Annotated in this window: 52 protein-coding genes and 4 pseudogenes (1 of these 56 only partly in view); 25 read left to right on the top strand and 31 right to left on the bottom strand. The window is 71.9% G+C overall.

Translation table 11 applies throughout. The annotated features are described in order from the left end of the window. Positions 1–404, bottom strand: the 5' portion of a protein-coding gene (locus tag ACIQM0_RS20865) for a hypothetical protein (protein WP_401288711.1). The gene continues 202 nt to the left of window position 1, outside the view; the window shows 404 of its 606 coding nt (coding positions 1–404); its start codon is at positions 402–404; its stop codon lies beyond the left edge, outside the window. Between the two features lie 99 nt (positions 405–503). Continuing rightward, positions 504–1070 (bottom strand): TetR family transcriptional regulator, encoded by a 567-nt coding sequence (locus ACIQM0_RS20860; protein WP_401288710.1) that lies wholly within the window; start codon positions 1068–1070, stop codon positions 504–506. Positions 1071–1191: 121 nt separating this feature from the next. On the opposite strand from ACIQM0_RS20860, the gene ACIQM0_RS20855 reads away from it, so the two are divergent. The 4 genes from ACIQM0_RS20855 to ACIQM0_RS20840 all read left to right on the top strand — a co-directional run bounded on the left by ACIQM0_RS20855 (position 1192) and on the right by ACIQM0_RS20840 (position 4553). Next, complete coding sequence (locus tag ACIQM0_RS20855) at positions 1192–2121, top strand: SDR family oxidoreductase (RefSeq protein ID WP_401288707.1); 930 nt, start codon at positions 1192–1194, stop codon at positions 2119–2121. Positions 2122–2468: 347 nt separating this feature from the next. Further along, on the top strand, positions 2469–3287 hold the full coding sequence (locus tag ACIQM0_RS20850) for an isocitrate lyase/phosphoenolpyruvate mutase family protein (protein ID WP_401288705.1): 819 nt from the start codon (positions 2469–2471) through the stop codon (positions 3285–3287). 308 nt (positions 3288–3595) lie between these two features. Continuing rightward, a complete protein-coding gene (locus tag ACIQM0_RS20845; RefSeq protein ID WP_401288702.1) occupies positions 3596–3967 on the top strand; it encodes a DUF4267 domain-containing protein in 372 nt (123 codons plus the stop codon). Between the two features lie 91 nt (positions 3968–4058). Continuing rightward, complete coding sequence (locus tag ACIQM0_RS20840; protein ID WP_401288699.1) at positions 4059–4553, top strand: cupin domain-containing protein; 495 nt, start codon at positions 4059–4061, stop codon at positions 4551–4553. Positions 4554–4665: 112 nt separating this feature from the next. On the opposite strand, the pseudogene ACIQM0_RS20835 reads toward ACIQM0_RS20840, so the two are convergent. The 5 genes and pseudogenes from ACIQM0_RS20835 to ACIQM0_RS20815 form a co-directional block, all read right to left on the bottom strand. Continuing rightward, positions 4666–5526, bottom strand: a pseudogene (locus ACIQM0_RS20835) (phosphotransferase). 118 nt (positions 5527–5644) lie between these two features. Beyond that, a pseudogene (locus ACIQM0_RS20830) lies at positions 5645–5950 on the bottom strand (MFS transporter); the annotation flags it as partial. After that, the gene (locus tag ACIQM0_RS20825) at positions 5947–6894 is read right to left on the bottom strand and encodes an MFS transporter (protein ID WP_401288696.1); all 948 of its coding nucleotides are present in this window, start codon (positions 6892–6894) and stop codon (positions 5947–5949) included. The gene ACIQM0_RS20825 and the pseudogene ACIQM0_RS20830, both read right to left, overlap by 4 nt. Before the next feature lie 345 nt (positions 6895–7239). Further along, positions 7240–7944 (bottom strand): response regulator, encoded by a 705-nt coding sequence (locus ACIQM0_RS20820; RefSeq protein WP_401288808.1) that lies wholly within the window; start codon positions 7942–7944, stop codon positions 7240–7242. Continuing rightward, positions 7944–9230, bottom strand: coding sequence for a sensor histidine kinase (locus tag ACIQM0_RS20815; RefSeq protein WP_401288694.1), 1287 nt, complete (start codon positions 9228–9230; stop codon positions 7944–7946). The genes ACIQM0_RS20820 and ACIQM0_RS20815 overlap by 1 nt, the downstream gene beginning before the upstream one ends. Positions 9231–9459: 229 nt before the next feature. On the opposite strand from ACIQM0_RS20815, the gene ACIQM0_RS20810 reads away from it, so the two are divergent. Together ACIQM0_RS20810 and ACIQM0_RS20805 are read left to right on the top strand one after the other, a co-directional pair. Then, positions 9460–10359 (top strand): ABC transporter ATP-binding protein, encoded by a 900-nt coding sequence (locus ACIQM0_RS20810; protein WP_401288691.1) that lies wholly within the window; start codon positions 9460–9462, stop codon positions 10357–10359. Beyond that, positions 10356–11336: an ABC transporter permease subunit gene (locus ACIQM0_RS20805; RefSeq protein ID WP_401288689.1), complete on the top strand. Its 981-nt coding sequence runs from the start codon at positions 10356–10358 to the stop codon at positions 11334–11336. The genes ACIQM0_RS20810 and ACIQM0_RS20805 overlap by 4 nt, the downstream gene beginning before the upstream one ends. Before the next feature lie 87 nt (positions 11337–11423). On the opposite strand, the gene ACIQM0_RS20800 is transcribed toward ACIQM0_RS20805, so the two are convergent. Beyond that, positions 11424–12572, bottom strand: a complete 1149-nt coding sequence (locus tag ACIQM0_RS20800) for an FAD-dependent oxidoreductase (protein ID WP_401288686.1) — start codon at positions 12570–12572, stop codon at positions 11424–11426. 142 nt (positions 12573–12714) lie between these two features. On the opposite strand from ACIQM0_RS20800, the gene ACIQM0_RS20795 reads away from it, so the two are divergent. The 3 genes and pseudogenes from ACIQM0_RS20795 to ACIQM0_RS20785 all read left to right on the top strand — a co-directional run bounded on the left by ACIQM0_RS20795 (position 12715) and on the right by ACIQM0_RS20785 (position 14413). Beyond that, positions 12715–13404, top strand: a complete 690-nt coding sequence (locus ACIQM0_RS20795; protein ID WP_401288683.1) for a TetR/AcrR family transcriptional regulator — start codon at positions 12715–12717, stop codon at positions 13402–13404. A 59-nt stretch (positions 13405–13463) separates the two neighbouring features. Continuing rightward, positions 13464–13685: pseudogene (locus tag ACIQM0_RS20790) on the top strand (helix-turn-helix domain-containing protein); the annotation flags it as partial. Between the two features lie 77 nt (positions 13686–13762). Further along, positions 13763–14413, top strand: coding sequence for a hypothetical protein (locus ACIQM0_RS20785; RefSeq protein ID WP_401288681.1), 651 nt, complete (start codon positions 13763–13765; stop codon positions 14411–14413). Positions 14414–14611: 198 nt separating this feature from the next. On the opposite strand, the gene ACIQM0_RS20780 is transcribed toward ACIQM0_RS20785, so the two are convergent. From ACIQM0_RS20780 to ACIQM0_RS20765, 4 genes are all read right to left on the bottom strand, one after another. Continuing rightward, entirely contained in the window at positions 14612–15244 is a 633-nt protein-coding gene (locus ACIQM0_RS20780) for a class I SAM-dependent methyltransferase (protein ID WP_401288679.1), read from the bottom strand. 69 nt (positions 15245–15313) lie between these two features. Next, positions 15314–16327 (bottom strand): NAD(P)/FAD-dependent oxidoreductase, encoded by a 1014-nt coding sequence (locus tag ACIQM0_RS20775; RefSeq protein WP_401288677.1) that lies wholly within the window; start codon positions 16325–16327, stop codon positions 15314–15316. Next, on the bottom strand, positions 16324–16851 hold the full coding sequence (locus ACIQM0_RS20770; RefSeq protein ID WP_401288674.1) for an isoprenylcysteine carboxyl methyltransferase family protein: 528 nt from the start codon (positions 16849–16851) through the stop codon (positions 16324–16326). The genes ACIQM0_RS20775 and ACIQM0_RS20770 overlap by 4 nt, the downstream gene beginning before the upstream one ends. A 12-nt stretch (positions 16852–16863) precedes the next feature. Further along, the gene (locus tag ACIQM0_RS20765; protein ID WP_401288672.1) at positions 16864–17919 is read right to left on the bottom strand and encodes a type III polyketide synthase; all 1056 of its coding nucleotides are present in this window, start codon (positions 17917–17919) and stop codon (positions 16864–16866) included. A gap of 118 nt (positions 17920–18037) precedes the next feature. On the opposite strand from ACIQM0_RS20765, the gene ACIQM0_RS20760 reads away from it, so the two are divergent. Next, complete coding sequence (locus ACIQM0_RS20760; RefSeq protein ID WP_401288670.1) at positions 18038–18907, top strand: UbiA family prenyltransferase; 870 nt, start codon at positions 18038–18040, stop codon at positions 18905–18907. A gap of 15 nt (positions 18908–18922) precedes the next feature. On the opposite strand, the gene ACIQM0_RS20755 is transcribed toward ACIQM0_RS20760, so the two are convergent. Then, a complete protein-coding gene (locus ACIQM0_RS20755) occupies positions 18923–19567 on the bottom strand; it encodes a TetR/AcrR family transcriptional regulator (protein ID WP_401288667.1) in 645 nt (214 codons plus the stop codon). 132 nt (positions 19568–19699) lie between these two features. Here ACIQM0_RS20755 and ACIQM0_RS20750 point away from each other — a divergent pair, with 132 nt between their 5' ends. Continuing rightward, positions 19700–20674, top strand: coding sequence for a zinc-binding alcohol dehydrogenase family protein (locus ACIQM0_RS20750; RefSeq protein WP_401288665.1), 975 nt, complete (start codon positions 19700–19702; stop codon positions 20672–20674). Positions 20675–20743: 69 nt separating this feature from the next. Here the strand turns inward: ACIQM0_RS20750 and ACIQM0_RS20745 are convergent, their stop codons facing one another. After that, positions 20744–21478, bottom strand: coding sequence for an SDR family oxidoreductase (locus ACIQM0_RS20745; protein ID WP_401288662.1), 735 nt, complete (start codon positions 21476–21478; stop codon positions 20744–20746). A 204-nt stretch (positions 21479–21682) separates the two neighbouring features. Between ACIQM0_RS20745 and ACIQM0_RS20740 the strand changes: the two genes are divergently transcribed. Next, positions 21683–21895: a hypothetical protein gene (locus ACIQM0_RS20740; protein ID WP_401288659.1), complete on the top strand. Its 213-nt coding sequence runs from the start codon at positions 21683–21685 to the stop codon at positions 21893–21895. Positions 21896–21924: 29 nt separating this feature from the next. Then, the gene (locus ACIQM0_RS20735; protein ID WP_401288656.1) at positions 21925–22053 is read left to right on the top strand and encodes a hypothetical protein; all 129 of its coding nucleotides are present in this window, start codon (positions 21925–21927) and stop codon (positions 22051–22053) included. 88 nt (positions 22054–22141) lie between these two features. Here the strand turns inward: ACIQM0_RS20735 and ACIQM0_RS20730 are convergent, their stop codons facing one another. Next, the gene (locus ACIQM0_RS20730) at positions 22142–22324 is read right to left on the bottom strand and encodes a DUF6381 family protein (protein ID WP_401288654.1); all 183 of its coding nucleotides are present in this window, start codon (positions 22322–22324) and stop codon (positions 22142–22144) included. A 196-nt stretch (positions 22325–22520) separates the two neighbouring features. Between ACIQM0_RS20730 and ACIQM0_RS20725 the strand changes: the two genes are divergently transcribed. After that, positions 22521–23228, top strand: coding sequence for a ribonuclease H (locus ACIQM0_RS20725; RefSeq protein ID WP_401288651.1), 708 nt, complete (start codon positions 22521–22523; stop codon positions 23226–23228). A 183-nt stretch (positions 23229–23411) separates the two neighbouring features. Further along, positions 23412–24146: a CDP-alcohol phosphatidyltransferase family protein gene (locus ACIQM0_RS20720; RefSeq protein WP_401288649.1), complete on the top strand. Its 735-nt coding sequence runs from the start codon at positions 23412–23414 to the stop codon at positions 24144–24146. Here the strand turns inward: ACIQM0_RS20720 and ACIQM0_RS20715 are convergent. Continuing rightward, complete coding sequence (locus ACIQM0_RS20715; RefSeq protein ID WP_401288647.1) at positions 24115–24561, bottom strand: adenylyltransferase/cytidyltransferase family protein; 447 nt, start codon at positions 24559–24561, stop codon at positions 24115–24117. The two genes, ACIQM0_RS20720 and ACIQM0_RS20715, sit on opposite strands and share 32 nt — an antisense overlap. A 213-nt stretch (positions 24562–24774) precedes the next feature. On the opposite strand from ACIQM0_RS20715, the gene ACIQM0_RS20710 reads away from it, so the two are divergent. From ACIQM0_RS20710 to ACIQM0_RS20700, 3 genes are read left to right on the top strand one after another with little or no spacing between them, the layout of a single operon-like run. Beyond that, positions 24775–26037 (top strand): glycosyltransferase, encoded by a 1263-nt coding sequence (locus ACIQM0_RS20710; protein WP_401288644.1) that lies wholly within the window; start codon positions 24775–24777, stop codon positions 26035–26037. Then, entirely contained in the window at positions 26034–27803 is a 1770-nt protein-coding gene (locus tag ACIQM0_RS20705) for a lipopolysaccharide biosynthesis protein (protein ID WP_401288641.1), read from the top strand. Before ACIQM0_RS20710 ends, ACIQM0_RS20705 begins: the two co-directional genes overlap by 4 nt. Continuing rightward, positions 27800–29044 carry a hypothetical protein gene (locus tag ACIQM0_RS20700; RefSeq protein ID WP_401288638.1) on the top strand — a complete coding sequence of 415 codons (1245 nt, stop codon included), beginning with the start codon at positions 27800–27802 and terminating at the stop codon, positions 29042–29044. The genes ACIQM0_RS20705 and ACIQM0_RS20700 overlap by 4 nt, the downstream gene beginning before the upstream one ends. On the opposite strand, the gene ACIQM0_RS20695 is transcribed toward ACIQM0_RS20700, so the two are convergent. Beyond that, complete coding sequence (locus tag ACIQM0_RS20695; RefSeq protein ID WP_401288635.1) at positions 29013–30527, bottom strand: hypothetical protein; 1515 nt, start codon at positions 30525–30527, stop codon at positions 29013–29015. The genes ACIQM0_RS20700 and ACIQM0_RS20695 overlap by 32 nt on opposite strands. Before the next feature lie 104 nt (positions 30528–30631). On the opposite strand from ACIQM0_RS20695, the gene ACIQM0_RS20690 reads away from it, so the two are divergent. Next, on the top strand, positions 30632–31792 hold the full coding sequence (locus ACIQM0_RS20690) for a glycosyltransferase (protein WP_401288632.1): 1161 nt from the start codon (positions 30632–30634) through the stop codon (positions 31790–31792). 1 nt (position 31793) lies between these two features. Here the strand turns inward: ACIQM0_RS20690 and ACIQM0_RS20685 are convergent, their stop codons facing one another. The 5 genes from ACIQM0_RS20685 to gmd are packed head-to-tail and all read right to left on the bottom strand — an operon-like array spanning position 31794 to position 39364. After that, positions 31794–32621: a glycosyltransferase family 2 protein gene (locus tag ACIQM0_RS20685; protein WP_385035413.1), complete on the bottom strand. Its 828-nt coding sequence runs from the start codon at positions 32619–32621 to the stop codon at positions 31794–31796. Continuing rightward, positions 32618–33316 carry a hypothetical protein gene (locus tag ACIQM0_RS20680; protein WP_401288628.1) on the bottom strand — a complete coding sequence of 233 codons (699 nt, stop codon included), beginning with the start codon at positions 33314–33316 and terminating at the stop codon, positions 32618–32620. Before ACIQM0_RS20680 ends, ACIQM0_RS20685 begins: the two co-directional genes overlap by 4 nt. Beyond that, positions 33313–35565, bottom strand: coding sequence for a LamG-like jellyroll fold domain-containing protein (locus ACIQM0_RS20675; protein ID WP_401288625.1), 2253 nt, complete (start codon positions 35563–35565; stop codon positions 33313–33315). The genes ACIQM0_RS20680 and ACIQM0_RS20675 overlap by 4 nt, the downstream gene beginning before the upstream one ends. Continuing rightward, positions 35565–38354, bottom strand: a complete 2790-nt coding sequence (locus ACIQM0_RS20670; RefSeq protein WP_401288622.1) for a LamG-like jellyroll fold domain-containing protein — start codon at positions 38352–38354, stop codon at positions 35565–35567. The genes ACIQM0_RS20675 and ACIQM0_RS20670 overlap by 1 nt, the downstream gene beginning before the upstream one ends. After that, entirely contained in the window at positions 38351–39364 is a 1014-nt protein-coding gene (gmd, locus tag ACIQM0_RS20665) for a GDP-mannose 4,6-dehydratase (protein ID WP_401288619.1), read from the bottom strand. The genes ACIQM0_RS20670 and gmd overlap by 4 nt, the downstream gene beginning before the upstream one ends. A gap of 112 nt (positions 39365–39476) precedes the next feature. Here gmd and ACIQM0_RS20660 point away from each other — a divergent pair, with 112 nt between their 5' ends. Beyond that, positions 39477–40460 carry a GDP-L-fucose synthase family protein gene (locus ACIQM0_RS20660; protein ID WP_401288617.1) on the top strand — a complete coding sequence of 328 codons (984 nt, stop codon included), beginning with the start codon at positions 39477–39479 and terminating at the stop codon, positions 40458–40460. Positions 40461–40559: 99 nt separating this feature from the next. On the opposite strand, the gene ACIQM0_RS20655 is transcribed toward ACIQM0_RS20660, so the two are convergent. Continuing rightward, positions 40560–42062 carry an exopolysaccharide biosynthesis polyprenyl glycosylphosphotransferase gene (locus tag ACIQM0_RS20655; protein ID WP_401288614.1) on the bottom strand — a complete coding sequence of 501 codons (1503 nt, stop codon included), beginning with the start codon at positions 42060–42062 and terminating at the stop codon, positions 40560–40562. Positions 42063–42481: 419 nt separating this feature from the next. Here ACIQM0_RS20655 and ACIQM0_RS20650 point away from each other — a divergent pair, with 419 nt between their 5' ends. Continuing rightward, positions 42482–43741 carry an FAD-binding protein gene (locus tag ACIQM0_RS20650; protein ID WP_401288612.1) on the top strand — a complete coding sequence of 420 codons (1260 nt, stop codon included), beginning with the start codon at positions 42482–42484 and terminating at the stop codon, positions 43739–43741. A 13-nt stretch (positions 43742–43754) separates the two neighbouring features. On the opposite strand, the gene ACIQM0_RS20645 is transcribed toward ACIQM0_RS20650, so the two are convergent. Beyond that, positions 43755–44753, bottom strand: a complete 999-nt coding sequence (locus tag ACIQM0_RS20645) for an MASE1 domain-containing protein (RefSeq protein ID WP_401288610.1) — start codon at positions 44751–44753, stop codon at positions 43755–43757. Between the two features lie 69 nt (positions 44754–44822). Then, the gene (locus ACIQM0_RS20640) at positions 44823–45656 is read right to left on the bottom strand and encodes a PP2C family protein-serine/threonine phosphatase (protein WP_401288608.1); all 834 of its coding nucleotides are present in this window, start codon (positions 45654–45656) and stop codon (positions 44823–44825) included. Positions 45657–45923: 267 nt separating this feature from the next. On the opposite strand from ACIQM0_RS20640, the gene ACIQM0_RS20635 reads away from it, so the two are divergent. Then, positions 45924–46223, top strand: a complete 300-nt coding sequence (locus ACIQM0_RS20635) for a DUF1876 domain-containing protein (RefSeq protein WP_385032029.1) — start codon at positions 45924–45926, stop codon at positions 46221–46223. A gap of 103 nt (positions 46224–46326) precedes the next feature. Beyond that, on the top strand, positions 46327–46962 hold the full coding sequence (locus ACIQM0_RS20630; protein WP_401288606.1) for a DUF6629 family protein: 636 nt from the start codon (positions 46327–46329) through the stop codon (positions 46960–46962). 84 nt (positions 46963–47046) lie between these two features. On the opposite strand, the gene ACIQM0_RS20625 is transcribed toward ACIQM0_RS20630, so the two are convergent. Further along, positions 47047–49122, bottom strand: a complete 2076-nt coding sequence (locus tag ACIQM0_RS20625) for a SpoIIE family protein phosphatase (protein ID WP_401288604.1) — start codon at positions 49120–49122, stop codon at positions 47047–47049. A 211-nt stretch (positions 49123–49333) separates the two neighbouring features. Between ACIQM0_RS20625 and ACIQM0_RS20620 the strand changes: the two are divergent. Continuing rightward, positions 49334–49567, top strand: a pseudogene (locus ACIQM0_RS20620) (rhamnogalacturonan lyase); the annotation flags it as partial. Between the two features lie 106 nt (positions 49568–49673). Here the strand turns inward: ACIQM0_RS20620 and pgm are convergent. Both pgm and ACIQM0_RS20610 read right to left on the bottom strand, forming a co-directional pair. Continuing rightward, on the bottom strand, positions 49674–51314 hold the full coding sequence (pgm, locus tag ACIQM0_RS20615; RefSeq protein ID WP_401288602.1) for a phosphoglucomutase (alpha-D-glucose-1,6-bisphosphate-dependent): 1641 nt from the start codon (positions 51312–51314) through the stop codon (positions 49674–49676). A gap of 46 nt (positions 51315–51360) precedes the next feature. Further along, positions 51361–52098: a 4'-phosphopantetheinyl transferase family protein gene (locus tag ACIQM0_RS20610; RefSeq protein WP_401288599.1), complete on the bottom strand. Its 738-nt coding sequence runs from the start codon at positions 52096–52098 to the stop codon at positions 51361–51363. Between the two features lie 184 nt (positions 52099–52282). Between ACIQM0_RS20610 and ACIQM0_RS20605 the strand changes: the two genes are divergently transcribed. Continuing rightward, a complete protein-coding gene (locus ACIQM0_RS20605) occupies positions 52283–52777 on the top strand; it encodes a GNAT family N-acetyltransferase (protein ID WP_401288596.1) in 495 nt (164 codons plus the stop codon). A gap of 17 nt (positions 52778–52794) precedes the next feature. Here ACIQM0_RS20605 and ACIQM0_RS20600 read toward each other — a convergent pair whose 3' ends face one another. From ACIQM0_RS20600 to ACIQM0_RS20590, 3 genes are read right to left on the bottom strand one after another with little or no spacing between them, the layout of a single operon-like run. Beyond that, on the bottom strand, positions 52795–53166 hold the full coding sequence (locus tag ACIQM0_RS20600; protein WP_401288594.1) for an isochorismatase family protein: 372 nt from the start codon (positions 53164–53166) through the stop codon (positions 52795–52797). A 60-nt stretch (positions 53167–53226) separates the two neighbouring features. Further along, positions 53227–54657 (bottom strand): MFS transporter, encoded by a 1431-nt coding sequence (locus ACIQM0_RS20595; protein WP_401288591.1) that lies wholly within the window; start codon positions 54655–54657, stop codon positions 53227–53229. Next, positions 54650–55096: a MarR family winged helix-turn-helix transcriptional regulator gene (locus tag ACIQM0_RS20590; RefSeq protein WP_401288588.1), complete on the bottom strand. Its 447-nt coding sequence runs from the start codon at positions 55094–55096 to the stop codon at positions 54650–54652. The genes ACIQM0_RS20595 and ACIQM0_RS20590 overlap by 8 nt, the downstream gene beginning before the upstream one ends. Positions 55097–55210 lie beyond the last annotated feature (114 nt).

The following is a 55210-nucleotide window of genomic DNA, read 5'->3' as shown; positions in this document are numbered from 1 at the left end:
CCGGGAAGCGTCGCGATCTGAAGGCTGTCGTCCTCGATCGCCTCCACCCGGACCGGGTTTCCGCCCAGCAGGTCGCATTCGTCCGCCGGGCGGATCACGGCCGGGCAGCCGCCGCTCACCGGGAACAGCCAGAAGTTTCCGGTGAGCTGCCCGCGTACGTCGTGCGGGCTGGTGAACGGATGGAAGCCCAGCGAGTAGCCGTACCGGTACAGCTGGTTCGGACCGGTCGACGGTGTCACGGCGTACGACGGGGAGGGCATCGCCGCGAACAGGAGCGCGGCGACGAGCGGACCGGTCGCTGCGGCACGGACCGACGCGCCGACCGCCCCCAGGGCGGAGCCGAGGAGCGTCCGGAGCCGAGTGCGGCCTGACTTCCGCGTCAGCACCTCCCGGACCGCGAACATGAGCCAAGCGGAAGGTATGTGCTGATGCGCGCTCCGGCATCCCGGCACCCGCCCGTGGCGTCGGTGGGGAACAGACGGGTGCGGCGCCCGGGACGAGGGCTACCTGCCCGCTGTCACGGCCTTGAGCGCGTCGAGCGACTCCCGGATGAGCTGCGGCATGTCCGGCCGGCCGGTTCCGGCGATCCAACGCTCGAACGTCACCTTGAAGACGGCGATCCCCGCCTCGGCGGCCAGGCTCGCGGCCGGATCCGGGACGCCGCGCCGACGCAGCGTCCCGGCGAGCGCCGTGGACAGCCTCGCGAGCTTGATCAGCTCGCGTTCCTGCAGCTCGGCGTTGGCAGCGATGATCATTTGGCGCTGCCGGGCGTATGCGTGACGGTCCTGGAAGACGGCCGCGGCGGCATCGAGCGCCGCGGCCACCGCGTCGATCGGCGCCGCGGACTCGGGTACGCCCGCGAGCGTGTCCACGAAGAGGTCCTGCAGGGTGGACGAGCCCGCGAACAGAACCTCGCGCTTGTCGGCGAAGTGCCTGAAGAACGTCCGCTCCGTGAGCCCCGCACGCCTGGCGATCTCGGTCACGGTCGTCCGCTCGAACCCGCGCTCGCTGTAGAGATCCATCGCGGCCCGTTCCAGCCTGCCGCGCGCGTCCGGTTCCCATCGACTCATGGCGGCGATTCTAGGTGATGACAGTGACTGGCATCAGGTATAGGTTGATGGCAGTCGCTGACATCGACTGTCCGTCGCGCTCGCCGCGGTGCGGGCGGTCGGTCCAACCGGGAGGTTTCCCATGCGCGTATTCATCACCGGAGCGTCGGGCTGGATCGGTTCCGCGGTCGTTCCCGAGCTCATCGGCGCGGGCCATCAGGTCGTCGGGCTCGCTCGCTCGGACGCCTCGGCCGCCGCCCTCGACGCGGCCGGGGCCGAGGTGCGGCGTGGCGCGCTCGACGATCTCGACGTCCTGCGGAGTGCGGCTGAGGCCTCGGACGGTGTGATCCACCTGGCGTTCAAGCACGACATCGCCTTCTCGGGCAACTTCCAGGGTGCCGCCGACGCGGACCGCGCGGCCATCGAGACATTCGGCGAGGCGCTCGCGGGTTCCGACCGGCCCTTCGTCATCGCCTCCGGCACGATGGGGCTCGCACCGGGGCGGGTCGGGACCGAGCAGGACGGGCTGAGTTCCGATGGCGCGGTGCCGTTCGAGGGTGCGCAGGCCCGGTTGGCCAATGCGCAGTTGACGCTCTCCCTCGCTTCCCGCGGTGTCCGCTCATCCGCGGTGCGGCTTCCCCCGACGGTGCACGGCGAGGGGGACAACGGCTTCATGGCCTCCCTGGTCGGCATCGCCCGTGACAAGGGCGTCTCCGGGTACGTCGGTGACGGTTCCAACCGCTGGCCCGCTGTCGCCCGGTTCGATGCCGCGCGTCTCCTCCGCCTGGCGCTGGAGCAGGCCCCCGCGGGATCCGCGCTGCACGCGATCGCCGACGAGGGTGTCCCGATCCGGGCGGTCGCCGAAGTGATCGGACGCCATCTCGACGTCCCGTTGGTCTCGGTCCCCGCGGACGGCGCGGACGAGCACTTCGGCTGGCTGGGCGGCTTTCTGGGCCTGGACGGCCCGGCGTCGAGCGCGCTGACCCGTGAGCTGCTCGGGTGGGAGCCGACCCACCCCGGGCTCATCGAGGACCTCGACAAGGGGCACTACTTCGGCACCCCGTCCGCGTAACGCCCCAAGTGGAAAGCGGGTTGGGCGGCGTCGACCACGTCTGTCTGCCGGCGGGTTTTGAAGGTCATCGCCTTGCCGCCGCCCGATCCCTTCCGGCCGAAGCGCCGATCGGCCGGCAGGAGAGTCATGGCGCTCGCGTGATGGCCGGTCAGGCCCCTGCGAGGAGTCCCGGTCGACGTAGGTATGGACGGCTGTGTTCTCGCTGTCGACGAGCACGCCGTCGCGGTCGAAGACGGCGGGTTCGGTGGGCGTGATCAGAGGCGGGGGCATGTGCGCCGGTTTCGAGGCCGACGTCTGTGTCGGATTCTCGCCAGAAGGCAGGTGGCAGTAGATGTTTGACTGCCGCCATGACCACCACACAGCCGGACAGAGCCCGCGTCTTCCGCTCCCTGCACACCCCGACCGAACCTCTCGCGCTCGCCAACGCCTGGGACGTTGCGAGCGCTCGCGTCATCGAGGCCGCGGGTGCCTCCGCCATCGCCACGACCAGTGCCGGCGTTGCCTGGTCACTGGGTTCCCCGGACGGCGACGTCCTTGGCCGGGACCGGGCGCTGGAACTGATCGGCCGAATCGCCTCTGCAGTCACGGTTCCGGTCACCGCTGACATCGAGGGCGGGTACGGCGGGGACGCCGCCGGTGTTGCCGAGACCGTCGCCGGGGTGCTCGCGGCGGGCGCCGTCGGCGTCAACATCGAGGACGGCACCCGACCGCCGACAGAGCTCGCGACGCGGCTGGCCGCGGCCCGGCGGAGCGCCGATCGGGCAGGCGTGGATCTGTTCCTCAACGCCCGCATCGACACCTTCCTGTTCGGGCTCGGCGCCCCGGACACCCGCCTGAAGGAAACCCTGTCCCGGGCGCACATGTACGTCGATGCGGGCGCGGACGGCATCTTCGTTCCCGGCGTCACCGACACCGCCACCATCGTGGCGCTGGCGAGGGAGATCTCCGTACCGCTGAACGTCATGGCCGGCCCCGGCGCCCCGACCGTTGCCGAGCTGGGCGCCCTCGGCGTCGCTCGCGTCAGTCTCGGCTCGGGCGTGGCACAGGTCGCCTACGCTGCCGCCCGCCGCACCGCACAGGAGCTCTTCGGCACCGGCGACTACGACTCTCTCGCCGAAGGCATGACCTTCCCGGAACTCAACACGCTGTTCTCCGAGCCCCACTGACCCCGGACGCGTGAGAGGTACGGCCATGGCGGTCACTCTGCCCGCGCGGGGTGGCAGGGCGTGAGCAAGTATCGGCCTGGACCTTCATCACCGCCCCGGATTTCCGCCCCCGGGCCCAGCGCGTCCTTGGCCTGCATGCCCGCACCTTCGAGGGCGCAACGCGCCGGGTGACGACGAGTACGTCATCAGGGCAGACGAGAGGCGGTCCGGCCATCGACATGCTTTAGATTCTAGCGCCGCTAGGAATTAGTTCACCGACATGCTAGCGTCGAACTCGTTCCTAGCAGTGCTTGAAAAGGAGATGTGTCATGCTCACTCCGCTCGCCTACGGGCTGGCCATCCTGCTCAACGCCATGGTCATCTTCATCGGAGTGCGGTTCCTCGTGGTGCCGCGCGCCTCTGCCGCCGGCTACGGTGTCCCGGCCAAGGAGGACGGGGACGCGGCCTACCTGACCATCAAGGGCCTGCGCGACCTCACCTACGGCATACTCGGCCTCGCTCTGCTGGCCTTCTCGGGCGCTCACGCCGCCGGGTGGTTCATGCTGATCGTCAGCATCGTCCCGCTCGGCGACACCCTTGTCGTTCTGCGCAACGGGGGCACCAGAGCGGTCGCCTTCGGCATCCACTTCGCCACGGCCGTGGTCATGCTCATCAACGCCGCTCTCCTTTTCGCCATCTGACACCGGGGGCTCGTTCGGGGCCCGTTCCCGCAACGAGATCGACCGCAATCCAGACAGCCAGACAGCCAGACAGCCAGACAGGGAGTCACCGATGTCGCTGATCGTTCCGGACTTCGACGAGTCCGTTGTCGTCCGCTCCGCCGACGCCGAAGTGATCGGCCGGGCGCCCACCACCATCAGGCTGCTGGCCGACAGCAGTGCGACCGGCGGCGCGCTGTCCACCCAGCGCGTCAGCCTGACCAACGGCGCGGACGGCGCCAAGCCGCACCACCACTCGCGATCGGCCGAGCTGTTCTACGTACTCGACGGCACGGCCCAGCTGCTCTCGGGCGAGCAGCTGGTGACCGCCGAACGCGGCGACCTCGTCATCGTCCCGCCCGGCCTCGCGCACGCCTTCGCCGCCGCTCCCGGAGAGGACGCCGACATCCTCATCGTCATCACCCCGGGCGTCGAACGCTTCGAGTACTTCCGCCACCTGGAGCGCATCGCCTACGGCAAGGTGCCGCCGGAGAGCCTGCTGGAGGTCCAGGAGCTGTACGACACCTACTTCCTCAACAGCGAGGCCTGGAGCAGGGCCCGGGGGTGAACGGCTCCGGGCGGCGTGGGCGCGGCGGCGGGGGAGCGGGCCGGAGCGGCATCCGGCGCGGGAGGCCGTCCGTCACGTACGACGTCCTCGCCGGCGTTCGGCGCGGACCCCGCTACCCGGCCCGGACCAGGGCCAGTGCCTCGTTGAGGTTGTGTTCGGCGATCCCCCGCATGAACTCCCGTTCGGGGTAATCCCCGTCGAGCAGCCGCAGCGGGCCCGCCGTCAGCGACAGCCGCTGGGCGAGCATGTAGAGCGCGAGCCGGTCCTCGTCCAGTCCGTCCACCGCCAGCCGCCGGTAGTCGCCGTGGAGGCGGATGCGCAGGAAGACGTGCTCCCACTCGACGTCGAAGTACATCAGGTCCTCGATGTCGATCAGAACAGGGTTGCCGTCGCTGTCCACCAGCACGTGGTCCAGGCCCAGTTCGCCGTGGACGACCGAGTACGCGGCGCGGGGGCGCACAGCCCCGGCGAGCACGCGCAGTCGTTCCTCCAGCCGGTCGCGGGCGCCCTCGATCCGCTGGTCCCGTGCGGCCGCCTCGGCGAGGCACGCCAGCGCGAAGTCGAGTGCCCGCGCCTCGCACGACGTTCCCCGCGGCGTTCCTCCCCCGTCGATCAGGGCCACCTTGCCTTAACTCGGCGCGCGGTAGCGCCGCATGGCTTCCAGGCCCTCGGCCAGGCGCGCCATCGTGGGCTCCGCGGCGCGCGGGTCACGGCCGAAGAGGTCCATCAGGTTCTCGCCGGGGAAGCCCTCCACGATCGCGAGGTCGGCCGGACAGTGAGTGCGGGCGCGGTCGGCCAGGCGGACGGCCGGGACCCGGAGTCCGAGGTCGTCCAGCCGTGCGTGCGCGGCCTCGAACAGGTCGAGCCCGACACCTGGCGAGAACGGATCGGTGAGGTCGTCGTCCCCCGCGGCCGGGGGCCAGCGCCAGGCTGAGGACCAGGGAGGCTGCCAGGGCGTGTCCGTACGCGGCAGTGTCCCCGTGACCGCTACGGCCCAGGGCGCCGTAGAAGATGACGCCCGCGACGGCCACCCCGCCCGAACCACCGATCTGCTGGCCCGTGGAGAGCACGCCCGATGCCATGCCCGTCTCCGCCGGACGGACGCGCGAGAGCACGGCGTTGAGCAGCGGAGTGACCAGCACGCCGTTGCCCGCCCCGACCACGAGCAGCGGCCCGGTCAGGAGCCACGGTGTCAGCGAGCCCCCGGCGCGGGCCACGACGGCGAGGGCGGCAGCGTGGCCGAGAGCGAGGATCAACGCCCCCGCACGCAGCAGCCGGCGCCCGTACCGTGCCGCGCGCCCGGCGGCGAGGCTTCCCGCGAGGAAGGCGGCGGCGAACGGCAGGTAGCAGACCCCCGCCCCCAGCGGGTCCAGCCCGAGGCCGTCCTGCAGCGTCACGGACAGCACCAGGAAGAACGAGTTGATGCCGCAAATGGGTGAGGAGGAGCAGAAGCCTGCCGACGGCGAACGCGCGGTTGCGCAACTGGCCCAGCCGCAGCAACGGGGAACCGCCCCCACGCCTCGACCCGGCGCTCCACGGCGGCGAAGCCCATCAGTGCGAGCGTTCCGGCGGCCGGGCTGATCCGGGCCCACAGGGGCCAGCCGGCCTCTCGGCCCACGATGACGGGGACGATGAGCAGGGCGAGCGCGAGGCTCAGCACGGCCATGCCGGCGAGGTCCGGCCGACGGTCGCCGGGATGCCGCGACTCGGGCACGAGAGCCGCCGCCAGCGCCAGCGTGATCACGCCGACGGGAACGTTGACCCAGAAGACCGGGCGCCAGGACGCCCCGAAGAGGTCGGCGGAGAGCAGCAGGCCGCCGAGAACCTGGCCGCAGACCCCCGCGGCACCGATGACCGCGCCCAGTGTGCCGAAGGCGCGCGGCCGCTCCGCGGGCGGCACCAGGGTCTGGATCATGGCGAACACCTGCGGGAACATCACGGCGGCGCCGAGCCCCTGCACGAGCCGGGCCGCGATCAGGGCGCCGGGTCCCGGCGCGAGGGCGCAGCCCGCCGAGGCCAGCGTGAACACGCTGACGCCGATGAGGAAGCACCGCCGGCGGCCGAACCGGTCACCCAGCCGGGCACCTGTGATCAACGCGACGGCGTAGGTGAGCTGGTATCCCGCCAGGATCAGCTGGACATCGGAGTCGGACGCCCCGAGGTCGTCCTGGATGGCCGGAGCCGCGACGACCACGATGAACGTGTCGAGCACGGCCATGAAGACACCGACGTGAATGACGGCGAGGACGCGCCGGAACGAGCCGGGCGGGCGGGTCCGCATGTCAGCACCGGCGGCCGGGGCGGAGCGTGGGGAAGCGGCGGGCTGCCGGGTGCGATTCATGACCATGACTCTGGTGCGGGCCCGGACGGTTCAACAGGGAGAGAACATGCTGGTGGCCGCACCACCCTGGGAGCGCGCGGTGGCCGAAGGCCCGGAACGAGATGGACGGCATTGGCTGCACCTGTTCGCAGTACCTCACGCCGAACGTTCTGGCTGATCAGAGGCCCTGACGCGGGAACGTTCGGAGGCCCGCGCGACTGACCGGCACCGCTCGATATGGGCGCAACAGGCGTTGTTCGACGCCGCCGATGCGCGACCTCGACGCATTCACGGGCAGGGCCGCAAGGGCACAATCACCGTTCATCGCAGACCTGCCCGGTATCCATCCCAAGACAGCCGGTCAGATCACTCCTGGCCACGTTCCGCATGACCAGCAGCGTATTCATCCCCCGGGCCGACGAGACCCGTCTCGTACGCCATGACCACGGCCTGTACACGGTCGCGGAGCTGGAGCTTGCCGAGGATGCGGGAGACGTGCGTCTTCACCGTCGTCTCCGACAGGTGGAGGCGCGCGGCGAGTTCGGCGTTGCTGAGGCCCTGTGCGAGCAGGCGGAGGACGTCGAGTTCGCGTGGGGTGAGGGCGTTGAGGTCCCGGTGGAGGACAGATCGCTCAGGGGTGGCGGGGCGGGCGTAGCGCTCGACGAGGCGGCGGGTGATCGTCGGGGCGAGGAGTGCGTCGCCGGTGCGGATCATGCGCACGGCGGCGGTGACGAGTTCCGGGGTGACGTCCTTGAGGAGGAAGCCGCTGGCTCCCGCGGCGAGGGCCTCGTAGACGTACTCATCGAGGTCGAAGGTGGTCAGGATGATGACGCGTGGGTCTTCGGGGACGCCGGTGACGATGCGGCGGGTGGCCTCCAGGCCGTCGAGCTCCGGCATGCGGATGTCCATCAGGACCACGTCGGGGCGGGTGCGGCGGACCGCTTCGACTGCCTCTATCCCGTTGCCCGCCTCGGCGGCCACCTCGATGCCGTCGGCTTTGAGGATCATACGGAAGCCGGTACGGACGAGGGCTTGGTCGTCGGCGACCACGACGCGTAGCGGGTGGTTGATCACGGGGCTGTCTCCAGAGGGATCAGGGCGGCGACGCGGAAGCCGCCGTCGGGGCGCGGTCCTGTTTCCAGGGTTCCGCCGTAGACGGTGAGCCGTTCGCGCAGGCCGATGAGACCGTGTCCGTTGCCGGCCCCGGCGGATGGGCTCGGGGTGCCTCCGGTGTCGGTGATCTCTACGCGAAGGTGGTCGCCGGTGTAGACGAGGAGTGCGGTCGCTCGTGCACCGGCCGCGTGCTTGACCGTGTTGGTCAGGGCTTCCTGGACGATGCGGTAGGCGGTCAGGCCGACACCCGGGGAAACGACGCGCGGCTCGCCGGCCACCGTGTAGTCGACGCTCACTCCGGTGCCACGCACCCGTCCGACCAAAGCGGGCAGCTGGTCGAGGCCGGGCTGCGGTGCGAGGTTCGCGGCGATGCCGCGGTCGGCGGCGTCCTGAGTGTTCATGGCGAGCAGCCCCATGGCGTGCCGGAGTTCCGCCATCGCCGCGCGCCCGCCCGCTTCGATGGCGAGCAGGGCCTCGCGGGTGTCGTCGGGGTCGATGTCCAGCATCTTGCGGGCTCCACCGGCCTGGATGACCATCATGCTGACGTTGTGCGTCACTACATCGTGCAGTTCGCGTGCGATACGGGAGCGCTCACGCTCGGCGGCACGGCGCACCTCCTCCGACCGCTGCCGTTCCACCTCCGCGATCCGCTCCTGCCGTTCATCGGCGCGCAGCCGCCATGTCCGCATGCCGTACGCGGCCATGGCCAGGGGGACCAGGATCAGCGCCGGTACGTACTCGGACGGGACCGTGGGCAGGTCCGGATTGCGTTGCGGAATGCTGATCACGAGCAGCGCCGTAGGAACACTCGCCGCAGCCGGAAACCTGTACGAGCTGTAGGCGACCGCGCTGTACGTGGCGATCACGAAGACGTAGAAGAAAGTCCGTGCCAGGCTGTCCGGGGCCAGTAGCGACGCCCCGATCACGAACCACAGCACGGCCAGCGGGTACCGGCGGCGCAGCGCCAACGGCAGCGTCGCGAGCAGCATCGGGCCCACCGCGCCGAACCAGGTGCTCGCCCCTTGCGGGCGCGCCTCCAGCGCTCCGTCGACGAGGACGTACGTCGTGCCCGTGCCGACACTGAGGGCGTCGTTGACCCCGATGACGACCGCGGTCAGCGCCAGGAGCACGTCGAAGACCAGGTTGCTCCGGCTTGTTCGGGGCATCGGGCCGCTGGGACGTGTCAGCGTCACGAACCCGGTCCGCAGCCAGTGACGTACCGCTGTGGCCGATGCGTTCTTCACCGTCCCATTGTCACCTCGACCCTTTCCTGCCTCGTCGTCCCCACGGTCGGTAACCGTGCGACGTCGTACTTCCCTCGACTACATCTCACGGAGGACCCCGGTGCCGGGTCCTGCTGACGCAGGAGCGGAAAGGGTCCGGTCGCCGGACGCGCCCGCCCGTCTCCCGCTCATAGCGTCCATCGGGTCGGCCACCGGGTCGGCACTGCCTGCCGAAGAGGACGCCATTCCCGTGGACGCTGTACTGAAAGCCCGATCACTGGGCAAGAAATATCGACAACGCTGGGCTCTGTCGGACTGCGATCTCGATGTTCCGGCGGGCCGGATCGTCGGTCTGATCGGACCCAACGGGGCTGGAAAGTCAACCCTGTTGAACCTGGCTTCCGGCATGCTGACCCCGACCACCGGCACCATCGAGGTGTGCGGCGGTCACCCCGCCGACGGCTCCGTGCAGCTTGCCAAGGTCGGCTTCGTCGCCCAGGACACCCCCACCTACGCCGGCCTGACCGTCGCGGAGCACCTCGGGCTCGGTGCTCGCCTCAACCCGGGCTGGGACGCGTCCCTCGCCGAAACGCGGATCCGCCGGCTCGGACTCGACCCCGCTCAGCGCGCCGGGCGCCTGTCGGGCGGCCAACGCGCCCAACTCGCCCTCACACTCGGCCTCGCCAAGCGCCCCGAGCTGTTGATCCTCGACGAGCCGGTCGCCGCGCTGGACCCGCTGGCCCGCCGCGAGTTCCTGGAGGACCTGACCGATGCCCTCGCGGGACAGGAGACGAGCGTCGTTCTCTCGTCCCACCTGGTCTCGGATGTCGAGCGGGTCTGCGGCCACGTCATCGTCCTGGCCGACTCCAGTGTCCAGGTCGCCGGTGACATCGACGCGTTGGTGGCCTGCCACCGACGTCTCACGGCAACGGAACACGGCCGGGCCACCCCATCCACAGACGATCATGTCGTCTCCACGAACCGTGCCGATGGGCGGACGACGCTCGTCGTACGCACCGACGCCCCGGACCGCGCACCGAGCGACCCCGCGTGGGCAGTTAACCCTCTCTCCCTCGAAGACATCGTTCTCGCCTACATGGGCCGCCGCACCGCTTCTGACTCGAACACCGCCCTGGAGACCCTCCGATGATCTGGCTGACCTGGCGCCAGCTCCGTACGCAGGCAACACTGGCTCTCGCCGTGCTGGCCGTCCTGGCGGCCGCCCTCGCTGCCACCGGTCCTCAGCTGGCCGATCTGCATACAACCGCAGGACGCGACCTGATCCAGCAGCTCACCGGCACCGACACAGCCCTGTACTTCGCCGGCGGAGTGACCGTCCTCACCCTCCCCGCCCTCCTGGGCATGTTCTGGGGCGCCCCTCTCGTCGCACGCGAACTGGAAACCGGTACCCACCGCCTCGTCTGGAACCAGGGCGTCACCCGTACTCGCTGGCTGCTGACCGGACTCGTCCTCACCGGCCTCGTCGCCATGGCCGCCGCAGGCCTGCTCAGCCTCGCCGTGTCCTGGTGGGCCGATCCCATCGACCAGGCCGTGGCCACGGGCGGCTCGGACAACGGAGACAACTTCGTCCCACGCATCGACCCCGCCGCCTTCCTCGTCCGCGGCATCGCCCCACTCGGCTACGCCGCATTCGCCTTCGTCCTGGGCGTCGCCTTCGGCGTCATCATCCGCCGCACCTTGCCGGCCATGGCCGCCACCCTGACGACGTACACCGTGGTCCAGCTGGTCATGCCGATGTGGGTCCGCGAGCACCTGGCTCCCACCACCACCGTCAACGTCCCGTTCACTCCCGACCGCCTGGCCAACTACGCCCTCGACTCCGTCTCCCACGTCGAATTCGGTAAACCCGACATCTGGGTCACCGCCGAACGGACCCTTGACGGCACCGGCCATCCCGCACACGGCATGCCACCCGGATACGCCGACTGCGAATCAATCAAGGAATGCGTCAGCACTCTGACGAGCGCCGGCTACCAGCAGCGCATCACCTACCAGCCCGCCGGCAACTTCTGGACATTGCAATGGGCCGAGGCCGGCGTCTACCTCGCCCTCGCCATCGGGCTCGGAGCCCTGTGCGTCTGGTGGACACGGAAGCGTCTGAGCTGACGTACGTCCACTGCAAGAACCTGGCAGTCGTGAGCCTTGATCGGGCCAGGCCGCGCCTGAGCGCTGTGGTTCACCCGTCCCGTCCGTTCATCGGCGCGGTCGGTCGGCACCCGGCTCCGCGCCGGTGAACATGTCGACGAGGCTCTGCGGGGCTTCGTCGTTGAGGTAGAGCGGGAGCAGGTCCGCCGCCTCGGCGGCCGCTTCGGCGCTGCGGGGGAACAGGGAGTCCTCGTATGCGGTGAGCGCGGCCTCGACGTCGTCGGGATGCGCGGCGATGGCCCTGCCGAGCTCCGCGCCGTCGAACATCGCGAGGTTGGCGCCCTCGCCGGAGGGCAGCGTCAGATGGGCGGCGTCGCCGAGCAGGGTGACACCCGGGACACGGTTCCACCGGTGTCCGGCCGGCAGCGCGTGGAGGGTTCGCAGGACCGGCGCGGTCTCGCCGTCGGTGATGAGCGCCGTGAGCTCCGGCGCCCAGCCGTCGAACTCCTCGGCGACGCGGGCCGTGGCCTTGCCGGCGTCGGTGAAGTCGATGCCGTCGCTCCACTCCCTGGCCTTGTTGAGCTGGACGTAGGTGTGCAGGACGCCGTCCGGTTCCCGGTGGGCGACGATCCCCTTCCCGGGCGCGAGCGCGAACATGGACCCTCCGCCGACCGCCTTCGCGCTCGCGGGGTGGCGCTCGTCACTGTCGAACAGGTACGTCTCGACGAACACCGTGCCGACGTACTCGGGCTTCGCCCCGGACAGCAGGGGACGGACGCGGGACCACGCACCGTCCGCGCCGACCAGGAGGCCGGTCGTCACGGTCGAGCCGTCGGCGAAGGTGAGCTCGTGCCGGCCCGCGCCGAGGGGGCGGGCCGCGGTGACCTTGCGGCCCCATTCGATCGTCCCGGCGGGCAGTGAGTCGAGCAGGATCTGCCGCAGCCGGCCGCGGAGTACCTCGGGCCGCTTGCCTGCTCCGTCGTCGGACCGGTCGAACAGCACGGATCCCCGCATGTCGAGCACCCGTATCGCCTCACCGCCCTCGTGGACGAGGGCGAGGAACTGGTCGAACAGTCCGGCGGCCTTGAGCGCGGGCTGCCCGTTGTGGTCGTGGATGTCGAGCATGCCGCCCTGGGTGCGGGCGGTCGGCGACGTCTCCGCTTCGTAGACCTTCGCCGGGATGCCGTGGACATGGAGGACGCGGGCCAGCGTCAGCCCTCCGAGTCCGGCGCCGATGATCGTGACGGGAGTGGTCATGGTGTCTCCTTTCCTGATCGCGGACCGCTGGAGGCTGCCCCGGCGGTCACGCCTGGAACAATGTTCCAGCAGGTCCAGGGTGGAACGCCGTTCCAGTCATTGTCAAGCTGGAACGGCGTTCCAGGGTGTCTAGGATGGAGGCATGGCAACCAGGACGCGTCGTCCGGAACGACGGCAGGAACCGCTCTCCGCGCAGCGGATCGTCAGCGCCGCCGTCGAGCTGCTCGACACGGTGGGCGAGAGCGGGCTCACGTTCCGCGCGCTGGCCGAGCACCTCGCGACCGGCCCCGGGGCGATCTACTGGCATGTGACCGGCAAGACGGAACTGCTGGCCGCCGCCACCGACGCCGTCGTGGCCGCCGCCGTCGCCGACGGCGACACGGACGCCACGCCGCAGGACACGATCCGGGCCCTCGCGCTCGGCGTGTTCGACGCGATCGACGCCCATCCATGGGCCGGCGCGCAGCTTGCCCGTAACTCGTGGCAGCCGCCGATGCTGCGGGTCCTCGAACGCATCGGACGCGAGGTGCGGGCGCTCGAGGTGCCCCGGCCCGCCCAGTTCACCGCGGTGTCCGCGCTGATGAGCTACATCCTCGGAGTGGCCGGCCAGAACGCGGCCAACACGCAGACGCTCCAGCCGGGGACGGACCGGACCGCGTTCCTCGACGCCGTGGCGGCCACCTGGGCCGAGCTCGACCCCGATGAGTACGCGTTCACCCGAACCATTGCCGGACAACTGCGCGAGCACGACGACCGGGTGGAGTTCCTCGCCGGCATCGACCTCATCCTCACCGGAATCACCGGAATCACCGGAATCACCGCTCGCCGGTAGCGGACGGCCGACCCGCCGGAGGAGGCGGCCACGGGCGGTAGGTCCGGGGCGCACGGTGCGTGGCGGATCGGGGGTTTCGATGGGTGACGGTGAACGGCGCAGGGTCCTGGCGGAGTTCCTCCGTACCCGCAGGGACCGTGTCCAGCCGGGCGACGTCGGCATCGAGCGGGCTCCGCCGGCGTACTCCCGGACTGCGCCGCGAGGAGCTGGCCCTTCTTTCGGGCGTCAGCGTCACCTGGTACACCTGGCTCGAACAGGCCAGGGACATCAGTGTGAGCCGTCAGGTGCTGCTCAGCCTCGCGCGGGTGCTGCGGCTCTCTCCGGCCGAGACCCGGAACCTGTTCGCGCTGCCGGCCAGGTGCCGCCTCCGGAGGCCGACGCGCGGGCCGGTACCCCGGCGTTGCAGCGCCTGGTGGACGCACTCGACCCGAATCCGGTGTATCCGCTCGCCCCCAGCTGGGACCTGCTGGCCCGCAACCGGTCCGAGGCCGGCCTGGTGGGGCCCTCGGACGCCGGGGACGGGGCCGGGCCCAACCTCATCAGGATGGTGTTCACCCTGCCCAGGATCCGCACGCTCCTGGCGGACTGGCCGGGGCAGGCGCGGGCGCTGCTGGAGCAGTACCGGGCCGGCGCGGACCGCGACACCGGCGATGAGTCGTTCGAGCGGCTGACGGCTGACCTGTGCAGGGACAGCGAGGAGTTCCGGAGCTGGTGGGGCACCCACGATGTCGCGGAGTTCCGGGCCGGCCCGCAGGGCGTTCGACCACCCCGGACTGGGCCGGCTGACGTTCGGCTACGTGAAGCCGGCGCCCGTGGACACCCCGGGCGTCACACTCGTGTCGTGCCTGCCGTCCGACGACGATCCGGCCGGAAAGCTCCCGGCTCTGTGCGCGTACGCCGAGCGGGGCGGCCCGGACAGCGGCTCGGACGGCGGTTCCGGCAGCTGAGCGACATCCACGTGAGGGCCTGGACAACCCACTGGGCGCAGGAGAGGGCGCCGGCCGAGTAGCCGGCCATGGCGGCGGCCACGAGAATGACGACGACGTGAGCGCGGGACATCGTGAGGACTCCTCATCAGGCGGATGCCGGTGCGGGTTCGCTCCGGCACCGCACTGACACGCCTCGGCGAGTGAACGTGACACCTGCGGAGAACAAGTTCTCAACTGGCCTGCAGCGGCGCGCCTGAGACGCGCCGCTGCACGCTTCCTCATGCCCGCCGGGCGAGCAGGAACAGGTGCGGTTCGGGCGCCGCCTCCGGATGGGCCGGTGTGAACACGCTGCTCCGTTCCGACAGGACCGAGAAGCCGGCCCCGGCCACCAACGCGGTGAATTCCTCGGGCCCGAAGCTGGTCACCCGCACCGGCCGTCCCATGAACTCACCGCTCACGCCCTCCAGGTCCAACGGCACCGTCGCGACGGCCAGATGGCCGCCGGGCCGCAGGGACCGTGCGAGCAGACGCAGCACCTCCGACTGATCGGCGCGCGACATCTGCAGGAGCGAGAAGTACACACAGACGGCGTCGAAACTCCCCTCCTCAAGGAGTAGTTCACGGATGTCCGCACAACGGAACGTGGCCCGGGGCACCTGCCGGGACGCGATGTCCACCATGACCGGAGAGACATCGACGCCGAGCACCTCATGACCGGCGGCGGTCAGGGTCTGCGCGGTCGGCCGCCCGGTGCCGCTGCCGACATCCAGTACGCGGCTGTGCGGGGCGAGCTGTTCCAGCAGCTGCTCCAACGAGGCGTGGTGCGCGGCCGATCCGGCGAAGGCCTGCTCGTACTCGGCGCCAATGGCATCGAACACCGACGCGGCAGTGGGCTGTTGACCTGAGTCCATCGGGAATCCACTCCTTCTCGGGCCAATGTCCCCGGCCCCCGCCGCTACAGTATTCGCGACTGTCGTGGACTACTGCAACGCGTGCACGGCCGCACCGAAGACGGCCGGTGCGCGGTAGGCGGCGGGGACGATCAGGCGGGCGGTCGACGGATGCCGGGCCACCGCCAACAACCCCTCGGTGAGCAACCGGTGACGCCTGGTCAGCCTCCTCCACCGGGCCGGGTAGTCCTGCGGGCGGCCCGCGGCCAGTGCGTCCACCGCCGCGGCGGCCGTCGCCAGGGCCAGGGCCACCCCCTCACCGGTCAGCGCGTCCACGTACCCCGCTGCGTCACCCACCAGCAGGACGCGGCCGGCCCGCCGGTCCAGCGCCCGCCGGCGCAGCGGACCGGCGCCGCGCACGGGACCCGCTTCCCGGCCGGCGAGTGAGGCGGCCAGCCGGGGGAACGCCGTCAGGTGCTCCTCGTAGGAACGGCGTTCCCGGCTGAGTACGGCCACACCCACCAGGCCGTCCCCGAGCGGTGTCACGTACGCCTCGCCGCGACGGGACCAGTGGACCTCCACGCAGTCCGTCCACGGGGCGATCCGGTAGTGGCGGCGCTGGCCGTAGCGGCGCACCGCCGTGCCCGGACCGTCCAGTCCCAGTTCGCGCCGGAGCGGCGAGTGCAGCCCGTCGGCCGCGATCATCCAACGGGCCGTCAGCCCGCCCGCGCTGACCCGGCCGTCGCCCTGTGTCACGTTCGCGAGCTTGCCCGGCACGATCCGGACGCCGAGCCCCAGCGCCCGGCCGTGCAGGGCGGTGTGCAGCTCGGTCCGCCGCACGCCGAGCCCCGTCCGCCCCCGGAACGCAGCTTCGGCGCTGCGCGCGCCCTCGACGTACCGGATGCCGCGCAGCCGGTGCCCGGACACCTCGACGCCCAGGGCGCGCAGCTCGGCGACCCCGCTGGGCATGATGCCCTCGCCGCAGGCCTTGTCGACGGGCGAGGCGCGGGGTTCGACGACGACCGTCTCCAGGCCCAGCCGGGCCGCCCGGATCGCCGCCGCCAGACCGGCCGGACCGCCGCCCGCCACCAGGAGGTCGATCACGCCGGAACGTCCGCAGCCGACGCGGCCGTGAGCGCCGCCTCCTCGCACCGGACACGTACGGTCATCAGCGCCGCGTTGAGAACGGTGAAGAGCACCGCGGTCACCCACGCGCCGTGGACGAGCGGCAGCGCGAGCCCCTCCGCGGCGACGGCGACGTAGTTCGGGTGGCGGAGCAGGCGGTACGGTCCGCCGGTCACCAGAGGCAGCCCCGGCACGACGATGACGCGGGTGTTCCACCGGTGCCCGAGCGTACGGATGCACCACCAGCGCAGACCCTGCGCGGCCGCGACCACGGCCACCATCGCCCAGCCGAACAGTGGCATGAACGGCCGGTCCGCGAGCCGGACCTCCACGAGGCAGCCCAGCAACAGCGCCGTGTGCAGGGCGACCATCGCCGGGTAGTGGGCGCGGCCGGTCTCGACGCCGCCCCTGGCGAGCGCCCAGCGGGTGTTGCGGAGTGCGACGACGAGTTCGGCGAGCCGTTCGCCCGCCACGGCCAGCACCAGTGCTGTGTACCAGATCATGTGTCCTCCGACCTACCAGCGCAGCAGCACCAGTTCGCAGCAGAATCCGGGTCCCATCGCCATCAGCAGCCCCGGCGAACCCGGTTCGGGCCGCCGCTGTTCCAGCGTGTCCCGGAGTACGTGGAGCACAGAGGAGGAGGACAGGTTCCCCACCTCGGCCAGCGAGCGCCAGGTGACGTCGAGAGCGCCGTCGGGGAGCGAGAGGACGTCGGATACGGCCTCCAGGACCTTGGGGCCGCCCGGGTGGCACACCCAGTGCGCCACGTCCTTCGGCTTGAGCCCGTGCTCCGCCAGGAAGTCGCTCACGTCGTCGGCGAGATACCGGCGCACGATATCCGGGACGGCCGGATCGAGCAGCACCTTGAAGCCGGAACTGCGAATGTCCCAGCCCATCACGTGCTCGGTGTCCGGATACATGCGGCTGCGGGTCGCCACCACCTCGGGCCCGGCCCCCGACGCCCGGCCCTCGCCGAGTGCCACCACGGCGGCCGCCCCGTCACCGAACAGCGCGGTCGCCACCAGATTGGCGGTCGACGCGTCGTTGCGCTGGAACGTGAGGGAGCAGAGCTCCACCGAGAGCAGCACCGCCACGTCGTCGGGACGGCCGAGCAGGTAGTCGTGCAGCCGGGCCACCCCGGCGGCCCCGGCCACGCAGCCGAGCCCGAAGACCGGCAGCCGCTTCACATCGGGGCGCAGACCGAGCCGCCCCACCAGCCGGGCGTCGACCGAGGGAGCGGCCACCCCGGTGACGGACGTGAACATCAGGAGGTCCACATCGGCGGGCCGCAGCCCCGCCGTCCGCAGCGCCCCGCGCAGCGCCTCCGCGCCCATGTCCACGGCCGCGGCGATGAACACGTCGTTGGCGTCGCCGAACCCGTCCAGCTCCGCGTAGCGCTCCAGGGGCAGCACCATGTTCCGGGTGCGTACCCGGGCGTTCTCGTGCAGCCGGTCGAGCACCCGCCGGTCGGCCCCCGGCGGCAGACAGGTGCGGGCCACCATGTCGGTGACCTCGCGCTGTGTGTGGCGGTAGGGAGCCGGGGTGCCGTGAACGGCGGCGATCCGGGTCATCCCGGGTCCTGATTCGGAGGCGTCATGGCCCATCCCTGCCCCACATCGAGGACAAAACACCGCAAACAACCCGTGCGGCTGCCATGCCCGTCCGGCACGCAGTACCTACGATCACGTGATGGGCACCCCCGACCCGTCGCGCGTCTGCACCACGACCGCGTGGCCGCCACGCCGCGCCGCCGCACTGGCCCGCTCCTGTCATCCGGGCCCGGTGGTCGCGGTGAGCGCGCTGGCCGGGGCGCTGGGCGTCGCCGTCGGCCTCGACGGAATCCGCCGCGCCCTCCTGGTCGCCGCCGTACTGACCGGTCAGCTCTCGGTGGGCTGGTGCAATGACGCCTTCGACGCCCGGCGGGACGCCGCGGCCGGCCGTCGCGGCAAACCGGTGGCCGACGGGTCGGTGAGCCGTCAGACGGTGTGGACGGCGGCGTTCGCCGCCGCCCTGCTGTGCGTTCCGCTCTCCCTGGCCTGCGGACTGCTCGCCGGTACGGTGCACCTGGCCGCGGTGGCGGCCGCCTGGGCGTACAACCTGCGACTGAAGGCGACAGTGCTGTCCTGGCTCCCGTACGTGATCGGGTTCGCCGCCCTGCCCGCGATGGCCGCCCTGGCCCTGCCCGGAAGTCCGGGTCCCGCTTGGTGGGCCGTGACGGCCGGTGCGCTGCTGGGCCTGGCGGCCCATCTGGGCGATGTGCTCCCCGACATCGAGGACGACCTGCGCGGCGGGGTGTACGGACTGCCCCACCGGCTGGGGGTCACCGGCACCGGACTGCTGCTGCCGGTGCCGCTGGTGGCGGCCTCTGCGGTGCTGGCGTTCGGCCCGGCCGGGCCGCCGGGCCGGTGGGGGGTGCTGACCCTGGCAGTGGCGGCGCCGACGGCGCTGGCCGGGCTCGTGCTCGGCCGGTACTGGCGCAAGGCCGCGCTCGCCGCCGCCGTGGCCGTGGCGGCGGCCGATGTGGCCCTGCTGCTGGTGCGGGGCGCGGTGCCGGTGTGACCCGGCCGGCCGGGGTCACGGTCCTGGTGCTGGAGAGGTTTTCGTTCCTCGATCGGTTGGGCTCGCCGAGGTGTTGAGCAGGGCCGTCGCCTGGGCGCGCAGCGAATCGGCGAGGCGTCGGCCGTCATCCTGTTCCAGCAGGCGCAGAATCGGGACGCTGCTCAGGGTGGCGAGCAGCATGTGAGCCAGGAGTCCGGCGTCCAGGTCCGGCCGCTCCTGGCCGATCAGCGCGGTGATGTGCCCGTGCCAGAACTCGTAGACGGGCTGTGTGCCGCGCGCGTCCTCCGGGGATCTCTGCGCAGTCGTCGCGGCGTGGCCGAGCGCGGCCAGGAGTCCCTTGTTACGGGCCACGACGTCCACGACGGCATCGAGGAAGGCGAGGAGGCGCTCATCCGGCGGGGCCCCCGGGCCCAGTGGTGGTGGTCCCGTCGTGACGGCTTCGTGCAGGGCGAGGGCCCGTTCGGTCATCAGTGCCCGCATGAGGCCCATCCGGTTGCCGAAGCGGTGGAAGACCGTGCCCTTGCCGACGCCGGCCGCGGCGGCGACCTGCTCCATCGAGACCTGCTCGGGCCGGTGGAGGGCCAGGAGCTCCTCGGTCGCCCGCAGGATCGCTCGTCGATTCCGTGCCGCGTCGGCACGCTCGCGGCGGCCTTCTGCCATCGGGTCCTCACCCTTCCTCGTAGACAACTGGACCGACGGTCCAGTACGGTCGATTTAAGTTGACCGGGAGTCCAGTTTAGCTTCGGGCGGGGTAACCCCTGAACCCCTGCCCGTCGTTCCACAGGAGTCATCATGCGACGAGTCCGCTACCACGCATACGGAGATCCGGACGTGCCCACGATGGAGGAGGCCGACATCCCCACGCCGGGGCCGGGGCAGGTGCTCATCCGGGCCGAGGCGATCGGCGCCAACTTCGTCGACACCAAGTTCCGGCGCGGGCCTGCCGCCGGGCCGCTCTTCCAGCGCCCCCTGCCCGGCAGACTCACCGGCGACGTGGTGGGCACGGTCGAGGCCGCCGGGCCCGGCGTCGACACACAGCAGGTCGGCCGACGAGTCGCAGGGCTGGCCGAGGACGCCTTCGCCGACTACGTCCTGACCGACGCGCGGTGGCTCGCCCCGGTACCCGACGGCCTGGACCTCGGGGCGGCCAGCATGCTGCCCATGGGCGCCCCGGTCGCACTCCGGAGCCTGCGCACCGGCAGGCTCGCGCCGGGCGAGACGGTCCTGATCCACGCCGCGGCCGGCGGCATCGGCCATCTGGCCGTACAACTCGCCAGACTGCTCGGCGCGGGCCTGGTCATCGCCACCGCGGGCACACCGGCCAAACTCGGCTTCGTCCGCGAGTGCGGCGCCGACATCGCCATCGACTACACGGACAGCGACTGGCCCGAGCAGGTCCGCAGCGCCGCACCGGGAGGCGTGGACGTCGTGCTCGACTCCGTCGGCGGCGAGATCCTGCGGCGCAGCTTCGACGTACTGAATCCGCTCGGCCGGGCCGTCATCTACGGAGCCGCGGGCGGCGAGCTGACGAGCGTGCCCGTCACCGACCTCTTCGCCCTGAGATCCGTGGCCGGGTTCTCCCTCATCGCATGGCGCGCGGCCGACCCGGAGCAGGCCCGCCACGACATCACCGAGGCCACCGAGTACGCGGTTTCCGGACGGCTGCGCACGGCCGTCCACGCCCGCCTCCCGCTCGCCGAAGCGGCCGCGGCACACCGGCTGCTCGAGGACCGGTCCCAGCTGGGCCGCATCCTGCTTCTGACCTGACACGGCTTCCCGCAGCTCACCCGTCCCGGCGCTTCGGTCGCCCGCTGCAACGGGTGACCGTGCGGGGCGTCAGCGGCCCCCCGCCACGCGCAGAATCGCCCCGGTGGCGTACGAGGCGTCGTCCGAGAGCAGCCACGCCACGGCTCCGGCGATCTCCTCCGGCTGCCCCGGCCGGCCCAGCGGGATGCCGGCGGCGAGCTTGTCGGGGCGCTCGGGGTCCTCGTGGAATTCGGTGCGGATGACGCCGGGCGACACCGCGTTGACCCGGATGCCGTCCGCCGCGACCTCCTTCGACAGACCGATGGTCATCGTGTCCACGGCGGCCTTGGCGGCGGCGTAGTGGACGTACTCACCGGGGCCGCCGAGCGTGGCGGCGGCCGAGGACATGTTCACGATGGCCCCGCCACCGGTCCGGCTCATGTCGCGCACGGCCCGCCGCGCGCAGAGCAGATACCCGACGACGTTGACGTCCAGGGCGCGTCGGAGCCCGGCCGCGTCGGCGTTCGCGAGCGGTCCCGTCGGCCCGCCGACGCCCGCGTTGTTGACCAGCCCGGTGACCGGACCGAGCTCGGCGGCCGCGGACTCGAAGAGCCGGTCGACACCTGCCTCATCGGTCGTGTCCAGCTGAACCACGACACAGCGGCGGCCCGTCTCGCGCACGTCGGCGGCGACGGCCTCGGCCGCGGCCGCGTCGGAGCGGTAGCCCAGCGCGATGTCGTGGCCGTCGCCCGCCAGACGTACACAGACCGCCGCGCCGATTCCGCGGCTGCCACCGGTGACCACGGTGACCGGATGACGACTCATGAATGCCCCTGACGTCTGCGCGAGGACCCGATGTCCCTGCGGAGGGACCATCGTAGGGAGTGAAGATCGAACGGCTCCCGGGCAGGTCCGGGGGCCGGGGGAGAGGAGCCGGGTGCGTCGGCAGCGGCCCGGGAATGCCTTGCCGGCGGGGCCACTTGAGGGGGTGCACGAGTGGCCGACGTATTGCGCAACAGGGGAGCGACCATGACCGGTCTTGTGACCGGCGTCCGTGGCCAGGTGGGCGGCGCGCCGACCGTACGGTTCGACCCGTCCGACCCGCAGACGCTTCCGGAGGCGCTCGCGGGTGTGCGCAAGGTCTTCCTCTACGCGGACCCCGAGGGCATCGAGGAGTTCACAGAGGCGGCGCGGAAGGCGGGCGTCGAACATGTGGTGCTGCCGTCCTCGCTCGCCTGCTGAAGCACCTGCCCGCGCCGATCGCCGACACGGTGATCTCCTACCAGGCCGGGCAGGACGGCACGCCGCAGCAGACCCATGGCGACGTCCGGAGCGTGCTGGGCCGCCCGGCCACCCCCTTCGCGCAGTGGGCCGCGGACCACGCCGAGGACTTCCGCTGACCGCGGCGGGCGCAACGCACTGAGCGACCGATGGCAGTCACCCACTCATGGAAGAGTGGCGGTCATCGGTCGCCCGTGTGACGCGTGGCTACAGGGGGAGGTCGCTGCCGCCCCGGCCGGCCTGCTGCTCGCTCTGCTCCTGCAGCTTCCGGGCCTTCTCCTGGAGCCGTCGGCGCTGCTCCGGGTTGTTGGTGCGCTCCGCGGCCTCGGTCATGTGCCTGGCCTTCTCGCGCATCTGATCGGCTCGGCCGGTTTCTCCTGCAACGCTCATCGTCGCTCCTTGAACGGTAGGGAAGAGCGGGCTCCCTCAGAGAACCAGCGCTCCGGAACCGTCGCACTCCGAACCGCTACGTACCGTGAAGGTGCCAGGTGGTGCGGGCGCCGGGAACGGGCTGCCGCGCCGGTGCGGGCGCCGGCGCTCGCACCGGCGGGACTCGTGGCCCCTCGACGCTGGCATGATCAGGGGTATGAACGAGCGCATGATCGCCGCGTGTGACGGGGCATCGAAGGGTAATCCGGGGCCTGCGGCCTGGGCGTATGTGGTGGCCGACGCCGCGGGCAGGCCGTTTCGGTGGGAGGCGGGACCGCTGGGCACCGCCACCAACAACGTCGCCGAGCTCACCGCGCTGCAGGAGCTGCTGGAGTCCGTCGACCCCGGTGTGGCGCTTGAGGTCCGGATGGACTCGCAGTACGCGATGAACGCCGTCACCAAGTGGCTGCGGGGCTGGAAGCGCAACGGCTGGAAGACCTCGGCCGGCAAACCCGTCGCCAACCGCGATCTGGTGGCCCGCATCGACGCCCTGCTGAACGGCCGGGCCGTGGACTTCGTCTACGTGCCCGCCCACCAGGTGGACGGCGACCCGCTGAACGCGCTCGCCGACCAGGCGGCCAGCGAGGTGGCCGTGGCGCAGCGCGCGGCAGGTACCTCACAGGGTTCCGCGGAGCTGCCCGTGCCGGTGGCCGCCCGCGCCTCCGAAGGGCGGCGGACCGCCGGTGCGGTGAAGAGCACCGCCGGTGCGGCGAAGAGCACGGGCGGAACGGCCCGCTCCGGGGCCACCATCCGCGCCAGGTTCGCCGGGCGGTGCCACTGCGGGAAGCCCTACGCGGCCAAGGACACGATCGCCAAGAACGACCAGGGCTGGGGCCATCCGGAGTGCCGCACCGCCTCCGCCTGACCCACGCGTCGCCGGACAACCCTGTCGCCCCGCCGTGCCCGGATCGGCCGGCGGGCCTCGATCCGTCGGCCGGGCCGGGGCGATCCGGCCCCCGCGACGGGTTCCACGTGCCATGATGCGGCTCCGGCGGAGAGGTCGACGCGCCGCCGGGGCTGTGGGGAACGGCTACACGCTGGGGGGCGTATGGAAAGCACGGGTACGGTGCTGCGGGAACTGCGCGGGGCGCAGAAGTCGGCCAAGGGGGTGTCGCTCTACTCGCGGTACGTGAACCGGCCGGCCGGCCGGATCTTCGCGGCCGCCGCGTTCCGGCTGCGCATGACACCCAATCAAGTCACCTCGGTGAGCGCGGCGTTCACCTTCGCCGCCCTCGCGTCCGTGGCCCTGGCCAGGCCCACGTGGGGGCTGGCCGTCCTGGTCTACCTGGGGCTGGCCGTGGGCTTCGCCCTCGACTCGGCCGACGGTCAGCTCGCCCGGCTCACCGGCCGGGGAGGTCCTGACGGCGAATGGCTCGACCACGTCGTCGACTGCGCCAAGATGATCCTCGTCCACACCGTCGTACTGATCTCGTTCCACCGCTACTTCGCCCTGCCGGCCGACGGCTGGCTGCTCCTGCCGCTCGGCTTCCTGTTCGTGGCCGTGCTGACCTTCTGCGCGGGGCTGCTGCGTGAGCAGCTCGGCAGGGCCGCCGCCCTTCCAGGTCCGGGCGGTGACGCCGGGTCCGTGCGACCGGTCTCGAAGCTGCGGGCCGTGGCGCTGCTGCCGGCCGACTACGGGGTGTTCTGCCTGGTGTTCCTGCTGCTCGGCGACGAGACGGCGTTCCGTATCGGCTATGCCGTGCTCGCCGCCGTGCACGCGCTGTTCCTGGTGGCGTTCCTCGTCAAGTGGTTCAGGGAGCTGAAAGCGCTCCGGGCAGGCTGACCATCGAGTCCAGCGCCCGGCGCAGCTGGGTGCTGGACGTGTGCACGGTGTACGGGAAGTAGACGACCTCCACGCCGACCTCGGCGAAGTCGTGTTCGAGCCGTTTTCCTTTCTCCGTGTCCCGCCAGTCGTCCCCCTTGAAGATGACGTCGAACCTGACCTGCTGCCAGGTCTCCACCTTGTCGGGGACGGTCTCGACGAACGCGGCGTCCACGTACCGGACGCTCCGTACGATCTCCAGCCGCTCCGACAGCGGAATGACCGGTCTGTGGCCCTTCGCGAGCGCGGCCATCTCGTCCGAGACGACCCCCGCGACCAGGTAGTCGCACTGGCTGCGGGCATGCCGCAGGATGTTGAGGTGACCTACGTGGAACAGGTCGTAGACACCCGGCGCGTAGCCGACCCTGTGCACCATCCGTTCTCTCCCCCCACGGTGAACGTGATGTCCGTGTCCCACCGGCAGGTTTCCGGACATGGCATCCGGTCCGGTGGGATATCGGCATCGGTGTTGATCGTGCAACGACCTTACTGTGAAGACCACTTGCTCATCTCGTGAACGGATAAGCTCACTTTTGGGGCCGTTCCTTGGGGGGAACACCGCTGGCTCCGGGGGGAAGGTGACCGTCCGATGCCGGACACGGATCAGCACGAACTGTTCGAGCACCGCCGTCTGCTGGTGGTCTCGACGAACTACGCACCGGAGCTGACCGGGATCGGACCGTACGCCGCGCAACTCGCGGAGCACTGGGCCGCGTCCGGCGCCGAGACCCATGTGCTGACCGGTATGCCGCACTATCCGTCCTGGCGGACCGAGCCGGAGTACCGGGGAGTGTGGCGGGCCGACGAGGAGCGCTCGGGAGTGACCGTCCACCGGCGAAGACACTACGTGCCGCCCCGCCAGAGCGCCCTGAAGAGAGCCGCGTTCGAGGCGTCGGTCCTCGCGCACGGGCTGGTCGCACCGCCCGCCGTGCGGCCGGACGCGGTGATCTCCCAGATGCCGAGCCTCGCGGGCGGCATCCTGGGCGCCCGGCTGGCCCGCCGCCACCGGGTCCCGTACATACCCGTCGTACAGGACCTGATGGGCGCCGCCGCCGCGCAGAGCGGCATCCGCGGCGGCGGCAGGGCGGCGGCGGTGGCGTCCCGGGCCGAGCGGTACGCGCTGCGCGCCGCCTCGCTCGTCGGCGTCATCCACGAGAGCTTCGTTCCCCGGGTCACCGCCTACGGAGTCGACCCCGGACGCATCCGGCTGGTCCCCAACTGGAGCCACATACAGGCCCCTTCGGGCGACCGGGCCGCGACCAGGGCGCGCCTGGGCTGGCGCGAGGGCACCCCGGTGGTGCTGCACTCCGGCAACATGGGACTCAAACAAGGCCTTGAGGTCCTCGTCGACGCGGCCCGGATCGCCCCCGGGATACGCATCGTGCTGATGGGCGACGGCAACCAGCGCGAAGCGCTGCTGGCCCGCGCGGCAGGGCTGCCCAACCTCGACTTCCTGCCGGCGGCGGGGGCAGACGAGTTCACCGACGTCCTGGCCGCCGCCGACGTCCTCGCCGTGACCCAGCGCGCGTCCGTCCTCGACATGAGCGTGCCCTCCAAGCTGACCTCGTACTTCGTCTCGGGTCGCCCCGTCGTCGCCTCCGTGGCCGACGAAGGGGGAACCGCCCAGGAGGTGCAGCGCTCCGGCGCCGGACTCCTCGTCGCCCCCGAGGACCCGGCCGCGGTGCTCGCGGCCGTCCGCAAGCTCGTCGAGCAGCCCGCAGCCGCCGACGAACTCGGCGCCAACGGACCCCGCTACGTGGCACGTCACCTCGGCCGGGAAGCCGGTCTCGCCCGCTTCGACGCACTGCTCACCGAGGTCCTTCAGGACGCCCAAGGGAGACCACACCGATGACCCAGCAGATCCGCGCCCTGGAGGAACAGGACGAACCCGCGCTGCTGAGGGACCAGTTCCGCCAGCTCCTGCGCTACCGCGCGCTGCTCGCGTGCGGCGTGGCCGTCGGACTGCTCGGCGGCGGCTGGCTCGCCCTGAGCGGCGAGGACACCTACACCTCCACCGGCGAGGTGTCGGTGCGCTCGGCCACCTCCGACCCGTTCGCCGCCGGTGCGTCGGCCGACAAGGGCATCAACATCGGCTCCGAACGCCAGACCGCGGTCAGCGACGCCGTGGGCACCGTGGCCGTCGGCTCGCTGGTCAAGCACGGCGACGACGTGGAGGTCGGAAAGCTGCTGACCGGCCTCCAGGTCACCAATCCGCCCAACACCCTGGTGCTCAGGTTCTCCTACACCGCCCGCGACCCCGAACAGGCCAGGGCGCGGGCCCAGGCACTCGCCGAGGCCTACCTGGAGATCCGCCGGGAGCGCACCGAGAACAGCATCGACAACATGGTCGACGGCTACCGCGCCCAGCTGAAGCCGCTCACCGAACAGCGCGACCGGCTGGCCGAACAGGAGACCGGCACCGCCGGCAGCGACGTCACCAGCGCCCGCGCCAACCTGATCGTCGCGATCTCCGGACTCAGCCAGAAGGTCTCGGAGCTGCGCGCCCTCGACACCACACCCGGCTACCTGAACAAGAAGCCGGTCGCCCCGGAGCGGCCCACCGGCGCGGGACTGCCCCTGCTCCTCGGACTCGGCGGCGTCGTCGGGCTCGCGCTCGGGCTGCTGCTCTCCTGGGTACGGCTCGTCTTCGACCCGGCCGTCCGCTCCACCAGGGAACTCGTCCGCTCGCTCGGCGCCCCGCTGCTCGGCACCCTGCCCAGGGAACGCGCCTCCGCGGGCCAGCTGCTCGCCATCGGACGCGGCGGCAGCCGGCTGGCCGAGGAGTACCGGGCGGTGGCCTTCCGCCTCGCGTACGACCCCTCGTTCGCCGAGCGACGGCGGTTCCTGGTCACGGCCCCGCGCGGGGACAACGACATGGCCGCCGCCGCCGCGGTCAACCTGGCGGCCGCCTTCGCCGAGATGGGGCGTGACGTCCTGCTGGTCGAAGCCGATCTGCGCACCCCGTCACTGGCCAGGGACCTCGGCCCCGCGGTCCAGGGCGGCCGGCCCCGCTGGGCCGCGGAGCGCGACGGGCGGGGCTGGCCCTCCGACAGCCGCACCAACGTGGACGTGCCCGGATCGGGGGCCTTCACCCTGATCGCGGGCCGCCGCACGGACAACGTGCCCCGCGCCCTGACCTCCGCGCCCGTCGGCCGGATCGTCGCAGAGGGCGGCCGGCCCGGAGCCGTCGTCATCGTGCTGACCCCGCCCGTCCTCTCGTACGCCGACGCCGTCGCGCTCATCGACCGCGTCGAGGGCGTCGTGGTGGTCTGCGACCCGCGCGAGGTGCACCGCAGCGACCTCGAGCGGATCCGCGAGATCATCGGCGCCGCGGGCGGGTCCGTGCTCGGCACCCTGCTGCACCCCGGCCGCGGACGGCTGGAGCGCGGGGCGCGCCGGAAGGCGGCCAAACGCAGCGCCCGCAGCCGGCAGACCTCCGGACCGGGGCGCGACGGGCAGGGCGGCGGCGGACATTCGGACGGACCCGCCCGGACCGACGGCGGCCGCGCGGGCGACCCGACGGAGACGCTCGGCCTGCGCACCCTGGAGGGCGGCACCCGGCCCGGCAACGGCCACAACGGCGGCAGCGACCACAGCAGCGCCGCGGGACGCAGATGAGGGCACGCACCGCGATCGCCTGCTCGGTCGCGGACCAGGGGATGGCGGCGCTCACCAACATCCTGGTCCTGGTGGTGGCGGCCAGGCTCTCCACCGTCGCCGACTTCGCCCGGTTCTCCGGCGTCTATCTGGTCTTCACCGTGCTGCTCGGCGTCTTCGGCGCCTACACCGGACAGCCGCTCGTGCTGCGCCGCGGCGCGAGCGAGGAGACACGCGGCGCCTGCCGCTCCGCGGTCGGCTTCACCCTGCTCGTCTCCGCGGTCCTCGGCGGCCTGCTCGCAGCGGTCTGCGCGGCACTTCCGGGGGACACGGCACGGGCCCTGATGATGCTGGGGATCGTACTGCCCGTCGTCCTCGGACAGGACACGGCCCGCTACGCCTTCGCCACGCTCCAGGCACAGCACCTGGCGCTGGCCGCGGACACACTCCGGCTGGTCTGCGTGCTCGGCGCCCTGACCGTACAGCCGCCCGGCACCTCGGCCGCCCGGCTCGTCACCGTCTGGGGCCTGTCCGCACTGCCCGCGCTCCTGCTGTCCGTCACCGTGCTGCACCGCCGGACCGCCGGTACGCCCGTCCGGCTGAAGCCCCTGCTGCGGCGCGGGCACCTGGGCCGGCGGTTCGTCGTCGAGTTCGGGGTGGGCAACGCCACCAGCCAGCTCTCCGTCCTCGGCCTGGGCGTCGTCGGCAACCCCCTCGTGGTCGGCGCGCTGCGCGGCGCGACCACCCTCTTCGGCCCGCTGAACGTCCTGTTCACCTCCGCCACCGGCTTCGGCCCGCCGCTGCTCGGACGGCTCGCCACCGACCGGCTCAGGGTGCGGGCCACCGCGGCCCTGGCCGCCGTACTGGCGGCGGTCGCCGCGGGCTGGGCCACCGTCCTCGCCCTGCTCCCCGGATCGGTGGGCCGCCACCTGCTCGGCGACACCTGGCCCACGGCGGCGGCGCTGCTCCCCGCGACCGGCAGCCAGTACGCGGCGATGGCCGTCGGCACCTGCGGGCTGCTGGCGCTGAGACTGCTCGACCCGCGCACCACGCTCTCCATCCAGGTGGTCTTCTCGCTCGCCGCGGTGGCCTTCCTCACCGGGGGATACGTGCTCGGCGGGGTACCGGGCGCCGCCTGGGGCCTCTGTCTTGGCTCCGTCTGCAAGGCGATCGCCACCTGGACCCGGGTGGCGCGGCTGACCCGTCGCGGCGCCGCGGGACAGGCCCCGGTCAGTGCGACCGCTGTCCGTTCCGGTCCCTGAAACTCGTCACCAGCGCCAGACACAGCGCCGCGATGGCCAGCTTCCCGGCCGCCTGCAACAGCGGGCCGCGCAGCAGGATGAAGGTGTACCCGGCGATCAGCGGAGCCGCGACGGCCAGGATGCTGCCGGACCCCGGGCCGTCCCGGGAGACCGCCCGCGCGTACCGGCGGTCGGTGCGCGCGGCCGCGTACCCGATCACGGCGAAGCCGCCGATCATGCCCGGGGCGCCGAAGTCGACCCACAGCTCGGTCCACAGTGGGGCCGAGAGGTTGGTCATGTTCATCCCCATCCACTGCCCGACCCGCACCCCGGTGTCCTCCGGCTTTCCGCTCCACGCCGCCCGCGGCACGAAGAAGAAGGCGGAGCCCGCCAGTTGACGGCCGTAGGTGTGGCCCCGGGTGTCGACCCAGGAGATGGTGTTGGCGAACATGACCGTCTGGTCGTAGTCCTTGGTGGCCAGCGGCTCGAAGACCGAGGACGACTGCACCGGCCGGTAACCGTTGTCGTCGTAGCGGAACCGGTCGGCGTACGGGAACAGCACCAGGGCCCCGATCACGCCCATGGCCAGCACCGAGCGGTACATCGCCGCACTGGCCGGGAACGCGGTGAACAGCAGCGAGACCAGCACCGTCAGGAACCAGTAACGGGCATTGGAGACCGGGTTGTTCACGACCAGGTTCACGACCAGCAGCGCGAACCAGACCAGCACGGTGGACGGTGAGCGCCGGGCCCTGCGCGAGGTGACCAGCCGCCGGGTGTAGAAGAGCAGCGCGAGCAGGGCCGGAACCGTACCGAACCCCTTGAGGAACGCCGACCCCACATTCGACCCGCCGGACACCACCCCGCTCTCCGCGACCGAGGCGCTGATCTCCTGCCTGCTGGAGAAGAAGACCGCGGGCCCGCCGAGCTTCAGCACGTAGTAGCCGCTCGCCGCGAACGCCACCAGCACCAGCAGCCGCAGCCGGACCGGGTGCGCGGTGGCCGGACCACCGCTCCCGCGCGCGCCGGTACGCCTGCGCAGGGGACGCCGGGACGCCAGCAGCGCCCCCAGGTCGAACGCGGCGCATCCCACCAGGACGAGCGCGATCGCCGTCACCAGGTCGGAGCGCGGCCCGACCATCGGCGTCGGGGTCTGCCCGATCACGGCCTGGGCGAACGGGGCCACCCCCATCGCGATGTACACGAACATCCAGAAGACGCCCTGCAGCAGCCGCCGCCGGGTGGACAGGACCATGGTCGCCAGCCGTGCGCCCGAATAGCACGTCAGCACCAGTTGCAGCCAGTACGCGGTGTCCCGGACCCCGCTCCCGGGCTGCGCGGCGATCAGCGCCGGCAGGAAGCAGACCAGGCCGAGGATGAGCGGCACGGCCATCGCCCGCGACAGCATCGCCCAGGACATGGGTTTGGCGGGCGGCTCGACCGGACGCCGCGGCCCGCGCTCCCGGCCGGGAGCGGACGGCGTCACCCCGTGCACGGACGTCATCTGTTCCCCGTTCCGTGAGCCTGTGAACACTCTAACGAATCAACCCACTTGGGGAGATCTGATGACTAGTCTGGGACCAGCTGCCGAGGTCGAGGGGAACCCTGGTGAAGATCCTGCACGTCGTCACACTGCACACCCCGGACCACGCCTTCGGCGGTCCGACCAGGGTGGCCCTGAACCTCTCCAAGGTCCAGCGCGCCGAGGGGGACGACGCCCGGATCATGGCCCTGGGCGACGGCTTCGACGGCCCGTTGCCGTCCCGGGTGGAAGGGGTGCCCGCCCACCTCTACCAGGCCCGCCATCTGCTGCCGAGGTTCGAGGTCAGCGGCATCACCTCCGGGCCGTTGCTGCTGGCCGCCCGCCGGATGATGCGCGGCGCCGACATCGTCCACGTACATCTGATGCGTGATCTGGTGACGCTGCCCGCCGGGCTGCTGGCGCTGGCCTCCGGCACCCCGCTGGTCGTCCAGACGCACGGCATGGTGGACCCGACCGAGAAGCGGGTGGCGCAGCTGACCGATCTGCTGGGCGTGCGGAGGGTCCTGCGCGGCGCGGACGCGGTGCTGCACCTCACCGAGACCGAACGGATCGATGTGAACGCCGTCGCGGCCCCGGTACCGCTCACCCGGACGGTGCGCCTGGTCAACGGCGTACGGCCGCAGGAGCGCAAGCCCCGCCGGGACCCCGCGCGGCCGCCGACGGTGCTCTTCCTCGCCCGGATACAGGAGCGCAAGCGCCCCGAGGACTTCGTCGCCGCGATGCCCGCCGTCCTGGCCGAGCACCCGGACGCCAGGTTCGTGCTGGCGGGCCCCGACACCGGGGCGCTGGCCGGCACGCTCCGGCTGGCCCGCGAGCTGGGCGTACTGGACTCGCTCGACCACGTCGGACCGCTCGGCCACGAAGAGGTGCTGGAGGCCGGGCGGCAGGCCGATGTGTACGTCCTTCCGTCGATCGAGGAACCCCTCGGCGTCTCGGTCCTCGAAGCGATGTCCGTCGGCACCCCCGTGGTCATCACCCGCACCTGCGGCCTCGGGCCCGACGTGGCGCGGGCCGGCGCGGGCCGGGTGATCGACAGCCGGGTCGGCGAGGACGCGGCCAACGCGGGGAAGGTCGCGCGGGCGGTCCTGGAACTGCTGGAGCCCAGGGCCAACGCCGAAGCGGGGCAGGCCGCCTGGGAGCTGGTCGGTGAGCACTTCACCATCGACGTCGTGACCCGGACGCTCCGGCGGACCTACGAGAACGTGGTCCGCCGGAAGCGCCGGTGACTCAAGGAGCAGGCACGGCACGCGACTTCAGGGCGATCTGCCACCGGTAGAAGCTCATCGCCAGGGCGAAGTCGAGCCCCGCCCGCCCGTCCAGGAAGCCCCGCCGGTACACGTACATGTACGCGAAGGACACCAGCGGCTTGAACGGCGCCTTGTGGAACAGCTGCCCCTGGCGGGACTTGACCCGGCGCACCTGCTCCTTGACCTCGGGGTGGTGCTCCAGCCACGCCTCCCAGTCCGAGTACCGGTTGTGCCGCTCGAACCAGGCGGTCACCGGGTCGAGATCCTGGTGCTCGATCGGATGGCGCAGGGACCCGGCGCTCTCCGCGACCGGCTGGTAGTGGCCCTCGACCTCACCGATGCCGGGCGCGTCGAGATCCCCCACCTCCGGGTACCGGCTGCGGGTGCGGTCGGTCAGCGACCGCTTGCGGATGGTGTAGCCGTGCCGCAGCCGCTTCCCGGAGAACCAGTACCCCAGCGGAATGTCGTACGCGGCGGGCCTCGGTGCGTCCGGCTCCGCGAAGACCTGCCGCAGCTCGGCCAGCAGGCCGGGGCTCAGCCGCTCGTCCCCGTCGAGCAGCAGGATCCAGTCCAGATCCGTGCGGACGTGGTCCAGGCACCACTGCTTCTTCCGGGGATGCCCGCCGTCCCAGGTGTACATGACGACCTCGGCCCCGCACTCCGCGGCGATCTTCGCCGTGTCGTCCGTACTGTGCGAGTCGACCACCACGACCGCCTCGAAGTGGCCGAGGACCGACTTCACCGCCTCCGCGATGTTGAGCCCCTCGTTCTTCGTGGGGATCGCCACGGCTATCGGCAGCTTGTTCATCCGTTGTCTCCTTCGGGCAGCCAGGCGTAGCAGCCTGTGGAGGTGAAGGCGCGGGCCGCCTCCGGGATCGTGATGCGGGTCCGCTTCCCGTCGTCCGTGGATCCCGACGCCAGGTTCCTGCCGTTCGCCCCGGTGATCTCCCAGCCGCAGTTCTTCGTGGGTGCGACGTCGCGGTAGCGGCCCGGCCGGAGCCGCACGCCCTTGTACGTGCCGTCGGGGTACGCCCGTGAGGCCTGTTCCACGAGCTCCTCGTGCTGGGTGCACAGATGCGTGACGGCGGGCTCCGCGTCGGCGATCTCGCCCGTGGCCACGGCGCCGATGGCGGTGTCCCGGTCGACCTTGACCAGGTACGTCAGCCGGTCGCAGGTGGCCTGACCGGTCTGCAGGACCGCCGCCGGGTCCATGCCCTTGGGAACCCGGTCGACCAGGTACTTCTTCTGCTTCTTGGTGAACGTGCCTGTGGCCGGGGTGAGTTGATCGGTAGGGGTCTTCGGCGGCTCACTGGAGTGCGAGGCCCGCGGGCCGGCCGGGGCGGAGGCGCTCTCCTGCGCCGGAGCACCGGCCACCGGCCCCGCAGAGGCCGCGGGGCCGGTGGCCGCCGCCTTCTCCCCGCCTCCGCCGGAGGACGAGCCGCAGGCGGCCAGCGCCGCCGTCGTGATGACGACGACGGCGCCGGCCAGGAACGGAGATCTCATCCACCCGTCCTCAGGGCGTAGTGGGCACTGACCTGGGCAGCGGTCAGCGCGGTCGGGTACACGGCGGTCTCGTCGATCTGTCCGGCGAAGAAGTCGCTCGTCGGACGGTTCGGCCAGGTCGCCAGGTTGTCCCCGCCCACCCGCCAGTAGCCGGTGTAGCTCTCGTTCGTGGTGTACAGCGGGTTCGAGGCGCGGAGCTGTCCGTCCACGTACAGGGCCATGCCGCCGGAACCCTGGGTGGCGACGACATGGTGCCAGGCACCGTCGTTGTAGGCCGCGGGCGTGCTGACGGTCCGGCCGCCGCCGTTGTGGGTGCCGAAGGTCAGACGGCCGTTGTTGAGCATGTACACATGCTTGTCGTACTGGCCGCTGACCTCCATGGTCTTGGTGCCGAAGCCGATGATCTTTCCTCCCCGGGTCGTCGTCGTCCTGATCCAGGTCTCCACGGTGAACCTCGTGGTCTGGGCATGGCTCCGGTTGCTGTACGCGTACTGAGTGCTCCCGTTGAACCCGATGGCGGTCGAGGGCCCGGACACCGCCGCCGGGGTCTGCAGGTAGGACGGCGCGTTGCGCAGGAAGCCGTTCTCCAGACCCGCGCTCGTGTCGGCGGCGAACGTGGACGTGCCCTCGTCGTAGCGCCAGTACAGGCTGGCCCCGTCGGACAGCACCCTCGCCGGGTAGCTCTCGGCCTTCGCCGCCACGGTCGCACTCACGGCGGGGGACTTGGCGCTGGTGTTGATGCCGTCGCTCGCACTGATCCGGTACGTGTGCGTCTCGCCCGGTGCCACATCCGTGTCGGTCCACCGCAGCTGCGGACGGTCCCAGAACACCGAGTAGCCCGTCGTCGTGTACACGGGCGTGGTCGCGCCGTCCTTGTAGATCCGGTAGGTCAGTTCGCCGTCGTCCGTGTCGAAGCTCGTCTGCCAGTTCACGTCCACCTTGTTCGGGGCGACCGTGGAGACGCTGACGTTGGGCACCCAGGGCGCCCCGGTGTCCGGGCCGTCGGCGAAGCGCGTCAGGGCCTGCTGCGGTTTGCTGTTGACGGTGGTGAACTCGCCGCCCACCCAAAGGTAGTGATGCCCGCCCTTGTCGGTCTGTGCCATGGCGCGCGGGCCGACCGGCTCACCGATCCCGTCATTGGTGTCCGGGAACCACGGCAGCAGCTTGGGGTCGTCGACGGACTGCGCCAGCAGATGCTTGCGCGGCTGGTCGGGGAACTCGCCCATGGAGGCGCAGTCATGGGCGTGACTGCCGCTGTAGAGCACCCCCTTGTGCACCAGGATCGCCTGCGTGGCCCCGAGGCAGGTGTCCCGCCACACCTGCTGGAAGGTGCCCAGGTCCAGTGCGATCCGGCCGTCGAAGACACCGCCTCCGGTGCCCTCGTTGGCGGTGTAGAACTTGGTGGCGTCCGAGGTGAGGTCCTGCACCGTCGAGGTGTTCGGGATGAAGCCCGGGTAGCTCTTGTCCAGGGCCCCCGTCGTCGCGTTCACCACCGCGAGCGCGTGTGACGCGGTGCCGTTGACGGTGAAGAAGTCGCCGCCGATCACCACGTGCTGCCCGTCGGGAGTGACCTCGACGGCCCGGCCGACCTCGTCCGTGTTGGCGGTCCACGGCTTCAGCGCCGCATCCGTGGTGACCGCGGCGAACTTGTTCCGGGTCTGCCCCGCGACACTGTTGAAGTCACCGCCGAGATAGACCGTGTCGTCGGTGACGGCGATGGCCCGGACGGTGGCGGAGACGGCGACCTTGAAGTCCGTGCGCGGGGTGCACGTCGCCGTGTCGATGGCCGCGATGTTGCTCACGCCGACCCCGCTCACCGAACCGAACTGGCCCCCCACGTAAAGGGTTTTGCCGTCGGGGGAGAGGGTGAGGGCCCGCACGGTCGCGGTTCCCGAGGAGAGCGTGAACGACAAACTGCAGCCGGTCGGCGCACCGGTCGAGGCGTCGAAGGCGGCGAAGTTCACCGCCGGCTGTTCGGACGTCCCGGCGGATGCGCCCGGCGGCCGGACGGTGGAGAAGGTGCCGCCCGCGTAGACGACCCCGTCGTCCGACGCGGCCATCGACCAGACGATGCCGTTGGTCTGCCAGGTGGAGAGGTCGTCGGCGGTCAGCGAGACCGGCGCGGTGAGCGCCGTGGCCGGGGAACCCCCGGCGGCGGCGCTCAGGGCCCCGGCGAGCAGGCAGAGCGCGGCGGCCGCGGCCCGTACCCGGCCGCGCCCACGGGATCTGCGCCCCGTACTTTCGTTCATCATTCAGCTCCGAAGGTGAGAACGAGCTGCGGCCGGTGGGCCGCGGTTGCGACCTCGCCCGACCAGATGCGGAGCGAGTCCGTTCCGCCGCTGGTGAGGGCGAGTGAGTAGGCGGAGCCGAGGGCCCCGCCCAGCGCCGGCGCGTCCAGCTCCACCGCGTAGTCGGTGGAGGCGTCGGTCGCGCCGGAGATGGTCCCCAGCACCGTCGGGGAGAGCGACGGCCGGGAGTTGTAGGTGACCGACGACTCGGTCCACGCGCCGGTGACGGGCACGAGGGTGTGGCTGTCGGCCGAGCCCGCCGCGGGGTCCGACGAGGTACGGAAGGCGAGCCGGGCGCTCTTGAGCTCCAGTCCGGCCGGGGCGGCGGGCAGCGCGTACCTGAGGTAGCTCAGATACGCCGTGGTGCCCCGCGAGGCGAGCTGGCTGTCGTTGTACGTGGTGTTCGCGGCGACGCCGTTGACGTACGCGTCCTCGGTCGGCGTCAGCGTGACCGTGGTGTCCCCGGGGCCCTGCGGGGTGTCCGCCAGATCGTGGTGCGCGGCCACCTGCGCCGCGGTCAGCGCCGACGGATAGATCGCCGTCTCGTCGACCTGCCCCGCGAAATAGGTGCTGGTGGGGCGGTTCGGCCAGCTGGCTGTCATGGCGTCCCCGCCGACCCGCCAGTACCCGTTGTACGAGCGGTTGCCGGCCGTGGTGTTGGAACCCGCGGACACACCGTCCACGTACAGCCGCATACCGGACGGTCCCTGGGTGGCGACCGCGTGGTGCCACACGTTGTCGTTGTACGAGGCGGCCGACGTGATGGTCGGGCGGCTGCTGGTGCTGCCGACCTGGACGCCGAAGGCGAGGCGCCCGTTGTCGGTGAGGTAGAGGACCTTGTCGGAGATCCCGCTGGTGTGCCCCTGCGTGCTGCCGATGTTGTTGCCGAAGCCGACGATCCGGCCGCCCCGGTTCGTTCCCGTACGGAACCAGGTCTCGATGGAGTACGGCGTCGGTGACGTGTAATGGTGCAGCCGGTCGCTGTGAACGTACTCGTCGGTGCCGTTGAGGGCGAGCGCCGCGGAACCGGCCACGGCCGACGGCGTCGAACGGTACGCGGGGGCGTTCACGTACACGCCGCCGTCGTCGTTGTCCGAGGCGTCGGCGGCGAACGAGCCGCCCGTCTCGTCGTAGCGCCAGTACAGATCCGCCCCGTCGGCGAGCACCCGCCGCGCGTACGGACTCGACGAAGAGGCCGCGGTGACCGAGGCGTTGGCGGACAGAGCGCTGGTGTTGGTGCCGTCGCTCGCCGTGACCCGGTACGAGTAGCTCCGGCCCGCCACGACATCGGTGTCGGTGAAGGTGAGCTGGGGCCTGCTGAAGAAGAGCGAGGAACCGGTCGTCGTACGGACGGGCGTCGAGCCGCCGTCGCGGTACACCCGGTAGGTCAGAAGGCTGTCGTCCAGGTCAAGGCTCGCACGCCAGCTGACCCGCACCTCACCGGCCCGCGGCGCCGAGAGGCTCACCACGGGGACGGAGGGCGCCCCGGTGTCCGGAGCGGTGGCGAACCGGGTCAGCGCCTGCTGCGCCATCCCGTTGACCGTGGTGAACTCGCCGCCCACCCAGAGGAAGTCGCGGCCGCCCCGCGAGGAGACGGTCAGGGCGCGCGGCCCCACCGGTTCACCGATGCCGTCATTGGTGTCCGGGAGCCAGCCCAGCATGGCCGGATCGTCGACCGACTGGGCGGTGAGGTGCTTGCGGACCTGGTTGGGGAACCCGCCCATGGTCGAGCAGTCGTGGACATGGCTGCCCGCGTAGAGCACCCCCCGGTAGACCCGCAGGGCCTGTGTGGCGCCCTGACAGGTGTCCCGCCAGCGCTGGTCGAAGGTGTCGAGCCCCATGGCCAGGCGGCCGTCGAAGGAGGTACCGCCGGCCCCCTCGCCGCCCGCGTACCAGCCGTTCGACGCGGGGTCGGTGGTGATGTCCTTGATCACGGCGGACGACGGGATGAAGTTGCCGGTGTAGGCGCGGGTCAGCGCACCGGAAGCGGCGCTGGTCACCGCGAGGGCGTGCGAGTTCGCGCCGCCCACGGTGAAGAAGTCGCCGCCGATCAGCACGTTCCGCCCGTCCGGGGTGACCTTCAGGGTCCTGCCCGGATCGTCGGCGTCCGGGTTCCACGCGGTCACCGCACCGGCGGCCGTGACCGCCCCGAAGAAGCGGCGGGTCTGGCTGTCGAGGCTCTGGAAGTCGCCGCCGGCGTAGACGGTTCCGTTTTCCGCCACGTCCAGCGCCCGCACGGTCGCCCCGAAGTTCGGCGCGAAGCCCGGACGCAGCGTGCAGTCGGCGGTGTTGACGGCCACCAGGCCGTTGGCGCCCGTCCCGTTGACCCTGTTGAAGTAACCGCCCACGTACAGCGTGGACTTGTCGGGCGAGACGGCGAGCGCCCGCACCGTCGCCGTGCCGCTGCTCCGGGTGAAGGAGAGCGAGCAGCCGGCGGGTGCGCCGGTGGCGGCGTCGAACGCGGCGAAGTTGACCGCCGGGGTGGTGCCGCTGCCCGCCGGGGACCCGGCCGGGCGCACGTCGGTGAACGTGCCGCCCGCGTACACGACGCCGTTCGCCTCGGCGAGCGACCAGACGATGCCGTTCGTCTGGTAGGTGGCGAGGTCGTCGGCGGTGAAGCCGACGGGCGGGGTCAGCGCGGCGGCCGGGGGAGCGGTGGCCGCCGAGGCGGTGAGCGCCCCGGCCGTGAGCGCGAGGACGGCGCCCAGTACCCCGCCGCGCGCCCGTCCGCGCCGTCCGGGGCGGCTCACCGGTCCACCCGCACCGCGGCCCCGGTGAGCTGGTCGGCCAGCTGCCTGACATCCGCGTCGACCATGATCCGGGCCAGCTCCCGCGACTTCACGGCCGGTTTCCAGCCGAGGAGTTCCGCCGCTTTGGACGCGTCCCCGATCAGCGCGTCGACCTCGCTGGGGCGCTCGTACTTCGCGTCGTGGCGGACGTGCTCGCGCCAGTCCAGACCGGCGTGCTCGAAGGAGTACTCCAGGAACTGCCGGACGCTGACCCCCTCACCGGTGGCCACCACGTAGTCGTCCGGGGCGTCGCACTGGAGCATCCGCCACATCGCGTCGACGTACTCGGGGGCGTAACCCCAGTCGCGTACCGCGTCCAGGTTCCCCAGGTGCAGATGTGTCTGGAGCCCCGCCTTGATCCGGGCCACCCCGCGCGTGATCTTCCGGGTCACGAACGTCTCGCCGCGGCGCGGGGACTCGTGGTTGAACAGGATTCCGTTGACCGCGAACATCCCATACGCCTCGCGGTAGTTGACCGTGGACCAGTACGAGTAGACCTTCGCGACGCTGTACGGGCTGCGCGGATGGAACGGGGTGTGCTCGTTCTGCGGCGGCGGGCTGGCGCCGAACATCTCCGAGGAGGACGCCTGGTAGACACGGGTGTCGATACCGCTGGCGCGCACGGCCTCCAGGAGGCGGGTCGTGCCGAGCCCGGTGATGTCGCCCGTGTAGAGCGGGGCGTCGAAGGAGACCCTGACGTGCGACTGCGCACCGAGGTTGTAGACCTCGTCGGGCCGGATGTCGCGCAGCAGGTTCACCAGGGCGACACCGTCGGCGAGATCGGCGTGATGCAGGACGAAGGAGCGGTCCTCCTCCTCCGGGCCCTGGTAGATGTGGTCGATCCGCTCGGTGTTGAAGCTCGACGAACGGCGGATGAGTCCATGGACCGTGTACCCCTTCTGCAGGAGCAGCTCGGACAGGTACGAACCGTCCTGTCCGGTCACGCCGGTGATGAGCGCGGTCTTCGCCACGTCTCCCCCTTCTGTGGTCGCCCGAGAGGCTGTTGGTCGCCGAAATTTCAGAGTTTGAGCGATCTGCGGTAAAACGTCACCGCGTCATGGAGCTGCTGGCACAATCCGAGCCATGACGACTGATCTCCCCGGCCCTCCCCAGGAATCCGTCCCCTCGCTGCTACGACCCGGCGCCCGTGTGTTCGTCGCCGGCCACCGCGGTCTGGTGGGCTCGGCGGTAGTGCGCCGTCTCACCGCCGAAGGCCACGAGACGATCACTCGCGGCCGCGACCGCCTGGACCTCCGCGACGCCGAGCGGACCGCGGCCTTTCTGCGGGACACGCGGCCGGACGCCGTGGTGCTGGCCGCCGCCAAGGTCGGCGGGATCATGGCCAACAGCACGTACCCGGTGCAGTTCCTGGAGGAGAACCTGCGGATCCAGCTGAGCGTGATCGCCGGGGCGCACGCGGCGGGCGTCGAACGGCTGCTCTTTCTCGGCTCGTCCTGCATCTACCCCAAGCGCGCCCCGCAGCCCATCCCCGAGAGCGCCCTGCTGACCGGCCCGCTGGAGCCGACCAACGAGGCCTACGCGCTCGCGAAGATCGCCGGGATCGTGCAGACCCAGTCCTACCGGCGGCAGTACGGCGCCTCGTACATCAGCGCCATGCCCACCAATCTCTACGGACCGGGTGACAACTTCGACCTGGAGACCTCGCACGTCCTGCCCGCGCTGATCCGCCGCTTCCACGAGGCGCAGCGGAGCGGAGCGCCGGCCGTCACGCTCTGGGGCTCCGGAAGCCCCCGGCGGGAGTTCCTGCACGTCGACGATCTGGCCGCCGCCTGCGTGCTGCTGCTGGAGCGCTACGACGGCGACGCACCCGTCAACGTCGGCTCCGGCGATGACCTGACGATCCGTGAACTTGCTTCCACCGTAGCTGATGTGACGTCCTATCAGGGAATCGTCGAATGGGACACGACCAAGCCGGACGGCACCTTGCGCAAGCTGCTGGACGTGTCCCGGCTGGCCTCCCTCGGCTTCGTGCCGCGGATCGGACTGCGTGAGGGAATCGCCGGCACCTACGCGTGGTGGCTCCAGCGGCAGGGCGCCCAGGTCTGACCGGCGGCCGGGGACGGTCCCCCCGGCCGGGTGGACGGACGCCGCTGCGCTGCCGTCCACCCGGCCCTCTCCCGCTCCTCGCATTCGCTTCCGCCGCTCTCAGTACGCCCCGCGGCCGTCGGTGACGGCACGCAGCGTTCGGGCCATGAGTCCCATGTCCGTGGCCACCGACCAGTTGTCCACGTACCAGAGGTCGAGCGACACGGTCTCCTGCCAGGACAGGTCGGAGCGCCCGCTGACCTGCCACAGGCCGGTCAGCCCCGGTTTCACCGCGAGCCGTCTCAGCTCGCGGTCGTCGTAACGGGACACCTCGTCCGGCAGCGGCGGACGAGGTCCGACCAGGGACATGTCACCCCGGAGGACGTTGAAGAGCTGGGGCAGCTCGTCCAGGGACGAGCGGCGCAGCAGCCGGCCGACGCGGGTGACCCGGGGGTCGCTGCGCATCTTGAACATCGGGCCGTCGATCTCGTTGGACGGGGCGAGCCGCGCCCGGTGCTGTTCGGCGTCCGCGATCATCGTGCGGAACTTCCACATGGTGAACGGCCGGCTGTGCTGCCCGTGGCGTATCTGCCGGTGGAAGACGGGTCCGCAGGAAGTGAGCCGGACCGTCGCCGCGACCAGCAGCAGCAGGGGGGCCAGCGCGAGCAGGCCGAGGGCGGCGCCGGTCCGGTCCACCGCGGCCTTGAGCGCGGGCTGCGGTCCCCGCCGCAGCGGCGGCACGATGTGCAGCAGGGTCAGTCCGGCCGCCGACGTCGGGCGGACCCGGCCCGGCGCGATCTCCGAGAGGTGCGACAGCACGGACAGTTCGAGCCCGCCGTCGTGAAGCCCCCAGGACAGCCGCCGTAACCGCTCCTCGGCGAGCTCCGGCCCCGGCACCACCAGCGCCAGGTCGGCCTCGTGAGCGAACGCCGAGCCCAGCACCGTCGAGGCGTCGTCGTCGGCGGGTGCGGGCGCGAGCCGCCCCGGGACCGGGGTGTCGCAGCTCAGCGCCGCTGTCCCCACGGGGACGGCGGCCACCACGAGGTACCCGTGGTCCGAACGGGAACCGAGCAGCCGCACCGCCCGGTCCACCCCCGCGGCCTCACCGACCACCAGCACCCGGCGGACCGTCCGCCGCTTTCCCCACCTCGGCAGCTGGCGCACTCCGGACACGGCTGTGGTCGCCAGCAGGCCCGGGATCAGGGCCACGACCGCCGCCGCCGGATCGACGGCCCCGTCGGCCACGGTCCAGAGCACCGCCAGCACGCCGATGAGCAGTAACCAGTCCCCGGACGCGGTCAGCGCCCCGGCCGGGCGGCCCGTGGCCCGGAGCGAGTACCGGCCGCGCGCCGCCCGCACGGCGGACCACACCAGGGCGGCCGCGGCCGCGCAGGCCAGGGCCCCGGGCTCGCCGTCGGTGCGCAGGACGAACCAGCCGGGAAGCCCCAGCCCGACCAGGTCGAAGCAGATGACGACCGGTAGGTACCGGCCGGGTCCGCGCTTCGGCCCGGACCGGGTGGAACGGTGGCGCTGTACGGTCGGGCCCTGTGGCAGCCGGTCGAACTCCTGGCTGCGGGGCCGGTTCGAAGCGGTCCGTGGGCGAGGCGCCCCCGCCAGTCCCACGGGTCCTGATCTATCGGATTCGGGTAGCTCGACATGCCCCATGAACCCCCCAGTCACAGTTGCATCTCCATAAACGGGGCGCATCCGCCGATCCTGTGGGACTGACGGATGCGCCCTCGCCCGGTGCACGATATCCACACACGTGCCATTTCGCTGGAGTTCCAGTGAAGTTCAGACATGCGGTGTGAGCCGGAACTCGTCCCGTTCCGTACTGGATCACAGGTTCTGTGTGCGGGTGTTGGTATTTGGGCGACAGCGGAATCGGGCGGTGTGCGGATATGTACCTCGGCTCCGCCAACTACCCTACGTGGTGGAGTGGTTGGTCTGCGCCACCTGTGCGCCCGATGGCTTCGTGAGGCTGTCTGGGAGAATGCGTTGCCGGGAGACTGACCCCGGCCACGAGCGAAAGAGGACGCACGGTGACTCCCGCGGAGAAGAACTGGGCCGGCAATGTCACGTTCGGGGCGAGGCGACTGTGCGTACCCCGCTCCGAGGCCGAGCTGCGGGAGACGGTGGCCGCGTCCGACACGGTGCGCGCCCTGGGTACCCGGCACTCCTTCAACGCCGTCGCCGACACCGCGGGGGACCTCGTCTCGGTGGCCGGCCTGCCGCGCGTGGTCGAGATCGACCCGGCGGCGGGTGCGGTGACGGTGAGCGCGGGGCTGCGCTTCGGCGAGTTCGCCGGCGAGCTGAACGAGAGCGGGTTCGCCCTGCACAACCTGGGTTCGCTCCCGCACATCTCGGTGGCCGGCGCCTGCGCGACCGGAACCCACGGTTCGGGTGTCCGGAACCGGTCGCTCGCGGGGGCCGTCCGGGCGCTGGACATGGTCACCGCGGACGGCGGGACCGTCTCGCTGCGGCGCGGCGACGCGGACTTCCCCGGAGCGGTGGTCTCCATGGGCGCGCTGGGTGTGGTGACCCGGCTGACGCTCGACGTGGTCCCCGCCTTCGACGTCCAGCAGTGGGTCTACGAGGATCTCCCCGAGTCCCGGCTGACCGGCGATTTCGACGAGGTGATGTCGGCGGCGTACAGCGTCAGCGTCTTCACCGACTGGCGCCCCGGGCCGGTCGGCCAGGTCTGGCTCAAGCAGCGGGTGGGGCGCGAGGGGGTCCGGCAGGCGCCCGGCGCGTGGCTGGGCGCACGGCTCGCCGACGGTCCGCGCCATCCGATCGCCGGTGTGCCGGCCGGCAACTGCACCCGGCAGCAGGGCGCCGCCGGAGCCTGGCACCGGAGGCTGCCGCACTTCCGGCTGGAGTTCACCCCCAGCAACGGGGACGAGCTGCAGTCGGAGTACTTCGTGGCACGGGAGGACGCCGCGGCTGCCTACGAGGCGGTGGGCAGGCTCCGGGAGCGGATCACCCCGCTGCTGCAGATCTCCGAGATCCGTACCGTCGCCGGGGACGGCCTGTGGCTGAGCCCGGCCTCCGGCAGGGACTCGGTGGCCTTCCACTTCACCTGGATACCCGACACTGCGGCGGTGGCGCCGGTCCTCCGGGAGATCGAGGAGGCGCTGGCGCCGTTCGGCGCGCGGCCGCACTGGGGCAAGGTGTTCACCACCGCCCCCGACGTCCTGCGCACGCTGTACGCGGAGTACGCGGACTTCGAGAAGCTGATGGCCCGGTACGACCCGGCCGGGACCTTCCGCAACGGCTTCCTGGACCGGCACTTCCCGGGGTGACCCCCGGCCGGCGTCAGCGGCTCTCTCGCTCGTCCCTCGCCCGGGACGGCCAGGCGGCCGCCGACCTGCCCGGCGCGAGGTGGTCCACCACATCGGCCAGCTCCTCGCAGGCGCGCTCGATCCGGCGGCGGACGTTCTGCTGCTCCGCGACGACGGCGGCCAGCAGCAGCGAGGTCAGCGCGACGGCCCCGTTGAGGACCGTGAGGTTGATCATCACCTCGAGCATGCCGTGGCCGGCGAACGGACCCACCTGCTCCGTCCCCGCGACCACCGCCAGGACCGACACCAGCAGGGCGCACGGCGCGCTGCCCGCCAGCTGGAACCGCAGCGCCGCCCAGATGAGGATCGGGAACACCAGATAGAGCATCGACAGCGGGCCCCGGGTGGCGACCAGTGAGCCCGCCACCGCGACGATCAGCAGCGCACTGGCCTCGATCCACCGGTCGCTCACCCGGGGCATCCGCAACTTGCTCAGTACCACGAGCACCAGCGGAGTGACCACGAGCACGCCCATGGCGTCCCCGGCCCACCACGCCACCCAGACCGTCCAGAAACCGCTCGCGGGCAGTTTGCCGTCGACCGCCAGCATGGCGCTGCCCACGGTCGCGCTGACGGCCATCCCGGCCAGTGCACCCAGGAAGACCAGCATGACTCCGTCGCGCAGCCGGTCCAGCTCCGCACGGAAGCCGACCTTGCGCAGTAACAGGCAGGCGCAGACGGGCGCGAGCGTGTTGCCCGCCACGAGGGCGGCCGTCGACGGCGTCACCTGGCCGCTGAGCGTGGCGATGACGAGCAGCGAGCCGATGGCGATCCCGGGCCAGATGCGCAGTCCCAGGATCAGCAGGCACCCCAGGGCGATCCCGGTCGGCGGCCAGAGCGGTGTGACCACCGCGCCGTGCACGGTCACCTGCCTCAGAAGTCCCAGGCCCCCGGCCGCGAAGTAGGCGGCGGCGACTGCCAGGATGCGCAGGAGTGCCACCGCCCTGCGCCGGTACTCCTCGCTGTGGATCACGGTTCACATCAGACACCGGCCCCGGCGGGAGGCGGCGGCGTGACACGCCCCGGCCCGGGGATCGCTCTGTCATCCAGGGGCGGCGGGAAACGCGTCGTGGCGCAGGACGAGCACCGCGGCGTCGTCCTCGTGCCCGGTGCGCTCGGCCGCTCCCAGGATCGCGTCGGCCAGCTCGTCCGCGTCGTCGCGGACCCGGGAGCGCACCAGGCGGACCACCGAGTCCAGCCCCTCGTCGATCGAGTAGGACGGCCCCTCGATCACTCCGTCGGTGAGCAGCACGAAGGCCCCGGCGGTCGTGAGGCGCCGGGTGGTGACCGGGTACTCCTCGCCGGTCTGGATCCCGAGCGGCAGACCGCCCTCGTCCTCCGTGGTGCCCGACCGCCCGTCCGCCGTGGCCCACACCGCGGCGACATGGCCCGCGCGGGCACTCTGGAGCACTCGGGTGAGCGGGTCGATCCGGACGAAGGTGCAGGTGGCGAGCAGACCGGAGTCCACGGACAGCAGCAGGTCATTGGTCCGCCGCACCACTTCGCCCGGATCGGACGCGGTGACGGCCAGGGCGCGCATCGCGATCCGGATCTGGCCCATGAAGGCCGCCGCCTCGACGTCGTGCCCCTGCACGTCCCCGATGGCGAAGGCGAGTGAACCGTCCGGGAGCCGGAATCCGTCGTACCAGTCGCCCCCGATGTCCAGACCGCTGCGCGCGGGCGTGTAGCGGGCGGCGGTCTGCAGACCCGGCAGGGAGGGCAGGGACGAGGGGAGCATCTCCCGCTGCAGGGCCTCGGCCAGCTCCACCCGAGCCTGGTGCAGCTCCACCTCACGGCGTGCCCGCGAGGTGAGGTGCTGGAGCGTGGTCAGCAGTTCCTCGGCACTGGCCGATCGGGGAGGACGACGCCGGTTCATGGGCCGCTCCGCAGTGCGTGTGGTGGTGAGCCGCACCACAGGGTCGGTGGCGGGACGATCCGGGAGGTCAGTGCTTCCGATCGGGTACGCCACGTGCCGGCTGCTCCGGACGCGGCTCGTCTCATCGTATTTCGGTACGGTGATCCGCGCAGTCCGAGCCGTTCCGGGCGGCCGGGAACGCGCGTGGCGAGCCGCTCTGGTGGATGCTGGGGGTGAGCCCGTTTGGCGGCGTCGCATGGCGGCCGGGCGCGGGCCGGGAGGTGTGCGATGAACCGGACGTTGGAGTGGACGGTCCACGTCGATCTGTCCGAGCAGGACGGTGCGACGAAGGCGGAGGCGGTGCTCGACACCGGCACGGCGAGACTCACCGGCCACGGCGTCGCCCGCTGCAGCCCACAGGACCCGGACGTTCCCACCATCGGTGACGAACTCGCGGCGAGCCGTGCGATGCGCGATGTGGCGGCCCAGCTGATGAGCGTGGCCGACCGGGAACTCGGAGAGGCCGGCGCGGGGCCCGCCGGCGGGCCGCTGCCGCCCCCGTACGCCTGGTCGGACGCGACGGCCTGAGCCGGCCGCACGGCAGCCGTGTCACGGCCCGTGCCCGCCGCGGGGGCCGTAGCGTGACCCGGGAGGAGACAGGTTCACGCGAACGAGAACCCCCGGGGGCGTCATGTGCTGGAGCGCGACCGCCGATCTGGCCGCAGGCACCGCCGTCGCGGCGATCGGCGCCGCCTGTGTCCTCAGGACGCGCCGGGCCCGTGACCTGCCGCTCGCGGCGCTCCCGCTCCTGCTGGGCGCCCACCAGATCATCGAGTCCGCGGTCTGGCGCGCGGACGGCGGCACCGGCCCGGCGACCGTGGCCTGGGCCGTCATCGCCCTGCCGCTGCTGGCGCTGTGGGTGCCGGTGGGCGTCCTGTGCGCGGCGCCGCCGGACGCCAGGCGCCGGCTGCTGGTGCCGCTGGCGTCCGGCGCCGCGACATCCGCCGCTCTCGGGTACGCCCTGGCCGTCCGGCCCGTGACCGCGCACATCAGGGGACACACCCTCGGCTATGCGCTCGACCTGCCGCATCCGGGGCTGCTCGTCGCGGGCTACCTCCTGGCCACCGTCGGATCGCTGCTGCTGTCCGGCGACCGGTGGCTGCGCTGTCTCGGGGCGCTGGCCGCGATCGGGGCCGCGGTCTGCGCCGCCCTGTGGCGGCTGGAGTTCATCTCGACCTGGTGCGCGTTCGCCGCCGTGTGCTCGGTGGTCCTGCTCGGCTGGTCCGGGAGGCGCCCCGCTGAGGCGGCCGCCCCGGCCGCGCCGTGACGGGCGGGGGACACGTCCGCGCCCCGTGCCCCGAACCCGTGTCAACAACCCTCCGGGCCCGCGCACTTGACGGCTTCCGGCCCGTCAGGATTCGCCGTCGGGGGCCGGGATCTCCTGTTCGGTCCACAGAGCCTTGCCGTCGCTGCCGTACCGGGTGCCCCAGTGCGTGGCGAGCTGCGACACGATGAACAGGCCGCGGCCGCCCTCGTCCACGGTGCGCGCGTGGCGCAGGTGGGGCGCCACCGGGCTCGTGTCGTGGACCTCGCAGGTGAGGGTGCGGTCCAGCAGGAGGCGCAGGTGCAGCGGCGGGGTCCCGTAGCGGACCGCGTTGGTGATCAGCTCGCTCACGATCAGTTCGGTCGCCTCGATCGTCTCCTCGTCGAGGTTCCACCCTTCGAGCCGGTCCCGGACGAGCGTGCGGGCAACGGCCGGTGTGGTCCCGTCGTGGGCCAGCTCCCAGGTCGCGAACCGTTCGGGCGGAACCACACCGGTCCTGGCGAGGAGCAGCGCGGCACCGTCGGGATGGGCACCGGTCGGCAGGCTGTAGACGATGGCGTCGCACAGCTGCCGCAGCGGGCGGTCCGGATAGGCGAGCGCGTCCTGCACCCTGGCCACGGACCGGGAGTCCGGCAGCAGCGAACCGGTGAGGAAGGCCAGCACACTGCCTTCGTCGAGCTCGACCGTCGCTGTGGCGAAGGGGGCGCTGTCCTCGGAGAAGAGCGGCGGACCCTCCGGTACGTCGAGGAGGACCGGGCTGCCGTCCGGTGCGACGACGACCGGCGCCGGATGCCCCGCCCGCGCCACGGTGCAGGTCCGGGTGAACGGGTCGTAGACCGCGTACATGCAGGTCGCCGTGAGGGCCTGACTGTGCAGCGAGTCGCCGGGCGGCAGCGACCTGCGCTCCTCCGCCAGCCGGTCGGCCGTCGTGTTGAGCCGGGCCAGCACCTCGTCGGGCTCCAGGTCGAGGCCGGCCAGCGCCTGGATGACCGTGCGCAGCTGCCCCATGGTGATGGCCGTCTGCAGCCCGTGCCCCGCGACGTTGCCGATGATCAGCGCGGTACGCGCACCGGACAGCCCGATGGTGTCGAACCAGCAGCCGATGTTGCGCCCCGGGAGCAGCACATGCGCGGTCTCGATGGCGATCCGGGCACCGTCGTGCCGGGGGAGCAGCCTGCGCTGGACGGTCGACGCGATCACGTGGTCGTGCTCGAAGCGCCGCGCGTTCTCGATGCTCAGTGCGGCATGGGCGGCCGCCGTCAGGGCGAGGGCGAGGTCGTTCTCGTCGTACGGCTCGACGTCACCGAACCGGTAGAGACTCACCAGTCCGAGCACGGCACCGTGAAGTTTCAGCGGGACCACGATCAGGGAGTGGGCCCCGGACACCTCGACCAACCGCGCGCTGTCCGGATCCGAGGCCAGCCACGGGGTGTCCGGGCCGAGCGCGGACAGCCGGGGGCGCAGGTCCGTGACGGCGAGCGCGAACGGCGTACGGCCGGGCAGCCGCCGCGTGTCCCCGGCCATGCCGTCGCCGCCTGGCCCCCGCTGAGCCGCGCGGCGCAGCGGCACATCGGGCCCCAGCGGACTGAGCGGAGGGGACAGACCACGCAGGACCTCGTCCACCACCTCGACCACGGCGAAACCGGCGAAGCACGGCACCAGCGCCGCGACCAGGCCCTCGCAGGCCGCCGCCACATCGAGGGAGTGGCCGACCTCCCTGCGCACGGCCGTCAGGCAGTCCTCCCGTGCGCGCGCCTTCTCCCGTTCGTTGACGTCGATGACCGCCGCCAGCACCCCGAGGGGGTGCCCCTCGGGGTCGTCCAGCCGGTGGAGGGTGACCTGAAGGCTGTGGCTGGGGCCGGGCGCCTGGGCCAGCCGCCCCCGGATGACCCGGTCGAGCACCGTCGTGCCGCTCTCCAGCACCTGGTGCAGCAGCCGTTCCGCCTCGTCCGGATCATCGAGCCGGTACGCCTCGGTGAAGTGCAGTCCCACGAGCTGCTCGGCGTCGACCGCGTCGGACAGGGCGTTGACGCGCTCCACCCGCAACTCCGTGTCCAGGACGTGCAGTCCGACCGCGGACTGGTTGAACAGGGCGTCCAGGAGCGCCACCGCCATGGCATCGCCCGTGGCCGTCCCGGGGACCGCTCCACCGGCGTCCGACACCTCGCACCCCCATCAGGCTCCGCCACCCCGGCGAATCGGCAGCTCTTGGGACAGCCTGCTCACCTGCCGTCCGGCCCGCCACCGCGCGGGGCCGAACGGGGGAGCCGCTTTCCCGCGCGCAGCGCCGCGATCCGGCTCCGGACGGCAACCTTTCCGGGCCCGGCGGTCACTGACGTTACGAAACCCGCCCCCACCCCGGAAGGCATCCACCGTGGCTCCTGAGCACCCCCGATCCTCCCGCAGACGCCGCACCACCCGGACCCGCACGCTGCTCGGCGCGGTGACGGCGGGGCTGCTGGCCACCGCCGGGCTGGCCGTCGCGGGCCAGACCTCGCAGGCCGCGACCGTCCGCCAGGCGGAGGCGCTGGACCGCGGCGTCGTCAGCGTCCACACCGACGCCGGCAATCTGGTCAGCTGGCGCTGGCTCGCCACCGACGCCGACGCCGGGATGGCGATGGCACCGCGGCCGAAGATGTCCACTCCCTGACCGGGCGGAAGGCCGCGTCCCCGGCAGGCCGAAGCCCGGGACGCGGCCTTCCGCTCGTACCGCGTCAGGCGTCCAGGGCCGCCGAGACGACGGCCTTGGCCTCCTCCTGGACGCGGCCCAGGTGCTCGGCACCGAGGAAGGACTCGGCATAGATCTTGTAGACGTCCTCGGTGCCCGAGGGCCGGGCGGCGAACCAGGCGTTCTCCGTCGTCACCTTGATACCGCCGATCGCCTCCCCGTTGCCCGGCGCGGAGGTGAGCACGGCGGTGACCGGTTCACCGGCGAGGGTGTCGGCGCTGACCTGCTCGGGGGAGAGCCGTGCCAGCACCGCCTTCTGCTCGCGGTCCGCCGGGGCGTCGATCCTGGCGTACGCCGGTTCACCGAACCGCGAGGTCAGCGCGGCGTAGCGCTCGGACGGCGAATCGCCCGTCACCGCGAGGATCTCGGAGGCGAGCAGCGCGAGAAGGATGCCGTCCTTGTCCGTCGTCCACACCGATCCGTCCCGGCGCAGGAAGGAGGCCCCGGCCGACTCCTCGCCGCCGAACCCGAGCGACCCGTCGGCCAGACCGTCCACGAACCACTTGAACCCGACCGGCACCTCGACCAGTTCCCGGCCGAGATCGGCGGCGACCCGGTCGATCATTCCGGACGACACCAGGGTCTTGCCGACGCCCGCCCCGGTGGGCCACTGGTCCCGGTGCGTGTACAGGTAGTCGATGGCGACGGCGAGGTAGTGGTTCGGGTTCATCAGGCCCGCGTCGGGGGTGACGATGCCGTGCCGGTCCGCGTCGGCGTCGTTGCCGGTGGCGATGTCGTAGCGGTCGCGCTGCCCGATCAGCGAGGCCATCGCGTACGGCGACGAGCAGTCCATCCGGATCTTGCCGTCCCAGTCCAGCGTCATGAACCGCCAGGTGGGGTCGGTGAGCGGATTGACCACGGTCAGGTCGAGCCGGTGCTGTTCGGCGATGCGGCCCCAGTACGCGACCGACGCCCCGCCCAGCGGGTCGGCCCCGATCCGTACGCCGGCCGCGCGCACCGCGTCGAGGTCGAGCACGGACGGAAGGTCCGCCACATAGCTGCCCAGGAAGTCGTACGTCCCGGTCGACGGCGCCGCCAGCGCGCGGGCGCGGGTCATCCGGCGCACGTCCTTGAGGCCGCCCGCGATGATCTCGTTGGCCCGGTCCTGGATCCAGCCGGTCGCCCCGGACCCGGCCGGACCGCCGTTCGGCGGGTTGTACTTGAACCCGCCGTCACCGGGCGGGTTGTGGGACGGGGTGACCACCACACCGTCGGCGAGATGCGACGTACGGCCGCGGTTGTACGTGAGGACGGCGTGCGAGACCGCGGGCGTCGGGGTGTAGCCGTCGGCCGAGTCGATGAGCACGGCCACGTCGTTCGCCGCGAACACTTCGAGGGCGGTGACCTGCGCGGGCTCCGACAGCGCGTGGGTGTCGGCCCCGAGGAACAGCGGCCCGTCCGTGCCCTGCAGAGCCCGGTACTCGCTGATGGCCTGGCTCGTCGCGGCGATGTGGTCCTCGTTGAACGCGGTGGCCGTCGACGACCCCCGGTGCCCCGAGGTGCCGAACGCCACGCGCTGCCCGGCCTCTGCCGGATCCGGGTGCAGCGTGTAGTACGCCGTCACCAGCCGTGCCACATCGGTCAGGTCCTCGGGGCGCGCCTGCTGTCCGGCTCGTGTGTGCGGCATCTGCCACTCCTCCGTATCGGTCGGTCGGTGCGATCTGCCCGCCGGGTCATTTTCGCCGGTCGACGTCGTGGGCGGGCGGCCGCCCCGCCGTGCGGACGGCGACCGCCCCCGCGTATCCGGCGGGGACCGCGACATCGGTGACGGTCCAGCCCGGCGGGCCGGGCTCCGGACGGGGGCCGGTGCCCATGTGGTCGTGCGCGAGGCCGCCGGCCAGGCCGATCCCCTTGCCCTTCAGGTACGCCTCCTTGCGGGTCCAGGCCCGGAGGAAGGCGGCCGGCCGATGTTCCTCCGGCAGCTCCGCCAGTTCCCGGCGCTCCGCCGGATGCAGCTGGTCCCCGATCTCCGACACGGTCCGGGCCTTGGGGGTGCGCTCCACATCCACCCCCACCGGCTCGTCCGCGAACGCGAGCAGCGCGACGCCCCGGGTGTGCGAGAGGGAGAAGTGCACACCGCCACCGGTCGCGGGACGCCCGTGCGGCCCGCCGCAGGACGGGCACGGTTCCCGCGTCAGCCGTACGGCGTCGGGGGCGATGCCCAGCCGCGCCCCCAGCAGCATCCTCAGCGCCACGTGCGAGGCGAGGAAGCAGAGGCGGTCGGCCTCGACGACCAGACTCCCGGCCCGCCCGAGCTCCTCCGCGTCGAGGATCCCCGGTGCGAGCCGCCGCGCCCGCTCGCCCTCCCGCTGTGCGTCCACGATCCACAGCGCGGGGCTGCCGGGGGCCCAGGAGGGCGGCGGGCCCCGGTAACCGGTCTCGGTGAGTGCGAACTCGTCGGGCTGGTGCACCGTTACGTCTTCCCTCGGCCGGGGCGGGCGCCGTGAGCGGTCGTCAACGGCGGAGCGGTCACTCATATTCTATGGAGATCCGGACCCGTGGAGACGTACGTTCGATCACAGGTGGCCAGGTCACCGTGCCGCATCAGGTACGGCATGCTTTTCGGCCACAGAGCCTTCGAACAGGAGACACCGGATGGCCTCGGACAACCGCCCGCGGCTCGGCACCGTACGGCTGCGGGACGCCCGCGCCGACGACGCCGGCCCCCTCACCCGGCTCCTCCTCGCCTCCCGGGCCGCCGCCATGCCGTACCTGCCCAGAGTGCACAGCGACGAGGCCACGCTCGGCTGGATGACCCACGTCGTGCTGCCCGAGACGGATGTCTGGGTGGCCGAACTCCACGAGGAGGGAGACGGGGTGGAGATCGTCGGCTTCGTCTCGGTCGACGGCGAGGAACTCGAACAGCTCTATCTCAGCCCCGGTGCACAACGCCGGGGCATCGGGACCCTGCTGCTGGCGAAGGCCAGGGAGCACAGTCCCGGGGGGCTCGCCCTCTATGCCTTCCAGCGCAATGCCGGTGCCCGCGCCTTCTACGAGCGGCACGGCTTCACCGCGGTCGAGTTCAACGACGGCAGCCGCAACGAGGAGGGGGAGCCCGACGTCCGCTACCGCTGGACCGCGTCCGGGTGAGGCGGGGCGGCGACCGCCTATGAAGCGGCCCTGAGGGCGCGCGCCCATTCGGCGACGGTGGCGACCTCGCAGCGCCCGGCGAGGAGGTCGTTCACGAGCGTGTGGTGCAGGGCGGGGCTGGGGTCGGCGCAGGCGTCGGACAGGACGGTGACCCGGTAGTCGAGGTCGGCCGCCTGAAGCGCGGTCGACAGGACGATGCCGCCCGTGGCCGGGGCGCAGCGTGGATGACGGGGACACCCGCGGTGCGCGCCGTGTCGAGGGCGTGCACGGCGCGCGGCAGATACTCGGCGGGCACGTGGTCGAGGTGGTGGGGCTGGAGGTCCATCGAGAGCAGGGCGGTGCGCGACATGGTGGGGCGCCTTTCGTTGAGTTGAGCCGTTCGCACACACAGCGCAGAGAGCAGCGGGCAGTGGACGTCGGGGTGCTCGCGGGGCGAAGTCCCGGGTGGGTTAAGGCGCTTGTGGCGCAGCGGCCGTGGTGCCCTGCTCCGTCGCGCGGCCGAGCGTGCGGTCGAAGACGGTCAGCAGCAGGGAGAGCACACCCGCGCCGAGCATGATCCAGGCGAGGTGGTGCATGCCGCCGGTGTCCGCGCGCTGCCCGAAGGAGGCGGCCGCGGTGGAGGAGGCGACCATCGAGCCGACGTAGGCGAAGGTGCGCAGCAGTCCGGCCGAGGAGGCGGTGCCCTCGGGATCGGACTGGAAGTAGACAGAGTTCTGCAGGGCCAGGCTGTTCAGCCCCTGCGGGATGCCGAATATCAGGGCGACGAGGACCAGCGTCCACACGGGGCTGTTCCCGGTGAGCGTCAGCATCACCGCGCAGGCGGCGATCTGGCCGAGCCCGCCGACGATCAGTTTGCCGCGCACGCCCTTGCGCCGCCCCGTGACGACCGAGACGCCGATGGCCACCAGGAACATGGGGATCTGCACCAGCCCGGCGCGGAAGGGCGAGAGCCCGAAGCCCTCCTCCGTCCACTGGGTGAACCCGTAGAGGAAGGCGTAGGCGACGATGTAGGCGACCAGCGCGCGCCCGTAGGTGGCCAGCAGCGGTGTGTTGCCGCCCAGTACCCGCAGGTTGATGAACGGGGTGGGGGCCCGTAGCTCCCGCACCGCGAACGCGGCGCTCGCCGCGGCGGTGATCGCCGGCAGGTACCAGTCGCGCAGATGGCGGTTCATCAGGAACAGCAGCAGGGAGATGAGCATCGCGGCGAACAGCGCCATCCCGGGCAGGTCGAGCTGGGCGGCGAGGCGCCCACGCCGCGGGGACTCCCCGGTGCCGGCCTCCTTGGGGAGCCGGAGCAGCCCCAGCAGCACGGCCACGGCCGCGAGCGGCACATTCAGCGCGAAGGTGCTGCGCCAGCCGCCCAGCCCGATCAGCAGGCCGCCCAGCAGCGGGCCGAGCACCGCGATGGTCTGGTTGGCGACGGCCAGGGCGGTCAGCACCCCGCCGGGACTGTCCTGCCCGGTGCGCTTGGCCTCGCTGCGCACCAGCGCCATCGCGGCGGGATACCCGGCGCAGGTGCCGAACCCGAGCAGGACACGAGAGGCGATCAGCACGCCCAGGTTCGGCGCCAGGGCGCCGACGACACCGGCGACCCCGACCAGGCTCGTACTGACGAGGAAGAGCCTGCGCGGCCCGAAGATGTCGATGAGCCGGCCCATGACGGGCTGCCCGAGCGCGGTGGCCAGGTAGAGGGACGAGACCAGCCACGCCGTCCGGGAGGGCGGCGCGCCCAGCGCGACGCCGATGGGTATGAGCGTGACGGCGATGATCGTCGAGTTGATCGGGTTCAGGACCGAACCCAGCATCATCGGTGGCAGCAGCCGCCGGTCGAAGCCCGCCGTCGCCGTCCCGCCCCGCCTCGCCGTTGTCCGGTCAGTCATGAGTGAGGCGTTCCAGTACGGCCATGGCGGCGATCACGGCCCGTCGTTCCTCCTCCGTGCACCTCTCCTGGAACTCACCGGCGAGCCATTCCTGCCGGGCCTGCCGCCCCTCCGCGACGCGTCGGCGCCCCTCCACGGTCAGTGCGATCAGCAGACGGCGCCCGTCGTCGGGGTCCGGCCGTCGTTCCACGAGCCCCAGGGCCGTCAGCGAGGCGACCGTGGCCGTCATCGACTGGTGGCGCACGCCCTCGGCCGAGGCGAGCTGACTGGCCGTGACGCCGGGCGTGCCGGACAGACGCGTCAGCACGGACTCCTGCCCGAAGGTGATGTCCTCGGCTTCGGCGGCGTTCAGGATGCGGCGCCGCAGGCGGCCGATGACCGTACGGACCTCTCGTGAGGCCTGGACCGCTGAGGGGGACGTGCGCGGGCTCTCGTTCATGCGCTCCACAGTAGAATGCACAGTCTGAGCTGTACAGGTTCACCTGTACAAATCGAGCCGCGCCCCTCGGCCTCGTCTCCCCGTCCGAGCTGGCACCTTTCAGCGCCTTTCACT

Source organism: Streptomyces sp. NPDC091387 (assembly GCF_044756945.1).
In the GTDB taxonomy this organism is placed as follows: domain Bacteria; phylum Actinomycetota; class Actinomycetes; order Streptomycetales; family Streptomycetaceae; genus Streptomyces.
The sequence above is the reverse complement of the archived record's forward strand: the minus strand, read 5'-3'. Positions and strand labels throughout refer to the sequence as shown.

Coding starts and splice junctions, on each gene's coding strand:
- ACIQM0_RS20715 (WP_401288647.1), bottom strand. CDS start 24,561: ATGGTGCACAGGGTCGGCTACGCGCCGGGTGTCTACGACCTGTTCCAC.
- ACIQM0_RS20825 (WP_401288696.1), bottom strand. CDS start 6,894: ATGAATCGCACCCGGCAGCCCGCCGCTTCCCCACGCTCCGCCCCGGCC.
- ACIQM0_RS20710 (WP_401288644.1), top strand. CDS start 24,775: ATGCCGGACACGGATCAGCACGAACTGTTCGAGCACCGCCGTCTGCTG.
- ACIQM0_RS20640 (WP_401288608.1), bottom strand. CDS start 45,656: ATGAACCGGCGTCGTCCTCCCCGATCGGCCAGTGCCGAGGAACTGCTG.
- ACIQM0_RS20780 (WP_401288679.1), bottom strand. CDS start 15,244: ATGGACTCAGGTCAACAGCCCACTGCCGCGTCGGTGTTCGATGCCATT.
- ACIQM0_RS20730 (WP_401288654.1), bottom strand. CDS start 22,324: ATGAGCGTTGCAGGAGAAACCGGCCGAGCCGATCAGATGCGCGAGAAG.
- ACIQM0_RS20635 (WP_385032029.1), top strand. CDS start 45,924: ATGAACCGGACGTTGGAGTGGACGGTCCACGTCGATCTGTCCGAGCAG.
- ACIQM0_RS20840 (WP_401288699.1), top strand. CDS start 4,059: ATGTCGCTGATCGTTCCGGACTTCGACGAGTCCGTTGTCGTCCGCTCC.
- ACIQM0_RS20745 (WP_401288662.1), bottom strand. CDS start 21,478: ATGAGTCGTCATCCGGTCACCGTGGTCACCGGTGGCAGCCGCGGAATC.
- ACIQM0_RS20660 (WP_401288617.1), top strand. CDS start 39,477: ATGACGACTGATCTCCCCGGCCCTCCCCAGGAATCCGTCCCCTCGCTG.
- ACIQM0_RS20675 (WP_401288625.1), bottom strand. CDS start 35,565: ATGAACGAAAGTACGGGGCGCAGATCCCGTGGGCGCGGCCGGGTACGG.
- ACIQM0_RS20760 (WP_401288670.1), top strand. CDS start 18,038: ATGGGCACCCCCGACCCGTCGCGCGTCTGCACCACGACCGCGTGGCCG.
- ACIQM0_RS20705 (WP_401288641.1), top strand. CDS start 26,034: ATGACCCAGCAGATCCGCGCCCTGGAGGAACAGGACGAACCCGCGCTG.
- ACIQM0_RS20720 (WP_401288649.1), top strand. CDS start 23,412: ATGGAAAGCACGGGTACGGTGCTGCGGGAACTGCGCGGGGCGCAGAAG.
- ACIQM0_RS20850 (WP_401288705.1), top strand. CDS start 2,469: ATGACCACCACACAGCCGGACAGAGCCCGCGTCTTCCGCTCCCTGCAC.
- ACIQM0_RS20765 (WP_401288672.1), bottom strand. CDS start 17,919: ATGACCCGGATCGCCGCCGTTCACGGCACCCCGGCTCCCTACCGCCAC.
- ACIQM0_RS20860 (WP_401288710.1), bottom strand. CDS start 1,070: ATGAGTCGATGGGAACCGGACGCGCGCGGCAGGCTGGAACGGGCCGCG.
- ACIQM0_RS20855 (WP_401288707.1), top strand. CDS start 1,192: ATGCGCGTATTCATCACCGGAGCGTCGGGCTGGATCGGTTCCGCGGTC.
- ACIQM0_RS20750 (WP_401288665.1), top strand. CDS start 19,700: ATGCGACGAGTCCGCTACCACGCATACGGAGATCCGGACGTGCCCACG.
- ACIQM0_RS20795 (WP_401288683.1), top strand. CDS start 12,715: ATGGCAACCAGGACGCGTCGTCCGGAACGACGGCAGGAACCGCTCTCC.
- ACIQM0_RS20770 (WP_401288674.1), bottom strand. CDS start 16,851: ATGATCTGGTACACAGCACTGGTGCTGGCCGTGGCGGGCGAACGGCTC.
- ACIQM0_RS20725 (WP_401288651.1), top strand. CDS start 22,521: ATGAACGAGCGCATGATCGCCGCGTGTGACGGGGCATCGAAGGGTAAT.
- ACIQM0_RS20805 (WP_401288689.1), top strand. CDS start 10,356: ATGATCTGGCTGACCTGGCGCCAGCTCCGTACGCAGGCAACACTGGCT.
- ACIQM0_RS20755 (WP_401288667.1), bottom strand. CDS start 19,567: ATGGCAGAAGGCCGCCGCGAGCGTGCCGACGCGGCACGGAATCGACGA.
- ACIQM0_RS20685 (WP_385035413.1), bottom strand. CDS start 32,621: ATGAACAAGCTGCCGATAGCCGTGGCGATCCCCACGAAGAACGAGGGG.
- ACIQM0_RS20800 (WP_401288686.1), bottom strand. CDS start 12,572: ATGACCACTCCCGTCACGATCATCGGCGCCGGACTCGGAGGGCTGACG.
- ACIQM0_RS20680 (WP_401288628.1), bottom strand. CDS start 33,316: ATGAGATCTCCGTTCCTGGCCGGCGCCGTCGTCGTCATCACGACGGCG.
- ACIQM0_RS20595 (WP_401288591.1), bottom strand. CDS start 54,657: ATGACTGACCGGACAACGGCGAGGCGGGGCGGGACGGCGACGGCGGGC.
- ACIQM0_RS20605 (WP_401288596.1), top strand. CDS start 52,283: ATGGCCTCGGACAACCGCCCGCGGCTCGGCACCGTACGGCTGCGGGAC.
- ACIQM0_RS20845 (WP_401288702.1), top strand. CDS start 3,596: ATGCTCACTCCGCTCGCCTACGGGCTGGCCATCCTGCTCAACGCCATG.
- ACIQM0_RS20740 (WP_401288659.1), top strand. CDS start 21,683: ATGACCGGTCTTGTGACCGGCGTCCGTGGCCAGGTGGGCGGCGCGCCG.
- ACIQM0_RS20630 (WP_401288606.1), top strand. CDS start 46,327: ATGTGCTGGAGCGCGACCGCCGATCTGGCCGCAGGCACCGCCGTCGCG.
- ACIQM0_RS20700 (WP_401288638.1), top strand. CDS start 27,800: ATGAGGGCACGCACCGCGATCGCCTGCTCGGTCGCGGACCAGGGGATG.
- ACIQM0_RS20590 (WP_401288588.1), bottom strand. CDS start 55,096: ATGAACGAGAGCCCGCGCACGTCCCCCTCAGCGGTCCAGGCCTCACGA.
- pgm (WP_401288602.1), bottom strand. CDS start 51,314: ATGCCGCACACACGAGCCGGACAGCAGGCGCGCCCCGAGGACCTGACC.
- ACIQM0_RS20695 (WP_401288635.1), bottom strand. CDS start 30,527: ATGACGTCCGTGCACGGGGTGACGCCGTCCGCTCCCGGCCGGGAGCGC.